The organism is Sphingobium chungbukense (assembly GCF_001005725.1).
GTDB lineage: Bacteria > Pseudomonadota > Alphaproteobacteria > Sphingomonadales > Sphingomonadaceae > Sphingobium > Sphingobium chungbukense.
The window spans coordinates 288,064-343,623 of record NZ_LBIC01000006.1; the positions used below are offsets into that span (position 1 = coordinate 288,064).

At 60.8% G+C, this 55,560-nt stretch carries 51 protein-coding genes and 1 pseudogene (1 of these 52 only partly in view); 28 read left to right on the top strand and 24 right to left on the bottom strand.

Going from position 1 to position 55,560, the window contains the following annotated elements:
* Window positions 1-1,564, top strand: the 3' portion of a protein-coding gene (locus tag YP76_RS14630; RefSeq protein WP_046764332.1) for an AMP-binding protein. The gene continues 59 nt to the left of window position 1, outside the view; 1,564 of the gene's 1,623 nt are visible here — the last part of the coding sequence; its start codon lies off the left edge, out of view; its stop codon occupies window positions 1,562-1,564.
* 5 nt (window positions 1,565-1,569) lie between these two features.
* Window positions 1,570-2,199, top strand: a complete 630-nt coding sequence (locus YP76_RS14635) for a 2-hydroxychromene-2-carboxylate isomerase (protein WP_046764333.1) — start codon at window positions 1,570-1,572, stop codon at window positions 2,197-2,199.
* Window positions 2,200-2,433: 234 nt separating this feature from the next.
* On the opposite strand, the gene YP76_RS14640 is transcribed toward YP76_RS14635, so the two are convergent.
* Window positions 2,434-4,842, bottom strand: a complete 2,409-nt coding sequence (locus YP76_RS14640) for a TonB-dependent receptor (RefSeq protein WP_157035794.1) — start codon at window positions 4,840-4,842, stop codon at window positions 2,434-2,436.
* 429 nt (window positions 4,843-5,271) lie between these two features.
* Here YP76_RS14640 and YP76_RS14650 point away from each other — a divergent pair, with 429 nt between their 5' ends.
* Genes YP76_RS14650 through YP76_RS14660 form a run of 3 tightly spaced genes read left to right on the top strand, consistent with a single transcriptional unit; the run spans window position 5,272 to window position 8,557 of the window.
* Window positions 5,272-6,606, top strand: coding sequence for an LLM class flavin-dependent oxidoreductase (locus YP76_RS14650; RefSeq protein ID WP_046764335.1), 1,335 nt, complete (start codon window positions 5,272-5,274; stop codon window positions 6,604-6,606).
* Window positions 6,603-8,183 carry an FAD-dependent oxidoreductase gene (locus YP76_RS14655; RefSeq protein ID WP_046764336.1) on the top strand — a complete coding sequence of 527 codons (1,581 nt, stop codon included), beginning with the start codon at window positions 6,603-6,605 and terminating at the stop codon, window positions 8,181-8,183. The genes YP76_RS14650 and YP76_RS14655 overlap by 4 nt, the downstream gene beginning before the upstream one ends.
* Window positions 8,180-8,557, top strand: a complete 378-nt coding sequence (locus YP76_RS14660) for a 4Fe-4S dicluster domain-containing protein (RefSeq protein WP_046764337.1) — start codon at window positions 8,180-8,182, stop codon at window positions 8,555-8,557. Before YP76_RS14655 ends, YP76_RS14660 begins: the two co-directional genes overlap by 4 nt.
* Before the next feature lie 353 nt (window positions 8,558-8,910).
* Here YP76_RS14660 and YP76_RS14665 read toward each other — a convergent pair whose 3' ends face one another.
* Both YP76_RS14665 and YP76_RS14670 read right to left on the bottom strand, forming a co-directional pair.
* The gene (locus YP76_RS14665) at window positions 8,911-9,717 is read right to left on the bottom strand and encodes an alpha/beta fold hydrolase (RefSeq protein WP_046764338.1); all 807 of its coding nucleotides are present in this window, start codon (window positions 9,715-9,717) and stop codon (window positions 8,911-8,913) included.
* A gap of 55 nt (window positions 9,718-9,772) precedes the next feature.
* Window positions 9,773-11,389 carry a CocE/NonD family hydrolase gene (locus YP76_RS14670; protein ID WP_046764339.1) on the bottom strand — a complete coding sequence of 539 codons (1,617 nt, stop codon included), beginning with the start codon at window positions 11,387-11,389 and terminating at the stop codon, window positions 9,773-9,775.
* Window positions 11,390-11,619: 230 nt separating this feature from the next.
* Between YP76_RS14670 and YP76_RS14675 the strand changes: the two genes are divergently transcribed.
* From YP76_RS14675 to YP76_RS14685, 3 genes are read left to right on the top strand one after another with little or no spacing between them, the layout of a single operon-like run.
* Window positions 11,620-13,824, top strand: coding sequence for a TonB-dependent receptor (locus tag YP76_RS14675; RefSeq protein ID WP_046764426.1), 2,205 nt, complete (start codon window positions 11,620-11,622; stop codon window positions 13,822-13,824).
* Between the two features lie 45 nt (window positions 13,825-13,869).
* Window positions 13,870-15,093, top strand: a complete 1,224-nt coding sequence (locus YP76_RS14680) for a serine hydrolase domain-containing protein (RefSeq protein ID WP_046764340.1) — start codon at window positions 13,870-13,872, stop codon at window positions 15,091-15,093.
* Window positions 15,094-15,134: 41 nt separating this feature from the next.
* Window positions 15,135-15,923 carry a helix-turn-helix transcriptional regulator gene (locus YP76_RS14685; protein ID WP_198147504.1) on the top strand — a complete coding sequence of 263 codons (789 nt, stop codon included), beginning with the start codon at window positions 15,135-15,137 and terminating at the stop codon, window positions 15,921-15,923.
* A gap of 94 nt (window positions 15,924-16,017) precedes the next feature.
* On the opposite strand, the gene YP76_RS14690 is transcribed toward YP76_RS14685, so the two are convergent.
* From YP76_RS14690 to mhpA, 4 genes are all read right to left on the bottom strand, one after another.
* Complete coding sequence (locus tag YP76_RS14690; protein WP_046764342.1) at window positions 16,018-17,670, bottom strand: fatty acid--CoA ligase; 1,653 nt, start codon at window positions 17,668-17,670, stop codon at window positions 16,018-16,020.
* 69 nt (window positions 17,671-17,739) lie between these two features.
* Complete coding sequence (locus YP76_RS14695; RefSeq protein ID WP_046764343.1) at window positions 17,740-18,711, bottom strand: VOC family protein; 972 nt, start codon at window positions 18,709-18,711, stop codon at window positions 17,740-17,742.
* Window positions 18,708-19,703: a fumarylacetoacetate hydrolase family protein gene (locus YP76_RS14700; RefSeq protein WP_046764344.1), complete on the bottom strand. Its 996-nt coding sequence runs from the start codon at window positions 19,701-19,703 to the stop codon at window positions 18,708-18,710. Before YP76_RS14700 ends, YP76_RS14695 begins: the two co-directional genes overlap by 4 nt.
* 12 nt (window positions 19,704-19,715) lie before the next feature.
* Entirely contained in the window at window positions 19,716-21,218 is a 1,503-nt protein-coding gene (gene mhpA, locus YP76_RS14705; RefSeq protein ID WP_100239404.1) for a bifunctional 3-(3-hydroxy-phenyl)propionate/3-hydroxycinnamic acid hydroxylase MhpA, read from the bottom strand.
* Window positions 21,219-21,683: 465 nt separating this feature from the next.
* Here mhpA and YP76_RS14710 point away from each other — a divergent pair, with 465 nt between their 5' ends.
* Both YP76_RS14710 and YP76_RS28280 read left to right on the top strand, forming a co-directional pair.
* Entirely contained in the window at window positions 21,684-23,462 is a 1,779-nt protein-coding gene (locus YP76_RS14710) for a tetratricopeptide repeat protein (protein ID WP_046764346.1), read from the top strand.
* 178 nt (window positions 23,463-23,640) lie between these two features.
* Window positions 23,641-23,808 carry a DUF6771 family protein gene (locus YP76_RS28280; RefSeq protein ID WP_197707499.1) on the top strand — a complete coding sequence of 56 codons (168 nt, stop codon included), beginning with the start codon at window positions 23,641-23,643 and terminating at the stop codon, window positions 23,806-23,808.
* 169 nt (window positions 23,809-23,977) lie between these two features.
* On the opposite strand, the gene YP76_RS14715 is transcribed toward YP76_RS28280, so the two are convergent.
* Window positions 23,978-24,847 carry an MBL fold metallo-hydrolase gene (locus YP76_RS14715; protein WP_046764347.1) on the bottom strand — a complete coding sequence of 290 codons (870 nt, stop codon included), beginning with the start codon at window positions 24,845-24,847 and terminating at the stop codon, window positions 23,978-23,980.
* 69 nt (window positions 24,848-24,916) lie between these two features.
* Here YP76_RS14715 and YP76_RS14720 point away from each other — a divergent pair, with 69 nt between their 5' ends.
* Genes YP76_RS14720 through YP76_RS14730 form a run of 3 tightly spaced genes read left to right on the top strand, consistent with a single transcriptional unit; the run spans window position 24,917 to window position 26,547 of the window.
* A complete protein-coding gene (locus YP76_RS14720) occupies window positions 24,917-25,234 on the top strand; it encodes an ArsR/SmtB family transcription factor (protein ID WP_046764348.1) in 318 nt (105 codons plus the stop codon).
* 4 nt (window positions 25,235-25,238) lie between these two features.
* Window positions 25,239-25,757 carry a rhodanese family protein gene (locus YP76_RS14725; RefSeq protein WP_046764349.1) on the top strand — a complete coding sequence of 173 codons (519 nt, stop codon included), beginning with the start codon at window positions 25,239-25,241 and terminating at the stop codon, window positions 25,755-25,757.
* Between the two features lie 7 nt (window positions 25,758-25,764).
* A complete protein-coding gene (locus tag YP76_RS14730) occupies window positions 25,765-26,547 on the top strand; it encodes a sulfite exporter TauE/SafE family protein (protein WP_046764350.1) in 783 nt (260 codons plus the stop codon).
* Window positions 26,548-26,664: 117 nt separating this feature from the next.
* Here YP76_RS14730 and arsH read toward each other — a convergent pair whose 3' ends face one another.
* The 4 genes from arsH to YP76_RS14750 are packed head-to-tail and all read right to left on the bottom strand — an operon-like array spanning window position 26,665 to window position 29,210.
* Window positions 26,665-27,414: an arsenical resistance protein ArsH gene (gene arsH, locus YP76_RS14735; protein WP_046764351.1), complete on the bottom strand. Its 750-nt coding sequence runs from the start codon at window positions 27,412-27,414 to the stop codon at window positions 26,665-26,667.
* The gene (gene arsB / locus YP76_RS14740; RefSeq protein WP_197707500.1) at window positions 27,411-28,442 is read right to left on the bottom strand and encodes an ACR3 family arsenite efflux transporter; all 1,032 of its coding nucleotides are present in this window, start codon (window positions 28,440-28,442) and stop codon (window positions 27,411-27,413) included. The genes arsH and arsB overlap by 4 nt, the downstream gene beginning before the upstream one ends.
* A 1-nt stretch (window position 28,443) precedes the next feature.
* Complete coding sequence (gene arsC, locus YP76_RS14745) at window positions 28,444-28,869, bottom strand: arsenate reductase (glutaredoxin) (protein WP_046764353.1); 426 nt, start codon at window positions 28,867-28,869, stop codon at window positions 28,444-28,446.
* An 11-nt stretch (window positions 28,870-28,880) separates the two neighbouring features.
* On the bottom strand, window positions 28,881-29,210 hold the full coding sequence (locus YP76_RS14750; RefSeq protein WP_046764354.1) for an ArsR/SmtB family transcription factor: 330 nt from the start codon (window positions 29,208-29,210) through the stop codon (window positions 28,881-28,883).
* A 56-nt stretch (window positions 29,211-29,266) separates the two neighbouring features.
* Between YP76_RS14750 and YP76_RS28285 the strand changes: the two genes are divergently transcribed.
* From YP76_RS28285 to YP76_RS14765, 4 genes are read left to right on the top strand one after another with little or no spacing between them, the layout of a single operon-like run.
* Complete coding sequence (locus tag YP76_RS28285) at window positions 29,267-29,599, top strand: acyl-CoA dehydrogenase family protein (protein ID WP_232307562.1); 333 nt, start codon at window positions 29,267-29,269, stop codon at window positions 29,597-29,599.
* A gap of 17 nt (window positions 29,600-29,616) precedes the next feature.
* Window positions 29,617-29,814, top strand: coding sequence for an acyl-CoA dehydrogenase family protein (locus YP76_RS28290; RefSeq protein WP_052757453.1), 198 nt, complete (start codon window positions 29,617-29,619; stop codon window positions 29,812-29,814).
* 16 nt (window positions 29,815-29,830) lie between these two features.
* Window positions 29,831-30,733 (top strand): MBL fold metallo-hydrolase, encoded by a 903-nt coding sequence (locus YP76_RS14760; protein ID WP_046764355.1) that lies wholly within the window; start codon window positions 29,831-29,833, stop codon window positions 30,731-30,733.
* Window positions 30,718-31,671 (top strand): MBL fold metallo-hydrolase, encoded by a 954-nt coding sequence (locus tag YP76_RS14765; protein ID WP_046764356.1) that lies wholly within the window; start codon window positions 30,718-30,720, stop codon window positions 31,669-31,671. The genes YP76_RS14760 and YP76_RS14765 overlap by 16 nt, the downstream gene beginning before the upstream one ends.
* A 339-nt stretch (window positions 31,672-32,010) precedes the next feature.
* Here YP76_RS14765 and YP76_RS14770 read toward each other — a convergent pair whose 3' ends face one another.
* Both YP76_RS14770 and YP76_RS14775 read right to left on the bottom strand, forming a co-directional pair.
* Entirely contained in the window at window positions 32,011-33,432 is a 1,422-nt protein-coding gene (locus tag YP76_RS14770; protein WP_232307573.1) for a pyridoxamine 5'-phosphate oxidase family protein, read from the bottom strand.
* Entirely contained in the window at window positions 33,360-33,845 is a 486-nt protein-coding gene (locus YP76_RS14775) for a pyridoxamine 5'-phosphate oxidase (RefSeq protein WP_046764358.1), read from the bottom strand. The genes YP76_RS14770 and YP76_RS14775 overlap by 73 nt, the downstream gene beginning before the upstream one ends.
* Between YP76_RS14775 and YP76_RS14780 the strand changes: the two genes are divergently transcribed.
* Together YP76_RS14780 and YP76_RS28710 are read left to right on the top strand one after the other, a co-directional pair.
* A complete protein-coding gene (locus YP76_RS14780) occupies window positions 33,810-34,841 on the top strand; it encodes an arylamine N-acetyltransferase family protein (protein WP_232307563.1) in 1,032 nt (343 codons plus the stop codon). The genes YP76_RS14775 and YP76_RS14780 overlap by 36 nt on opposite strands.
* Window positions 34,842-35,309: 468 nt before the next feature.
* A complete protein-coding gene (locus YP76_RS28710; RefSeq protein WP_084733188.1) occupies window positions 35,310-35,540 on the top strand; it encodes a hypothetical protein in 231 nt (76 codons plus the stop codon).
* 356 nt (window positions 35,541-35,896) lie between these two features.
* On the opposite strand, the gene YP76_RS14790 is transcribed toward YP76_RS28710, so the two are convergent.
* The 3 genes from YP76_RS14790 to YP76_RS14800 all read right to left on the bottom strand — a co-directional run bounded on the left by YP76_RS14790 (window position 35,897) and on the right by YP76_RS14800 (window position 40,458).
* Window positions 35,897-38,065 carry a TonB-dependent receptor gene (locus YP76_RS14790; protein WP_046764361.1) on the bottom strand — a complete coding sequence of 723 codons (2,169 nt, stop codon included), beginning with the start codon at window positions 38,063-38,065 and terminating at the stop codon, window positions 35,897-35,899.
* A gap of 304 nt (window positions 38,066-38,369) precedes the next feature.
* Window positions 38,370-39,839, bottom strand: a complete 1,470-nt coding sequence (locus YP76_RS14795) for an MFS transporter (RefSeq protein WP_084733189.1) — start codon at window positions 39,837-39,839, stop codon at window positions 38,370-38,372.
* Window positions 39,739-40,458: an FCD domain-containing protein gene (locus YP76_RS14800; RefSeq protein ID WP_046764363.1), complete on the bottom strand. Its 720-nt coding sequence runs from the start codon at window positions 40,456-40,458 to the stop codon at window positions 39,739-39,741. Before YP76_RS14800 ends, YP76_RS14795 begins: the two co-directional genes overlap by 101 nt.
* Window positions 40,459-40,616: 158 nt before the next feature.
* On the opposite strand from YP76_RS14800, the gene YP76_RS14805 reads away from it, so the two are divergent.
* Window positions 40,617-41,486 carry a fumarylacetoacetate hydrolase family protein gene (locus tag YP76_RS14805; protein ID WP_046764364.1) on the top strand — a complete coding sequence of 290 codons (870 nt, stop codon included), beginning with the start codon at window positions 40,617-40,619 and terminating at the stop codon, window positions 41,484-41,486.
* A 14-nt stretch (window positions 41,487-41,500) separates the two neighbouring features.
* Window positions 41,501-43,093 (top strand): FAD-dependent monooxygenase, encoded by a 1,593-nt coding sequence (locus tag YP76_RS14810; protein ID WP_046764365.1) that lies wholly within the window; start codon window positions 41,501-41,503, stop codon window positions 43,091-43,093.
* A gap of 90 nt (window positions 43,094-43,183) precedes the next feature.
* Here the strand turns inward: YP76_RS14810 and YP76_RS14815 are convergent, their stop codons facing one another.
* The 3 genes from YP76_RS14815 to YP76_RS14825 all read right to left on the bottom strand — a co-directional run bounded on the left by YP76_RS14815 (window position 43,184) and on the right by YP76_RS14825 (window position 47,091).
* Window positions 43,184-44,332: an alcohol dehydrogenase catalytic domain-containing protein gene (locus YP76_RS14815; RefSeq protein ID WP_046764366.1), complete on the bottom strand. Its 1,149-nt coding sequence runs from the start codon at window positions 44,330-44,332 to the stop codon at window positions 43,184-43,186.
* 49 nt (window positions 44,333-44,381) lie between these two features.
* Window positions 44,382-46,019: an acyl-CoA synthetase gene (locus tag YP76_RS14820; RefSeq protein WP_232307564.1), complete on the bottom strand. Its 1,638-nt coding sequence runs from the start codon at window positions 46,017-46,019 to the stop codon at window positions 44,382-44,384.
* A 160-nt stretch (window positions 46,020-46,179) separates the two neighbouring features.
* Window positions 46,180-47,091, bottom strand: coding sequence for a VOC family protein (locus YP76_RS14825; RefSeq protein WP_052757455.1), 912 nt, complete (start codon window positions 47,089-47,091; stop codon window positions 46,180-46,182).
* 106 nt (window positions 47,092-47,197) lie between these two features.
* On the opposite strand from YP76_RS14825, the gene YP76_RS14830 reads away from it, so the two are divergent.
* The gene (locus YP76_RS14830) at window positions 47,198-48,193 is read left to right on the top strand and encodes a fumarylacetoacetate hydrolase family protein (RefSeq protein ID WP_046764369.1); all 996 of its coding nucleotides are present in this window, start codon (window positions 47,198-47,200) and stop codon (window positions 48,191-48,193) included.
* A 486-nt stretch (window positions 48,194-48,679) separates the two neighbouring features.
* Complete coding sequence (trxC, locus tag YP76_RS14835) at window positions 48,680-49,120, top strand: thioredoxin TrxC (RefSeq protein ID WP_046764370.1); 441 nt, start codon at window positions 48,680-48,682, stop codon at window positions 49,118-49,120.
* 302 nt (window positions 49,121-49,422) lie between these two features.
* Here trxC and YP76_RS14840 read toward each other — a convergent pair whose 3' ends face one another.
* Together YP76_RS14840 and YP76_RS14845 are read right to left on the bottom strand one after the other, a co-directional pair.
* The gene (locus YP76_RS14840) at window positions 49,423-49,743 is read right to left on the bottom strand and encodes a hypothetical protein (RefSeq protein ID WP_046764371.1); all 321 of its coding nucleotides are present in this window, start codon (window positions 49,741-49,743) and stop codon (window positions 49,423-49,425) included.
* Window positions 49,744-49,969: 226 nt separating this feature from the next.
* Window positions 49,970-50,800, bottom strand: a complete 831-nt coding sequence (locus YP76_RS14845; RefSeq protein ID WP_046764372.1) for a 23S rRNA (adenine(2030)-N(6))-methyltransferase RlmJ — start codon at window positions 50,798-50,800, stop codon at window positions 49,970-49,972.
* A gap of 341 nt (window positions 50,801-51,141) precedes the next feature.
* On the opposite strand from YP76_RS14845, the gene YP76_RS14850 reads away from it, so the two are divergent.
* The 4 genes from YP76_RS14850 (at window position 51,142) to YP76_RS14860 (ending at window position 54,501) form a co-directional block, all read left to right on the top strand.
* Window positions 51,142-52,047 (top strand): tyrosine-type recombinase/integrase, encoded by a 906-nt coding sequence (locus YP76_RS14850; RefSeq protein WP_046764373.1) that lies wholly within the window; start codon window positions 51,142-51,144, stop codon window positions 52,045-52,047.
* Window positions 52,048-52,051: 4 nt separating this feature from the next.
* Complete coding sequence (locus YP76_RS14855; RefSeq protein ID WP_046764374.1) at window positions 52,052-53,245, top strand: IS91 family transposase; 1,194 nt, start codon at window positions 52,052-52,054, stop codon at window positions 53,243-53,245.
* Window positions 53,246-53,635: 390 nt separating this feature from the next.
* The gene (locus YP76_RS29270) at window positions 53,636-53,971 is read left to right on the top strand and encodes an acyl-CoA thioesterase (RefSeq protein WP_408640442.1); all 336 of its coding nucleotides are present in this window, start codon (window positions 53,636-53,638) and stop codon (window positions 53,969-53,971) included.
* Entirely contained in the window at window positions 53,914-54,501 is a 588-nt protein-coding gene (locus YP76_RS14860) for a TetR/AcrR family transcriptional regulator (RefSeq protein ID WP_232307565.1), read from the top strand. Before YP76_RS29270 ends, YP76_RS14860 begins: the two co-directional genes overlap by 58 nt.
* A gap of 46 nt (window positions 54,502-54,547) precedes the next feature.
* Here YP76_RS14860 and YP76_RS28715 read toward each other — a convergent pair whose 3' ends face one another.
* The gene (locus YP76_RS28715; protein WP_408640443.1) at window positions 54,548-54,730 is read right to left on the bottom strand and encodes a hypothetical protein; all 183 of its coding nucleotides are present in this window, start codon (window positions 54,728-54,730) and stop codon (window positions 54,548-54,550) included.
* 33 nt (window positions 54,731-54,763) lie between these two features.
* A pseudogene (locus YP76_RS14865) lies at window positions 54,764-55,085 on the bottom strand (transposase); the annotation flags it as partial.
* Here YP76_RS14865 and YP76_RS26705 point away from each other — a divergent pair.
* Window positions 55,041-55,304 (top strand): integrase core domain-containing protein, encoded by a 264-nt coding sequence (locus tag YP76_RS26705; protein ID WP_084733195.1) that lies wholly within the window; start codon window positions 55,041-55,043, stop codon window positions 55,302-55,304. The pseudogene YP76_RS14865 and the gene YP76_RS26705 overlap by 45 nt on opposite strands.
* Window positions 55,305-55,560 lie beyond the last annotated feature (256 nt).

The following is a 55,560-nucleotide window of genomic DNA, read 5'->3' on the forward strand; positions in this document are numbered from 1 at the left end:
GACTGCCGTCCTGATCGAGGGGACGGTCGGTGACGCCCTGAACCGAGCGGCGACATCCTATGGCAACAGAATCGCCCTGATCGATGGTCAACCCGACAGAGCGTCACGGCGCCGATGGACGTTCCGGGAACTCGCCGCCGAGGCGGAAAAGGTGGCGCGCGCCCTGCTCACCCATTTCAGGCCGGGCGAGCATGTCGCGATATGGGGCAGCAACAGCCCCGAATGGGTGCTGGTGGAATTTGGCGCGGCATTGGCGGGCCTCGTTCTCGTCACTGTGAACCCCGCCTATCTTGAACATGAACTCGCCCATGTCCTGAAGCAGTCGCGCGCGCGCGGCATCATCGTTCAGGACGAATATCGGGGACGACGACTTGGCGATGTTCTCAGCGGGGTGATGCATGATCTTCCGGAATGCGGCACTGTCGTCCACCTGTCCTCGTGGAGGGACTTCCTGTCGAACGCTTCAGGCGGCGCACTGCCGCATGTCTCCCCAGACGACATCGCGCAAATCCAATACACGTCAGGCACGACCGGCTTTCCCAAGGGCGTGTGTCTCACCCATAGGGGGTTGAGCAATAACGGCCGCCTGTTCGCAGAAATTCTCGGCGCAGATGCCGGGGACATATGGATCAACCCCATGCCGCTATTCCATACCGCGGGGTGCGGGCTCGCCACGCTGGGCGCGCTCCAGACCGGCGGAACCCAGGTGCTACCGCCCGAATATCATCCTGCCCATATGCTGGACCTATTCGAGCAGGAGAAAGGGTCGATCATGCTTTGCGTTCCCACTATGCTGATCCGCATGCTGGAAGAACAGGAAATACATCCCCGCGCCCTGTCGTCCTGGCGATTGGTCGCCCTGGGCGGCGCTCCGGTTTCCCCCGAGTTGGTCAGGCGCGCCGAAAGCGTCGCGAACGTGGATGTCACCATCGGATACGGCCAGACGGAGGCGTCGCCCTATCTCACCCACACCCTGCCCCGCGACCAGCATGCCGGATGGCAGGAAAGCGTTGGCAAGCCCCTTCCCCATACCGAGGTCAAGATCGTCGATCCCGCCACGGGTGAGATCCTGCCGATCGGTGGGTCCGGCGAGATTTGCGGGCGCGGATATGGTATCATGACCGGCTATTTCGATGCCCCGGACGCCACCAGGGCGACGATCGATGACGAAGGCTGGCTGCATAGCGGCGACATTGGCAGTATGGACGAACAGGGCTATTGTCGCGTACTCGGGCGGCTCAAGGACATGATCATCCGCGGCGGGGAAAACATCTATCCGCGCGAGGTCGAGAATGTCCTCATCACCCATCCCGCCATCGCTGACGTCGCCGTGGTCGGGATGCCCGACGATGCCTGGGGAGAGACGGTCGCCGCCTGTATCCGCCTCTATGACCCCAAGGCTTCCCGCCCCACCGATCTCGAAGCCTTCTGCCGCAAGCATCTGGCGGGATACAAGGTGCCCCGGCGCTGGCACTTCCTCGAAAGCTTTCCGCAAACCGCATCAGGCAAGGTCCAGAAATTCGCGCTGCGCGATCTTTTGCTCAACGAAGCGGCAGGAGACTAGCGCAGATGGCAAAAGCGGAAAACACCGGCAATCAGGATTCCATCGATTTTTATTTCGATTTCATTTCACCGTTCGGCTGGATCGGCGCGGAGCGGATCGGAACGCTGGCGCGCCGATTCGGTCGCGGCGTTCGTTGGCACCCCTTTCTTCTCAAGGCGACCGTCGTCGATACGATGGGCCTTCCCCCCTTACTCGAAACGCCGCTCAAGGGCGATTATTTGCGCCGCGACCTGCCGCGCAGCCTGCGCTATCATGGTCTTGGCATAGCGGAGGCCCCCGTCTTCACCTTCTCATCCGTCGTCGCCGCGCGTGCCACACTCTGGGTCCGCGACACCGCTCCTCAGAGGACCGAAGATCTTGTCCTCGCCCTCTATCGGGCGCACTGGTCGCAAGGCCATGACATTTCGGAAATCGATACAGTGCTCGCCATCATCGGGGAACTGGAGTTGCCGCAGCATGATGCAAGAGCGGCTCTTCAGTCGGAGACCATCAAGGCCGCATTAAGAAACGAGATCGCCGACGCCATCGCGGCGGGCGTGTTCGGCTCTCCTACAACGATCATCGATGGCGAAATGTTCTGGGGATCCGACCGCTTGGACATGATGACGCAATGGCTCGAGACCGGAGGTTGGTGAAGCCATCCTCGCGCCCGCCATGCGAGAGGTGCCCGCTCGGCTGACATTTGGATCATCTTTTGCGCAGCATCCGTGTTGCCGAGGGTCTCGCGCGACTATATGTCATGAGTGATGGTCACACATATCTCGACACGGGCCGACCCGCGAGCCTCCTGAACCCGCGGGCGCGCTGTCCCGCTTCCCCGGCAAGTTCGAGGAAGGGCCGATCGAGGAAGGACCGACCGCTCTCATCCTTCAATATTTATAGGCCGCCTTGAAGAAGATGGTCCGGGGCGCATTTTGCGCGCCCTGAACGAGCTGCGTTCCCGCAAAGGGGCCAGCCCTGAGTGGAGTGCCGACCGGAGCCAGAGCGGAGAAATAGAAGGCGTTACCGACATTGCGAGCGGTCAGCGTGAAGTCCCACCGCCGGTCCGCGGTGGTGAAGCCGATGAAAGCATTGACGAAATGCTTGTCACCGATGCGATATTGCGGGCTGTTGAGCAGGTCGGAGAAATAGGATGTCTGCCAGTTGATGCTACCGCCCAGCTTGATCGTGCCGACCCCGCCAATCGGGATGCCATAATCCGCCGAGGCGAAATATTGCCATTCCGGCTGTCCCGAAAACGCTTTGCCGGTGTAGTTGTAGGCAGGTATAGTTCCGAGGGCCGGCGCCGAATAGTCGTCAAACCGTGTCTTGAGGTAGGTAACGTTCAACGCCAGCGACAGATTATCGACAGGCTGTGCGGACGTCTCCAGTTCGAAGCCCTGGGTATGCGCCGATGGCGCATTGCCCCGCGTGCTGACATAGGTGCCTGAGATCGGGCTGAAGGCCGATACCGCCGTCTGGAGATTCTTATAGTCGTTGTAGAAGCCCGTCAGGTTGACGCGCAGGTGACTGTCCAGCCAGTCGCTCTTGAAGCCGCCCTCAAATGTGTTCACCGTTTCGGGTGCATAGGGCAGCGCGGTCGCCAGATTGAGGGCGCGATTGTTGAATCCGCCTGCGTCAAAGCCTCTCGAATAGCTTGCAAACAGGAAAATGGCGGGCGTGACCTGATAAGAGATGCCAGCCTTGGGCGTGAACGCATGCCAGGTCTTCCTGTTGAGCACCCCTGCGTTGGTGAAGTTGACCTGGGAGGCGGCGACGTTGACGCCAAGAGACGGGATCGCGCCCCCTGTCAGAACCTGTGGATAGCGCGAGGGATCGATCGGGTTGCTGTCGAGATCATAGTTGAGGCCCTGAAAATCGAAAGCGCGGCGTATGGTGATGTATCGCCCGCCCGCGGTCAGGGTCAACCGGTCGGTCAGACGATAATTGGCCTGTAGATAGGCTGAATAGTTGCGGGTGATGGTTTTGCCGATCTGGTCGAAAGGTGCAGCAGGCAGCGAAGTGTCCGACTGCGGCAGACCGGTGACATAGCCGATGCGGTTGCTGCGAAAATTTTCGAACAGATAGTAAAGGCCGCCGGTGAAGTCGAAGCGGTTCCAGTTGCCCTGCAATTGCAGTTCCTGGGTGAAGCTCTTCTGCTTGTAGACGATGTAGTTGTCGGAGATGTCGATACGACGGGGCTGTGCGCTATTATAGGGGAGCTGATTCTGCCCGTCATTATTGTAATTGACCGGATCCTGATCGAAACCGCGCAAAGCCGTGATCGAATGAACGGAAAGATGGCGGTCCAGATCATAATCGATCCGGCCGGTGACACCCCCGGAATGGGATCGGTTGATCCCGAAACGCCCGGCGTAGCTGACATTGTCCTTGAAGGCGGAGAATTGCGTCGGACTGAACAAAGTCCCACCGGTGATGGCACCCAGGCCGGTCAAGGCGGGATTCGTCGCATTGTAGGTGGTCGCGACATATTGCGCAGCCTGCGAACGATCGATCGTGCCGTCGGCCGAGAGCGTGAGCTTCAATCTGCTGGAAGGCGTGAAGACCAGTTTGACGCGCCCTCCATCTGTATTCTGGTCGTTGACGCGGCGCTGGAGCGACGGGTTCCACGTATAGCCTTCATGCTCGTCATGCGCGAACGCGATGCTGGCCGCCAGCAGGCCCGGCACCAGCGAACCGGCGACATAGGCATGCGCGTTGAAGGTCTTGTAATTGCCGTAGCCCGCATCGAACCTCAGATCGAGGCTGTCGCCCGGTGTGCGCGTGATATAGCGGATCGCGCCGCCGGCCGAGTTCGCGCCGAACAATGTGCCTTGCGGTCCCCGCAGCACCTCGACCCGCTCGATATCCGTCAGGTCCGACATGCCATTGATGGCGCGCGGCAGATAGACGTCGTCGATATAGACGCCGACCGTCGGATCGAAGATCGGATCGCTGTTGCCGATGCCGCGAATGAAGAAGGTATTGGTCAGCGGCGTAATGCCGGTTGGCGGCGTGTAAAGCCCCGGTATCTGCCCGGCGAGATCGCGGGTCGTCAGGACATTGTGATTGCCGCGAAAGACCTCGTCGATCACGCTGACAGCCACAGGAGTGGATTGGAGCCTGGTTTCCTTGCGGGTGGCGGTGACGACGATGTCACCAAGACCGCTGCCCGCATCAGGACCCTCCGCAAGGACGGCCGTTTCATTGGCCGACGCAGGCGCTATCGACAGGGCTGCGAGCGAAACGATGGGCAGGGCCGTGGCCGCGAGCAGCCATGCCCGGTTGATGACCGGCATATTATATCCTTCTTTGCTAAGGCTTTGGGCGTGGCGCGCTAGGGGCAGCAACTCACAGGATCAGGCACGCGGCAAGACCTGCCGGCCGAGGATCGCACCTCTATAGTGTCTCATCTGAACGGTTGAACCCCCACGGCTTATGCTCTCGCGGAAACACTATTAATTTAGTAGAGAATGTATAATGAACTTTGCTGTGCCGGAGAGAAGATCTGCTCAATCGTTGAGCTTTGCTGATTGGATTAGAAGGCCCGCTCATCGACAAGGCGAAGGCGGATGGCCGCACCGGTCAGCCGCCCCATACAGCGCCTGGATTCCCAACTCGTGAACATGTTCGCTTTGAACAAACTCAGCGGTGGTTGAGCAGCTCTTGTTATTCCCGGTCTTTCCAACTCCCTATCCTCGCCCTCCAATGGTTTCAGGAGGATCGACATGGCCAAACGGCAATTGCATCTGGGCGCGATACTCGAAGGGGTCGGGGCCGATCATCATAGCTGGCTCGACCCCGACTTGCCGGGCGACGCCAGTATCGACATCAACTGGTATATCGAGCATGCGCGCCTCGCCGAAGCGGCGAAGTTCGATCTCGTTTTCATCGTCGATTCTCCCTACATCACGCCCGACACCGCGCCGCATTTCCTCAACAGGCTGGAGCCGCTGACACTGCTGTCGGCGGTGGCGGCATCGACATCGCGCATCGGCCTCGTCGGCACGCTCACCACATCCTATTGGGAACCCTACAACGTCGCGCGGCAGTTCGGGTCACTAGACCATATCAGCCGGGGCCGCGCAGGCTGGAACGTCGTCACCACCGGTCTTGAAGGCGCGGCTCTGAATTACGGACGCGACGCGCATTTCGAACATGGCGTGCGCTATGCCCGCGCACGCGAGTTCGTGGAGGTGGTTCAAGGCCTGTGGGACAGTTATGAGGACGACGCTTTCCCACGCGACCGGGCAAGCGGCGTCTTCCTTGATAAGTCGAAGCAGCACCGGTTGGATCACAAAGGGGCGCATTTCTCGGTCGCCGGGCCACTGGCGCTCGGCCGGTCGCGACAGGGGCAGCCGGTGATCTTTCAGGCGGGCGACAGCAGCGAGGGCCGCGCATTGGGCGCGGCAATTGCGGAGGGCACCTTCGCGGCATCGCAGGATTTCGAAAGCGGCCGCGCTTATTATGCCGACCTCAAGGCACAAGCGGCAGCACTTGGACGCAATCCCGATCATATCGTCGTGATGCCGGGCCTCGTTCCGACAATCGCGGAGACCGACGAGGAAGCGCGCGCCATCGCCGATGCGGCGCAAGGGGCGCTGAGTGTCGAGAAGCTGCTGACGCAGGTCGGGCGTCTTTTCAACTATCATGACTTCTCGAAATATGATCTGGACGCGCCCTTCCCCGACCTGTCGGGTGTGACGCTCAACAGCTACAAGGGTGGGGCCGAACGCGTCATCCGTGTGGCGGCGGAAGAGAAGCTGACACTGCGCCAGGCGGCCTATCGCTTCGGCCAGTGGACCTCGCCCTTCGTCGGATCGCCCGAAACGATCGCGAACGAGATCGAGCGCTGGTTCGTCGGGCGCGCAGCCGACGGGTTCAATCTGCGCGTCACGCGCCCGCGCGACTTCGCCTTGTTCCGGGAGAAAGTCGTACCGATCCTCCAGGAACGCGGGCTCTTCCGACGCGACTATGCGCATGACACGCTGCGCGGGCATCTGGGGCTGCCGGTGCCGGAGCATCGCCATGTCCAACCGCCCGTCGCCATCGCGGCAGAATGAACGACATCCAAGCCCATCGGTGCGACGTCCTGATCATCGGCGGCGGCATGGCGGCGGCATGGGCAGCCATCGCCGCTGCGAAAACGGGTGCGATCACCATCATGGTCGACAAAGGCTATGTCGGCACCAGCGGAGTTACGGCGACGGGTGGCCCCAACCACTGGTGGGTGCCGCCTGATCCTGGAAAACGGCGCGAGGTGATCGAGCGGAAGTTGGCCGCCGGACTGGGCCTTGGCGATCCGGAATGGATGGAGCGGGTCATCGACACCACCTGGCGCACCCTGCCGGAGCTTGCCCCCTATTATCCATTCGGATCGGACGGCAAGGGCGGGCGCTATTATAGCGGCGTCCGAGGGGCAGAATATATGCGTGCCCTGCGCGCCTATGCTCTGGCAGCAGGCGCGCGGATCCTGGATCATCATCCTGCGACGCAGTTGCTGGTGAACGGCGACGGCGCGGTCAGGGGCGCGAGGGGACATGCCAGGCTGATCAGACGGGATTGGGAGATACAGGCAGGCGCGGTCATCATGGCGACGGGCGGCTGCGCGTTCCGGTCAGGCTTGCTTGGCAGTCATGGCAATACGGGTGATGGCTATCTGATGGCGGTGGAAGCCGGGGCGGAACTATCCGGCATGGAGTTTTCCATCCAGTATAGCGTGTCGCCCGCCTGGGCATCGACCCGCACTCTACCTTATGGAGCGGCACGCTATTATGATGTGGATGGCGAGGAAATCGTCCAGCCTCCCCGCGGTCACGCCCATTTCCAGGCACTGGGCGCGGCTTTGTTGACGGGGCCGGTCTATGCCGACCTGATCGACGCGCCGTCCGCACTGCCTCCGGTCCTGCACGACATCCAGCCTTTTACGCCGCCGCCCTTCGTCCGAAAGGGTGTCGACCTGTTCAAGGAGCGTTGGCCGATAAAATTGTTCGGCGAAGGAACGATAAGGGGCAATGGCGGGCTACGCATTCGGGACGGGAATTGCCGGACGAACGTGCCGGGCCTCTTCGCCGCGGGCGATGCGGCAACGCGCGAGTTGGCGACGGGCGCCATCAGTGGCGGCGGGGCGGTCAATAGCGCCTGGGCACTGACATCGGGACAAATTGCCGGGGCGGCGGCGGCGAAGGAAGCTCTTGCCGGAAGAAGGCGCACCATGGAGCAGTTGCGATCCGCCGCTTCAGCAGCCATCCATCCGGTCGCGGCCGAACGTCCCGTCGACCGCAAGGCGATAGAGGCCGACATCGACCATCATATGAACGGCTACCAACACGCGCTTTGGCGCAGCGAGCGGCAATTGACGGACTCGCTGAAGGTGCTTGAGGCGCATTGGCGTGCTATCCGCGATCATGGCCGGGCCGAGGGCCTATCGCTCGTGTCGCTGCGGGAGACGGCGGCGATGACCGCCACGGCGCGCTGGTGCACGGCAGCGGCGCTGTCGCGACGGGAAAGCCGTGGCATCCACGTCCGCATCGATGCACCTGAACTCGATGCCGGAAGCGGTGCGCGGCTGCTGACCGGTGGACTGGACATGATCTGGACACGGCCGGAGCAGCAAAGATATGCCGAGGCAGCAGCATGATCACGCACATCTTCGAAGACCTGTGCGACAACTGCAACGATTGCGTCGCCATATGCCCTTCGCATGTGTTGGATGCAGGAGAAGGCGCTCCTGTCATCGCCCGGCTAGACCAATGCCAGACCTGCTATATGTGCGAACTTTATTGCGTTTCCGATGCCATCTATGTGGGGCCGGACGCCCACGCTGCCGAAATCATCGACCCGGAGGCTATCCGCCTGTCCGGGCATCTGGGCCGCATTCGTCACGACCATGGCTGGGACAGACCGGACGCGCCGGGCCATCTTGATCATTACAGGCTGCTGGGACCACTGCTCCAGGAAGGGATCGAGACCGCAGAAAGTCGATACCAGACGCTGAAGACGGATGGCCTATAGCTCCCTTGCTTCAGAACTGCTGGCTGGGCAACTGCGGTCCGCACCGGCAAAGAGCATATACAGAAATCTTGGCGCACGATAAATCCGTCCGTCTTGTGGAGAGACGCCTGTGAGTGAAGTCGATCGACGCAGCCTCGTTGCTGGCTTGATTGCGGGAAGTTTTGCGGGCGTGGGCGCATCACGCGCGGCGGCGCGAGACATCATCATGCCCTTCGCCAATGGCCTGCGTCCGCTTGTCGCCTATCCGCAGAAGCGGCCTTTGATCCGCCTCACCGCCCGTATCTTGGCGCGGCCTATGGCGCTTCGTCACCAGAACATGAAGTCTCGTCCTTCGGAGGAGTCACGAGCGAAGGTCAGTAAGAGGGAGGATCGGCGAGGAATGCGTCGATTTCCCTGGCCACGATCAGCGCACTCTCGATCGGGAGCATATGCCCCTCGGTAGAATAGACCACCTCCTTGCACCGCGGCAGCTTGCACGCCATGTCGTGCTGGATGGCGGGCGGGACCACAGGATCGGCCTCGCCACGGATGAGCAGGGCCGGCGCGGCGACATCCTTTAGCTGATCGTCGATCGAGAACAACGGATTGGCTGCCTGGAGCGCCAGGTGAACGCCGCTGTCGAGCGAGGTGACAGCGTCGAGCGTGGCTTCCGTCCAAGGGCTCGGTTGACGCACGAACATCCCGTCGAATCCCGGACGCAGGACATCGCGATTGCGACCATTCTCGATCATGAATTTGAGCGCATCCACTGGATCGCGCCGGTGATCGGCCGGTCCCGGGCACAGCAGGCAAAAGGCCGAAAATGTTCCCGGACGGCGAATTTCCGTGAAGAGACCGACCGGCGCACCAAAGGAATGGCCGACGAAGACCGGCTGATCGAGGCGCAACGTTTCGACAAAGGCGACAATATCGTCGGCCAGTGTCTCGAACGACCAGTCGGCCCATGAATCCCTGGAGGCACCGTGGCCGCGCAGATCGAGCGCATACACCGCATAGCGCTTCGACAGACGCGTCAACAGTTCCTCATAGAGCGGGCCGGTCGAACGCATCGCATAGCCGTGGACAAAGACAAGCGCCTTCTTGCCATTCTCCACGCCATAGGTGGAATAGCCGAGTTCCGCGCCGTTCAGCTCAATCCGTTTCATCATTTCGTCGCTCATGACAGCCTCTCAGCAATTCCGCATTTTGAAGTATCGGTAGATCCGTCGCGTCGGATCAGACAAATGGGACGAGTAGATGCGAAGGGTGATGTGGGCCGGTAAGAATTTCATGCTGGCCCTGATTGACGCTGTCGTCATGCCCGAAGCGCGAAAATTCAACGATGTCACGGCCGCTTATGGCAAGCCGCAGGGTTTCGCCGGGCTCGAAAAGGGTGCTGGAGGGCAAGATCTCCAGCTCAACGGGAACGACTTCGCCGGGGCGCAGCTTCTCCGTCCGTTCCAAGCTCTGGAATGGCCGCCACGGTCTGGATCGCAGCGGATCGAGATGCCGTCTCGACGCGCGCAGCCAGCCAAGCGCCACCACGCCCGATCGGAACCCGTCCTTGCCACAGAAAAACACTTCCTGCCCGTGGCGATCAAATTTCCGGACGGCTGCGAACAGATCAAGATCGTCGGTATCTTTGGCGCATACCCATAGTTTGAGCACCATGGGGCCGGTCACTTCAGTCCGGCGGTCGAAGGCGAGGTCGAACTCTATCGACTGCTTTGCTTCGGAGTCATAGGCAACGGACCCGGTCTGCCCCGGCATGGACGCGACGAGCGCCTTACGCGCCGGATCCAGATATATCGGCGTGAACCTCGTGCTCTCAAGCGGCCAGGCGGTCTCGCTGCGAACCTCGACCCGCTCCTTGGTCGCGCGCACTTCCAACCGGACACGCGGACGGTCTTGAAAACCATTATCTTCGCCCTTGAGGAAATGGTCGAAGAAGGATTTCTGCCACTCGACTGCTTCAGGGCTGTAATAGACTTCCCATTTGTTGCCGCCATGCGTGTAGAGCCATTTCTGTTCCGAGGCGATACGCATGAATCCCTCGATCGAGCCCCGCGTATGCAGGCCGTGATCGGACCAGGACGCGCAGATGAGCGCGGGCACATCGATATTCTCAAGCTCGAACGGATGGCGCGCGGCATGGTCCATCATCGAGGGTCCGGTCTCTGCAATGCCCATGCCGGCTCCGCGGGCAAGCGAACCGGCATAATAGCCGCCCAGAAAGCGGGTTTCCGGCACGCCACCCGGCTCTATGACATCGCGCAGGAAATCGCTCGCCCCTTCCCACGGAACAATGGCTTTCAGGTGGGAAGGTCTTGTCTTGGAGGCGACCATCCACTGGTTGCAGGCGAGATAGGAAACACCGTGAAGCCCGACCGAGCCGTTGCTCCATGGCTGAACGCCTGCCCACTCGATCAATTCCGCATAGTCATGCGCGTCTTCCTCGGAGTAGACGCCGGGTTCACCCTCCGACCCATAATAGCCGCGGGGATCGGCAACCATCACGACATAACCATTGGGCACCCAGAAGCCCGGATCCGGCCCTTCCCAGGTCGTCGCCTCGCAGATGTGCATCGTGCCGACCGCCATACCCGCAGCCTTGATCTTGGGCAGTGTCGAATAGTCGGCAGGGCCAAAATCCTTGCCATAGGCCGTCACGCACATGACCACCGGATACCGGCCTTCCGCAATAGGCCGGTATATTGTCGCTTCAAGGTGAACACCGTCACGCATCCGGACGCGAACATCACGATCGACCACGATTCCCTCTGGAAGCGGATAGGTCACCGCTCCGAGATCTTGCTCCACCATGTTCGCCGCTTCATACGTCAACTCCGCCACCTGACACCTCCTCCGCATGTCCGCTCGCGCTGGGGCGGTCATCCATTGCGATCAGGCCTAGTCATGCACGGCCCTGCCGTCTGTCCCTTCTAATTGAGGACAGACGCTCGTCGCCGGATATGGGAAACCGGCCACCGAGCCAATGTGCGCAGGATCGCAATCAAAGCCGCATGCGCCAGCGGTATCGCGCCGCCAGCGCGGCTAATACAAGTCGAAAAGAGGGGATGACGATGTTTCGCAAAATCACAACGCTTCTTATCACGGCTGCGCCGATCGCGATCGGCGCCTGCCCAGCTTATGCGCAGGGGAACGCGGACGCCGGCAGTCTGGAAGACATAGTCGTCACGGCCCAGAAGCGATCTGAAAATCTTCAGGATGTCCCGGTTGCGATCACGGCTGTGACCTCGGCGCGGCTGGAAGCCACGGGTATTTCAAACGCGGCCGATCTTGGTGCCGTGACGCCGAACCTCTCCCTGACCCAGGTTGCCGGCACGATCCAACCCCATATTCGCGGCGTCGGCACCGACTTTTCCGGACCCGGCGTGGAAAATCCGGTCGCGCTCTATGTCGACGGCGTCTATATCGCGAGCGGCACGTCGTCCCTGCTCACGCTCAACAATATCGAGCGGGTGGAGGTGCTCAAGGGCCCACAGGGGACTTTGTTCGGGCGCAACGCCACGGGCGGCCTGATCCATGTCATCACCAAGGATCCCAAATATGATCCTCCGATGGCGCTGGACCTAAGCTATGCCAATTATGAGAAGCTTACCGCCAATGCTTATCTCACCGCCGGATTAGGGGATCGCGTGGCGGCCGACCTGGCGGTGCGTTACGAGCATCAGGGCGACGGGTGGGGAACCAATCTTTTCAACGGCCGCGACGTCAACCGCACCGATCACGACTTCGCGGTTCGTTCGAAGCTGCTGTTCGAGCCGGGGGACGCGACGAAGATACGCCTGGCTGTCGATTATGCCGACCGGAAGGCAACCGACGTGCAACATGCCTATCCGGGCTATCCGCAGAGCTTCAACAATCCCTTTTTCGGCGGGCCGTTCCCGCTTGGCGGCGCCTTCGACACCAACAGCAATGTCCAGGGCGACAGCCGATTGCGTTCGGGCGGCATCTCACTCCAGATCAACCAGGATCTGGGGGCCGTGGCGTTGCAGAGCATCACGGCCTATCGCAAGAGCCGATATATGTTCGAGCTGGATCTCGATCTGACGCCGGTGCAACTGATCAGTTGCTGCGGCACCGATGGCGGACCTGTTCGCGCCAGGCAGATCAGCCAGGAATTCCAACTCTCATCCACCGGCGCGGGACCGCTCAAATGGGTGGCCGGAGCGTATTTCTTTGATGCCAAGGACGGATATGACGATGTCAGCATCGAGCTTGCCGCGCCGGTCTCCTTCATTCCGGGCGTGTCCGCCGCCATCCTGCTGAACAACAGGGTGACGACCCGGTCGCTGGCCGCCTACGGCCAGGCAAGCTATGAGATATTGGACGACACGACCCTTACGCTGGGCGGACGCCTGACTCATGAGAAAAGGGAAATCAGCGGGACGGAGAGTATCGTCGCCGGGGGCGTCATCGCGGCGGTCCACCCTCTGCCTGTGGCCGGCTTTCCCGGAAAAATCGATTTTACGCGGTTCAACTATCGCATTGCGCTGGATCACAAATTCTCGCCGGATATCCTCGGCTATGTCAGCTACAATACCGGGTTCAAGAGCGGCGGCTATAATCTGAACTCGTCGGCGAACCCTCCCTATAAGCCAGAGCAGATCAAGGCTGCGGAGGTGGGCCTGAAGACCGAGCTGCTGGACCGGCGGCTAAGGCTGAACATCGCCGCATTCCACTATAATTATTCCAATATACAGGTGACCAACTATGCCGGAGGCAACAGCCTGATCGGCAATGGCGCGGCTGCCAAAATCTATGGCATCGATTTCGATGCGGACCTCGCCTTGGGGAATGGATTCTCGCTCAATGGCGGCCTGGGTTATCTGCATGGCCGGTTCAGCTCTTACGACAATGCGCCCTATTTCAACGGCTTTTCTGGTTGCGTCACTGCTCCGGGAAGTTTCTGCACCCTGTCTGCCAAAGGCAATCGGGTGGGGCAATCGCCGACCTGGTCCGTTAATGCCGGTGCGAACTACAAGACCGAACTGGCTCAAGGTACACTCGCGTTCAGCGTCCTTTACTCCTATTCGAGCCGCTGGTACGCGTCCGCCGACAATTTCGCCTTTCAGCCCGCCTATGGCCTTCTGAACGCTTCCGTCCAATGGACCGAACCAAGCGACCATCTTTCCTTACGCTTCTGGGGTAAGAATCTGACGAACGAAGTCTACGCCACTGGCATCGGCGAGGCCAATCAGGGCGTGTTCCGGCATCTTGGGGCACCCCGGACATATGGCGTAACGCTCGGCGTGAAGTTCTGACCTGCAATCAAGCGAGCCCGTAGATCAGGGTGCAAAGGATGACTCATGCGGAGTGAAACAGGGCGTGCAGATTTTGGCGAGGTCGCCGCTTTGCTCGATGAATTGGTGGATTCGCAGCAACTGCCCGGCGCCAATGTCGTGATCCACCGGTCGGGCCAGGAGATATTCTACCATCAGTCCGGTTTCAGCGATATCGCGAACGGCACGCCCATAGCGCGAGATTCCATGTTTCGGCTCTTCTCGATGACCAAGCCGGTCATCGCTGCCGCGACAATGGTTCTGATCGATGACGGTGCACTCAGCCTGGATGACGCCGTCGTCGATCATATTCCGGAGTTTGCCGGCCTCGGCGTTTATGCGGACAAAGCCAGTGATGCCACTCGCCCCTCCCCGGCTCACATCCTGACCGTCAAACATCTGCTCACGCACACAGCCGGCTTTTCCTACTGGTTCCAGTCGGGCAATCCGGTCGGTGCGCTCTATGCCGCAGACCCCGGCATCAACCAGGACCGCTGGCGATACGATCCCCTTTTCGGAGGTCTCGATGGCCTTGCGCGTGTCCTGGGCGAGCTTCCTCTTGTCGCGCAGCCCGGCACGCGATGGCATTACAGCATGTCCTTCGAGGTTGCCGGCATCCTGATCGAGCGCGTGAGCGGGCAAAGGCTCGATGATTTTCTGAGAAGGCGGGTCTTCGATCCGCTGAAGATGGACGACACGGTCTTCTGGGTCGAGCCAGGCAAGTCTCACCGGCTTGCCTCCCTTTATCGTCCGAAGGAAGGCGGCGGCATGGAACTGGCCGAAAGCGGCGCTGACAGCCCTCGGCTGAAGCCGGTTCCCGGTCTCGCCGGCGGCGGCGGCCTCATTTCCACTGTCGATGACTATGGTCGCTTCGCCGAAATGCTGTTGCGAAAGGGCGAGTTTGGGGGTGCGCGCATCCTGTCGGCCCAGTCAGCACGCGCGATACTCTCCAATCACCTCCTGCCCGACCAACTCGAAGAGCTGCCCGAGCTCGCGAAGTGGGGCCTGGGCGGAGCCGGTGACGGAATGGGTTTCGGGCTCGGCGGCGCCGTGGTGCTTCGTCCGCCTGCCAACGGCGTACCGGCGTTTCCGGGAGAATATAGCTGGGGCGGCGGTTGCAGCACGACCTTCTGGATCGATCCGAAGCATGATCTCAGCGTCGTATTCATGACGCAGCGCTTCCCGCCTGCCGCGGATATGCCTCGGGATTTGTTGCACAGCGCTGTGTACAACGCGCTCGGGCTTGCGTGATGAGGATGGGCAAGGCAGCGGCGATTCTGTATGAAGCGTCGATGGCTATAGCAACGCAGACGAGCAATCCGCGCGGTTTGGTTTCCTTCGATGGAAGTTTGCTCGATTCCGTATCGAAGTGCATTTCTTCGATAGGTCGTGACGCGTTCACCGAATTCTTCCTCGAATTCGTGTTGCAGGTCGGTGCCGCGCAGGTCACGGCCTTCAGCTATGAAGCGGACATGGCCAACTGCCTGCTCAGCCGGAATTTCCTCTCCGAGGAGAGGGGCGGCACCTTGGCCGCTGCCTATGTCGACGGGTGGTTTCGGGAAGACCCGCTGTTCAAGCGCGCCAGAGCCATGGAAGATGGCGAATGCGCCGTCGTCAGGCTGGAGTCGCTCCTGCCCGAACTGGACGAGAAATATGTATCGATGTTCTTCGGCGCACCCGGCTTTCGAACCAAGACGGCGATCCTCCTGGCGCAGGATTCGCGCCGGATGATCCTGAACCTCTATCTTGCCCGCGATCCCAGTTCGGTTTCGTCGATCGCGCTCGATAGCATTCCGACGGAATTATACCAACTGATCGGCAGAATGCTGGCAACCCATTTCGCGCGGTTGAAGCCGCCAGAATTTCCCTTGCCGCTCGCGGTTCTGTCCGAACGGGAAAAGCAGGTTTGCCTCGGCATGCTCGCCGGCCGGAAAGCCGAGGCAATCGCGGAAAATATCGGGGTAAGCGCCAACAGCGTGGTGACATATCGGCAAAGGGCTTATCAGAAGCTCGGCATATCCTCGCGAGGGCAGCTCTTCTCGATCTGCCGTATCCAGGAAGGTGGCGCCTTTTCGGCCTAGCAGGATCGTAGCCGCGACCCGCTTCCTGCCATGATATCCAGGCTTGTGCGCGGGCGAATGAGCCTGCTCTCAAGGGTCAGCTTCTTAACTCCGGTCAGGACGATGCCCCCTCGGCATGACGGGCGCGCAGGCGTTTCTTGTCGATCTTCCCGACGCTGGTCCGCGGGAGCTGATCCACCACCTCGAACCGGTCGAGCCTGGCATAGCGCGTGATAAGCCCTTGGGAAATGGCGTAATCGACGGGAGCGTTGATGCTGTCGAGCGTCGGGATGGTGCCAGGCGTGGGCACCACTACGGCCAGTGGACGCTCGCCCCATTTTGCATCGGGCACTGCAATCACGGCGGCCTCGGCGATGCCTTCGCCTGTTGCGACAATTTCCTCCAACTGAAGGGAATCGACCCATTCACCGCCGGTCTTGACCACATCCTTCAACCGGTCCCGGATCTGCACCTGTCCCACAGGGTCCATGGTGGCGATATCCTGCGTGTGCATCCAGCCGCCCCGCCACAAAGCAGCCGTTGCCGTCTGGTCTCCGGTGTAAAGCGGGGTCAGCCAGGGAGATCGCAAAACGACCTCCCCGCGTGTCCGCCCGTCATGGGGCACCGGGTTCATGTCTTCATCGACGATCTGCACCTCGACAAGCGGCGCCGATACGCCCGCCAGGGTCAATGCGTCGGGCACGCCCGCCTCACCCACATCGGCGGGCGGTCCGCGCCGGCCGGCGGCTGCCACGACCGGACAGGTTTCCGACATGCCATAGGCCGCGCCGAGCAACATGCCATGGGCGTGCCCCCTGGCAAGCAGGTTCCTGGTCAATGCCGATCCGCCGATCGTTACCTTCCAACCCGCCAGATCAGCGCCTTGGTCTTCCGCGGCATTGAGCACCATCTCGAGCACGGTGGGAACACAGTGGGAATAGCTGACCCTGTGAATCTCACGGAGCGCGCAGATCGTCTGCGGCTCATAGCGTCCAGGATAGACCTGTTTCAAGCCAAGCATCGTCGCAATATAGGGGAAACCCCACGCATGGACGTGGAACATCGGCGTCAGCGGCATGTAGACATCGCCCACGCCGATCCACGGGGCAGCGTCCGAAGCGCCGAACGGCGCGCTTATCGCCAGCGTATGCAGGACAAGCTGCCTGTGGGTGAAACAGACGCCCTTGGGATTGCCGGTCGTGCCGCTGGTATAAAATGTCGTGGCGACGGCATTCTCATCGAAATCCTCGAAGGGATAATCGGGTGATGATGCCGCCGACATTGCCTCATATTCGCCGACCGCCCAGGCCGGCACGGCGTCAAATCCGTTGTCCATGATCGCGACGATCGCCTTGACCTGAGGTAGCAAGGGCAGGAGCGCCTCGACGATGGGGAAAAAGTCGCGATGGACGATGAGGATTTCAGCCTCGGCATGCTGCAACGTATAGGCGATCTGCGGCTGCGGCAGCCTGATGTTCACGGTCTGGAGCACCGCGCCCATCATCGGCACGGCGAAATAAGCCTCCAGATAACGGTGGCTGTCCCAATCCATGACCGCCACCGTCATGCCCGGTTTCGCGCCGACGGCTTCGAGGAGCGACGCAAGGCGCCCGACGCGGCCGACAAATTCGCGGTAGCTGAGGTCGACCTGATCGCGATAGAGGATGCGCTGGTCTCCCGCTTTGGTCAGCACACCGTCGAGGAGGTGCCGGATCGTGAGGGGGACGCGATAATATTCAGCGGCAGGCTCGACAAAACGCAATGGCATCTCCCTAATCCCGGTCGCGCTGGGGCGATGCGGTGCAAACGCGGCGCTCTTTGACTTGCACTATTGCGATCACGGCAGGGTGTGTCCGGCGGCAGACGCAACCCTCAAGGAGGCACGCATGCCGTGCCTTGCCGCCTCCAGCCGCAGCCGCCGCGCCTCGGCTTTCATCTCGTCCGACAGCCAGTCGCGATCATGACCCCACAGGCTCGGGCCGCATCGCATCTCACTCGGCTGCCATCGATCCGGATCGATATCCCGGCCGCCCCAACCATATTCGATCAGGAACCGGGATGGCGTTCGCATGTAGAAGGACGTCATATGATCGTTCGAGTGCCGCCCCAGCGTGGCGGCGACACGGCCCGGTTCGATCTGCGCCAGATCATAGCCCTGGCCGACGTCGTCGAAGCCGTCCAGTTCGACCATCAGATGGTGCATCCCGGCATGGCCGTTCTCGATCATCGCGAGACTGTGATGGCGGGTGTTGACGTGAAAGAAGAAGGCCTTGAAAGGCGCGAGCGTATAGTCGCTCAGCCGGAAGCCGAGCAGATCGCGATAATAAGGCAGCAATGGCTCGATCCGGCTGACGTTGAGGACCGCGTGCCCCATACCCAGCGAGCCAGTCCGGAAGCCTTCTATCGGTCGCCCCGGCACAAAGTCTGTGTTGGCGAGCGCCCGGCCATGGAAGAATTCGAGCACGTTCCCTTCCGGATCGGTCGTCGTGAAGCCGTCCGCCACTCCTCGATCTTCACAGAGCGCCGGCGGCATGGCGGAAACAGCCCTGCCGTGCGCCTCCAGCCGCGCCGCAAGTGATTGTAGCGCCTGCGCGTCGCGCACCTCCCAGCCATAATAGTCGACACCCTCGCCAGCCGCTTCGCGTACAGCCAACCGGTGGGTCGCATCGTCCATGCGCAGGCCGATCCGGCCGCCGGACAGCGGCAGCACCTGCATGCCGAGCAGATGGGTGCCGAACTGCCGCCAATCGTCCAGCGAAGCCGTGCGCGCGCCGATATAGCCCAGTCCGATGATCTCGCCGCCGGTCATCCCGCTGGCTCGTAGCGGACGACCGTTTGTTCTATCGTGCCGAAAATGCTGGCGCCCGCGACATCGGTCATGTCGATCTTCACCCGGTCGCCGAAACGCAGGAATTGGGTCTCCGGTTTGCCGCTATCGATGGTTTCCAGCATCCGGACTTCGGCCAGGCAGGACGATCCGACCGCCCGGTCCCGATTGGATACCGTGCCCGAACCGACGATCGTGCCCGCGCCCAGTTCCCGGCTCTTCGCCGCGTGGGCGATGAGTGCGGCAAAGTCGAAGTTCATGTCGTGGCCGCCATTGGGTTCGCCCAACCAGCGGTCGTTCACCCAGCTTCTGAGCGGCAACGCGAGTTTGCGCCCGTCCCACGCGTCGCCCAGTTCATCGGGCGTGACCGCCACCGCGGCGAAAGCCGTCGCGGGTTTCGACTGGAAGAAGCCGAACCCCTTGGCCAGTTCACTGGGGATGAGATTGCGCAGGCTGACATCGTTGAGGATCGTGACCAGAAGGATATGCCGGGCCGCCTCGTCCGCGCTGACGCCCATGGGAACATCATCGGTGATGACCGCGATTTCGGCTTCCAGATCGATCCCCCAGGCTTCGTCGGCGATCAGTATCGGATCACGCGGACCCGCCATGCGATCGCCGCCACCCTGATAGATGAGCGGATCATGATAGAGCGACTGGGGCATTTCGGCGTTACGCGCCCGCCGCACCAGTTCGGCGTGCGAGAGATAGGCCGATCCGTCGCACCATTGATAGGCGCGCGGAAGCGGCGCGGCCGCCGCGGCTGGATCGAAATCGAAGGCATCTTCGAGCGTTCCCGCCTCGAGCGCCTCGGCCCGCGAACGCAGCAGGGCTTCCGTTCGGCTCCAGTCGTCCAGCGCCTGTTGCAACGTGGCTGCAATATCGGGGACACGCACGGCGTGGCGCAAGTCGCGGCTGACGATCACCAGATTGCCGTCGCGTGACGAGGGGGAGCGCAATGTTGCCAGTTTCATTCTACTTCTCCGTCATTCCTTGATGCGCGCCGGCCGCGACGAAAGCAGCGCTGCGATTGCAGGCGTCGCCAGCACGGCGTTCAATTCGGGACCGCTGTTTGCGGTCGCGAGAATATATCGGTCCGGCCGCAATAATGCCGCGCGTATGCCAAGACGCGACAGCTCTTCCTCGATCCCCGGCGCTTCGCGCGGGGAGATGACTTGCAGACCCGGAACCGAACCAATCTCTCGAGCAAGTTCGGCATCCGCGACCAGCGCCATGGCATAGCCGACCGCATCGTCCATCCGGACTCCGTCGCGCAGACTGGGTTGTCCGAATATGCGCCCTCTATGCGGGCCAGCGCCGGGGCCAGGGCCGAGTTCGGAAACCAGGCTCTTCATTCTCCCCCCGCCCTCTCCAGAGGCCTGCGCCATCCGCAGCGCCGCGCCGGGATCGCTGGCGTTTATCAGGCCGCCCAACCCGACCGCCGTGGTGATATATTTTGTCACATTGGGTTTACGCTCCGACTGATAGCTGTCGAGCAGCTCGTCGTCGGCCTTGCCTCCGATCGCGAGCACGAGTTTCCAGGCAAGATTGGCGACATCGCGAATCCCGGCGCACATTCCCTGTCCCATGAAAGGGGGCGTCTGGTGAGCGGCATCACCCGCGATCCAGAGCCGCCCCCGCCGCCACCGCTCCGCCACCAGCGAATGGAAGCTATAGGCCGCCACGCGCTCGATTTCCGCCTCGTCCGGCTTGATCCAGCGCGACAGCAAGGTCCAGATGCGGTCGGGCCGGCCGATCGAATAGTCCTGCTCATCCGGGAGCAACCTGATTTCCCAGCGCCGCCGGTTTCCCGGCTGCCGTGCATAGGTCATCGACCGCTGCGGGTGGCAGTACTGAATTGAATGATCGCCAAGGTCAGGCCTGTCGCTGTTCAGCAGGACATCGACGACCAGCCATCTTTCGTGAAAGCCGTGGTCCTCCATCCCGGAGCCGATGAAGCGGCGGAGCAGGGAGCGCGCGCCATCGCACCCGACGACCTGGGCACCCCACGCCTCGATGATCTGCCCGGTCGCCATGTCCTCGTATCGGACAAGGGCTTCGTCTCCCCGGTCCTCGACCAGGAACGCCTCGCATCGCCGACGCAGTTTCACGTTGGAATATTTCAAGATTTCGTCGTTCAGTACCGCTTCCAAGGTCGGCTGATGGAAGCGGTAGCTCGCATGCCACCCATGCTGGCCGATATCCTGCGGCCGCGACCAGTCGAGCAGCAGGTTCCCGTCCGGATCGACAAAGCGCATGCCGACATTGACCCGCGCTTCCGCCGCCACGGCATCCGCAACCCCGATCGTCTGGAAGACGCGCATCACCTCATCGTCGAAGTGCACCGCGCGCGGGACATTGTAGATACCGCCATCGCGTTCCAGAACCAGCACGCTAAGGCCGGACAGTCCCAGCAGATGGGCAAGCGCAGCGCCGCTCGGTCCAAAGCCGATGATGATGACATCGAATTTCTGCCTTGTATCAAGCATGGTATCAAGCATGGGTAGCTCATCTCGATCTTTGCCGGATTGCATGTCGGCGTCCGCAACGGGCCAGCCGGTCCGCAATCACGCGGTCGGCCGCCTCTCGATGGAACTGGCAGATTGCGCGATGATCGTCTGTCCTCAATAAGAGGGGACAGGCCGCTCTAAGCTACGACAAGGGCGCCGAACCGAGGCAAACGACGCCTTCACCGCCATAAGATTCCTCCCTCCCGCCCGGATATCCGGTTGCCATGCTTGAATTCTGCCAGCCGACATGAGGGAAAGTCACTGCTCCAGCCGTTCACCGCAGACATTGGCATTCCCTGCATGTCAGGGTCAGATGGACTGGGCGTTGCCCAGCCGCGACACGCCATCGCTGAATGTGGACGAGTTCAAGAAGAAGTCGCGCTGAAGAATCGGCAGGGATATGTAACGCGACCATCGACTGGCTCTGAATTGCAGGAGATGGCGATGAAGAGGATTGTGCATTCGCTTTCCCTCGCCTTGGCGGCGGGCATGCTGTTGAGTGTCGCACCGGCCCCGCAGCAACCATACTCATCCGGGCTGCTCGCCCTCCTCGACCCCACCACTATGGCGCGCGGCCTTTGCGGCGGCAGGGAGAGAGCCAGCGGATCGATGCGCGCCATGCTTTCCACGGCGGCGGCGCTTGTTCCATCGGACCCCGATGCCCGCACGCCGCTCTATGACGATATGGGGAAAGTCCACTTTCCCATCACGACGGCCAGTCCGGTCGCGCAGCGCTATTTCGACCAGGGGCTGGCAATGGCCTATGGCTTCAACCATGCGGGCGCGATCGCGTCGTTCCGCGAAGCGCAGCGGCTCGATCCCGGCTGCGCCATGTGCTTCTGGGGCGAAGCGCTGGCCCATGGTCCTAACATCAATGCACCGATGGACCCCGCCACCAATGCGCGGGCCGTCGGCCTGGCGCGCTATGCCGAATGGCTCGCGCGCAAGGCGACGCCTGCCGAACAGGTGCTGACGGCGGCCATGATGAAACGCTATTCGGCCGATCCGAACGTGGATCGCGCCGCGCTCGATGCCGCCTATGCCGACGCCATGCTGGCAGCCGCAACGGCTGAGCCGGCCAATGACGACATCGCGCTGCTTGCGGCGGAAGCGGCGATGGACACGCGGCCATGGGATTATTGGCTGCCTGATGGGCGCACGCCCCAGCCGCGGCTGGGGGAAGCGGTCGGGCTGGTCGAGGCGGTGTTTGCGCGGAACCCCGATCATCCGCAGGCGGCGCATCTCTACATTCATCTGATGGAGAATGGGCCCGACCCCAAGCGTGCGGAAGCCGCAGCAGACTGGCTCGCAACACCGCTCGCGCCGCAGGCGGCTCATCTGGTCCATATGCCGGCGCATATCTATTATCGCGTCGGCCGCTGGAAGGATTCCATACGCGTCAATATCGCCGCCGCGCGCGCCGACGAGGAATGGATCAGGGCAAGCGGGGACAGGGGGCTGGTCCGCTACGGCTATTATCCGCACAATGTCCACTTCATCGTCACCTCGGCGCAGATGGCCGGCGACATGGCGACCGCCATTCGCGAGGCCGGGCGGCTGGAACAGATGCTCGACCCGTCCACCAGCGCGAAGATCGCGTGGGTCCAGGCGATCCACGCCGCGCCCTATTTCGCGGCGGCGCAATTCGCGACGCCCAGGCAGATCCTCGCCATGCGGGCGCCCGATGCGCGGTTGCCCTATGCCAGTGCCATGCGCCATTATGCCCGCGCGCTGGCCTATGCCCAGCAGCGGAACCGGGCCGGGTTCGACCAGGAGATGACGAAGCTGCGCGCGCTGCGTCTGGGCGATGGTGTGCAGCCGATGATCGACCAGGGCGTTCCCGTGCGCGATCTCATCCAGCTTGCGGAAACGGTGGCGCGGGCCCGCTGGGCTTATGCCAATGGCCGCTTCGGCGATGCGGAGAAGCTCTTTCGCGAGGCCATCCTGATCGAGGACAAGCTTCCCTATATGGAACCGCCCTACTGGTATTATCCGGTCCATCAATCGCTGGGAAGCGTGCTGTATCGCCAGCGCCGTTACGACGAAGCCCTGACCGCATTCACCGCCGCCCTGACGCGCTCGCCCAATAACGGCTGGGCGCTCTATGGCGTGGCTTCAGCGCAGCGGGCGTTGGGCCGCGCGGCGCATGCCGCCGCCGCCGAGGCTGCCTTGCAGAAGGCCTGGGCGGGTGATCCGAACTGGCTGAGGATGGATCGTTTATAGTGCAGGTTTGCAGCGATTTGTGACGTTTTGCGGTAGTCGCCGACCGGCACTGGGTCTCGATTTCCCGAAAAGACCGGCATCGATATCGTGGTTGTCCGGTAGCGATCGAAGTCCGGTAGCGGTTGACCGCCTGCGCCTTTTGCTTGCCAATCCTGCGGCAATCAGCATAGCGCAACGAATGAGCGCAACCCTTTTACAGACCATCCTCAACGTGCTGGAACACGCACCTGCATGGATTCGCCATGACCTTGCAGGCAAAGACAATGCTGCTCGTGCCCGGGCGGAGGAAACCCTCGCGGCCATGATCGAAGCGGCGATCAAGGAAAGCGACAGCGCCCGATTGTGAACGGGTCCCGCTCCCTCGGCCAGCCCTTGCCCGGAATCGAGGCGCGTCTCTCCGGCGAAGATGAGCAACCCATCACCCAAAGGGCCAACCGGCAAGATTCGCGTCAAAGGGTCCCATGTCTTCCTTGAAAAGGATGGAGAAACGGCACTGCCCCTTCCCGTTCCCGACTTCAATTCCGCTTCCACTTCACGGGGATGCGCAGATAGGTGACGCCGTTCGCGTCCGCCTCGTCGAAGCGCCCTGCGCGGATGTTGACCTGGATCGAGGGCAGCAGCAGCTTGGGCACTGACAGCCCCGCGTCACGCTGCTCGCGCATCGCCACGAAATCGTCTTCGCTCACGCCGTCATGAACGTGGACGCTCGACCGGCGCTGTTCACCTACCGTCGTTTCCCACCGATACTCATTGCGGCCCGGCGCCTTGTAGTCGTGGCATAGGAACAGCCGCGTCGCGTCGGGTAGAGCCAGCAAGCGGCGGATCGAGCGGTAGAGCGTGCGTGCATCCCCGCCGGGGAAGTCGGCGCGCGCCGTGCCGTAATCAGGCATGAACAGCGTGTCCCCGACGAACGCCACCTCGCCGATGCGATAGGCAATGTCGGCGGGCGTGTGACCAGGGACATGCAGTACCTCGACCTCCAGCGTACCGATTGCAAAGCGGTCGCCATCCTCGAACAGGCGATCGAAGTCCGATCCGTCCGTCTTCAGATCGTCCATCGCGAAGACGGGACGGAAGATTTTCTGCACGTCGCGGATATGCGCGCCGATCCCGATCCAGGCGCCGCTATGCGCCTTGATGAAGGGAGCGGCCGACAGGTGATCGGCATGGGCGTGCGTTTCGAGCACCATCGCGATCCGCCAGTCGTTATCGCGCGCGCAATCAAGAATCCGCTCGGCCGAACGTGTATCGGCGATGCCGCTCGCCATGTCGAAGTCCAGCACCGGATCGATCACTGCCGCAATCCGTGTCGCGGGGTCGCCCACAAGGTAGCTGATCGTATTGGTCGGCGCGTCAAAAAACGCCTCGATGAAAGGCTGCGTCATAAACATCCTCCATTAGCTATTGCCAATATATTAGATATTACTATATTAGCAATAGCTAATGGAGTGGTGATGATGAACAAGCCGCCGATGGACCTGGCGACATTCGAGGCAAAAGCCGAACAGGTGGCCGACACGCTGAAGGCGATCGGCAACGTGCGCCGGCTGATGCTGTTGTGCAAGCTGGTCGAACATGGCGAAGTGACGGTCGGCGACCTAGCGCGCGATGTCGGCTTGTCGCAGTCGGCCTGTTCGCAGCACCTGGCCAAGATGCGCGACGAAGGCCTCGTCACCTATCGGCGGGAAAGCCAGACGCTTTGGTATGCCATTGCGGACGTTCGTGTCGAGACCCTCCTCGCCACCCTCTACACGCTCTATTGCAAGGATTGATGCGATGACGATTCCAACGCTTTCCCCGGCCAGCACCCGTGCCGCGATCGACACCGGTGCGCGGCTGATCGACATTCGCAGTCCGGATGAACATGCGCGGGAGCGCATCCCGGGCGCGATCAACGTGCCGCTCGACCGGATCTGCGATCTGCCGTGCGATGGGCGCCCGGTGGTGTTCCACTGCAAGTCCGGGATGCGCACCGCCGCCAACGCGGCGCAGCTTGGCGCGGCTGCGGGCGGCGCCCCGGCCTATATTCTCGCCGGCGGCATCGACGCGTGGCACCGGGAGGGACAGCCCACCCTGACCGATCGGTCGCAGCCGCTGGAGATCATGCGGCAGGTCCAGATCACGGCCGGCGCACTGGTGCTGACCGGTGTGCTGCTGGGGCTGTTCGTCGCGCCGGGCTTTTTCGGCCTGTCGGCGTTCGTCGGCGCAGGCCTGATGTTCGCAGGCGTGACGGGGTGGTGCGGTATGGCCAACCTGTTGCGGGTGATGCCTTGGAACCGGCGCACCGCGGTCTGAGGCGATCATGGATACCGCCACCATCCTTGCCACGCTCGCATCCGGCGGCGTGATCGGTCTGATCCTTGGCCTGGTCGGCGGGGGTGGATCGATCCTCGCGGTGCCGCTGCTGGTCTATGTCGTCGGCATCGGATCGCCGCATGCCGCAATCGGTACGGCGGCGGTCGCGGTCACGGCCAACGCGCTCGCCAGCCTGATCGGTCATGCGCGTGCCGGGCGGGTCAAGTGGCGATGCGCGGGCGTGTTCGCTGTATCGGGGATGACAGGCGCCGCACTGGGGGCCGAGCTTGGCAAGGCGGTCGACGGCCGGCGGCTCCTGGTGCTGTTCGGGCTGCTGATGATCGGTGTCGGCCTGTCGATGCTGCGCAAGCGTCACACGGCGGAAGCGCCCGATGTGCGCTTGACGCGGGATAGTGCCGCCATCCTGTTGCCACGACTGGTTCCGATCGGGCTGGGCGTTGGTCTGGCCGCCGGCTTTTTCGGGATCGGAGGCGGGTTCCTGATTGTGCCGGGATTGATCCTCGCAACGGCAATGCCGCTGCCTTTCGCCATCGGCACGTCGCTTGTTGTCGTCAGTGCACTGGGGCTGACTACGGCGACCTCCTATGCCATGTCCGGGCTGGTCGACTGGGGGGTGACGGCGCTGCTGGTGGCGGGCGGGGTCGGCGGGACGATCGCAGGCATTGCGCTAGGCAAGAAGCTTGGCACCAGCAAGGGATTGCTGGAGCGCGGATTTGCCGCCGTGGTGATCGGAGTGGGCGGATACGTCATCGCGTCGTCAGGAAGCTGAATGTTGGAAATGAGGTAAGGCAACTGCCGACGTTGCGCGCTGCCGGCAACGGACTGGGAGCACCGCTACCCGGTGGAGCGACCGGATTGGGTCGATTTCCCAAATCGCCCGATGCACTCAGGCCCCATCATTCAGCGCGGCCCTTGCCCGATCCGCTGCCGGGTCGATCCTGATGCCGGCTGCCTTACGCTCGGAATATCGATCGACAAGCTGCCCTGAATGAGTTCGCATCAGCACGGTGATCCGGACCAGTTCTTCCATCACGTCGACGATGCGGTCATAATAGCTGGAGGGCTTCATGCGGCCCGCTTCGTCAAACTCCCTGTAGGCCATGGCGACGGACGACTGGTTCGGGATGGTGAACATGCGCATCCAGCGCCCGAGCAGGCGGAGCGTGTTGACCGCGTTGAACGACTGCGAGCCGCCAGACACCTGCATGACCGCCAGCGTTCGTCCCTGCGTCGGGCGCATGCCCTTCATTTCCAGCGGCAGATGATCGATCTGCGCTTTCATGATGCCGGTGATCTGGCCGTGCCGTTCGGGGCTGCACCACACCTGCCCTTCCGACCACATCGATAGCTCGCGCAGTTCATGCACGGCCGAATGATCGTCGCCCGCGACCTGATCAGGCAGCGGCAGATCCGAGGGATCGAATATGCGGGTTTCCGCCCCGAAGAAGCGCAGCAGGCGCGCCGCTTCCTCTACCGCGAAGCGCGAAAAGGATCGTTCGCGCAGCGAGCCGTAGAGCAGCAGGATGCGCGGTGGGGGCTGATCGTCGCCAAGGCCCAGCGCCGGGCGCGCGAGGGCATATTCAGGATCGAGCACGGGGAGATGATCGGGGTCGGGCAGCGGGCGGACACGGCTCACGAAAAGAGGCTCCTTTCATACCATGGGCGGCTGCGCTTCACGATCGCGACCACGGAGAGCATCACCGGCACCTCGACCAGCACGCCGACGACCGTCGCAAGCGCCGCTCCGGAGTTGAGGCCGAAGAGCGAGATGGCCGCCGCGACGGCGAGTTCGAAGAAGTTGGAAGCGCCGATCAGTGCGGCGGGCGCGGCAACGCACCAGGCGACACCCAGTCGGCGCGACAGCCAATAGGCAATGCCGGCATTGAGATAGACCTGGATCAGGATGGGCACGGCGATGAGGGCGATGACGATCGGCTGCGTTACGATCTGCCCGCCCTGAAAGCCGAAGAGCAGGACCAGCGTGGCCAGCAGCGCCACGAGCGAGACCGGCCCGAGACCGGCGAGAAGCCGATCCACCGCGGCCTGGCCACCCGAGGCGAGAAGCGTCCGGCGAATGGCCTGCGCCACGATGACCGGCACCACGATGTACAGCCCGACCGAAAGCAGCAGCGTGTCCCATGGCACGGTGACGGAAGCCACGCCCAGCAGCAGGGCAACCAGGGGCGCGAACAGGAAGACCATCAACAGGTCGTTCAGGGCAACCTGACTGAGCGTGTAGTTCGGCTCGCCGTCGCACAGGTTCGACCAGACGAAAACCATGGCCGTGCAGGGTGCGGCGGCCAGCAGGATCAGGCCGGCGATATAGGACTGGATCTGATCGGCCGGCAGCAACGGCGCGAAGAGCCAGCCGAGAAAGAGCGTACCCAGCGCAGCCATCGAGAATGGCTTGACGCCCCAGTTGACGAACAGCGTCACGCCCACGCCTCGCCAGTGCCGGCGAACCGAACCGAGCGCGCCGAAATCGATCTTCAGCAGCATGGGCACGATCATCAGCCAGATGAGCGCGGCCACGACGAGGTTCACCTGCGCCATTTCGGCTGATGCGATCGCGGCGAAGGCGCCGGGGACGGCCTGCCCGAGAAGGATTCCGACAAGAATGCAGAGCCCGACCCAGAGCGAGAGATAGCGTTCGAAAGTCCCCATGTCAGCGCACGCGCCGTCCGGCCGCATCTATCACCAATTCGCCATCTTCCTTGGCGAAGGGCCCACGCTGCGCATCGGGCAGAATGTCGAGCACGGTCTCGGACGGGCGGCACAACCGAACGCCGAGCGGCGTGGCCACCAATGGGCGGTTGATGAGGATCGGATGCGCCATCATGGCGTCCAGAAGCGCATCATCGCTCAGGCTGGCATCGCCAAGGCCCAGTTCGGCAAAGGGCGTCCCCTTCTCGCGGAGCAAGGCGCGCGGCGTCAGGCCCGCACGCTCGATCATCTCGGCGAGCAGCGCCCGCGTCGGCGGGCATTTCAGATATTCGATGATATGCGGCTCGATGCCCGAATTGCGGATGAGCGCAAGCGTGTTGCGCGACGTCCCGCAGCCGGGATTATGATAGATCACGATAACGTTCATGCCCCGATCCTTCAACAGCAAGTGAGTTCGGCGAGCAACGGCTCGCACAGTTCGGCGCGTCCCTGACAGCAGTCCTTTGCCAGGAAGAGCATCAGTTCGCGCAACGTGTCGATATTGGCGCGCTGGATCTGCTGGCGCCCCCGCTTTTCCGAGACGACCAACCCGGCCTTCGCCATGACCGCCAGTTGGGTGGAGAAGGTACTCTGGCTGAGATCGCTCGCCTCAACGAGTTGCCCGGTCGACAGCCCTTCGGGCTCGCATTGGATGAGGAGGCGGTACGTCGCCAGTCGCGTGGGGTGCGAAAGAGCCGCCAGGACGGTGAGTGCGGTGTCGAACTTCATCCATCGGAGATAACCGATATGATGGTCGCGCGTCAATGATTCATCGGAAATATACGATGTTTTCTGGCGGATTGACGACTGACGGCCCGGACCTGTTTTCGACTAACGGAGGAACGCCGCTGCATGAGCTTACAACGGTTGTTGCCGTGACCGATCCCGACCAGGGGCCGCGCGGGCTATCCACTTTCGTCGTGCCGGTGGGTACGCCTGGCTTCTCGATCGGTTCCCCCGGGAGGAAGATCGGCTGGCGCATCGCCGATTCGGTCGAATTGTTTTTCGACAATTGCCGCGTGCCGGCATCGGCCATGGTCGGCCAGCGCGGCGAAGGCCTCAGGCAGATTCTGACGACGCTTAGTATCGGGCGGATGCGGATCGGCCCTTCCGGGTAGACAGTTCCGCCGCCAAATTGTTCGCCAGCGAATTGGCCGGACGCGCCGCCGACATGGCCGTCCAGGTCCACGGCGGCTATGGGATTTTCGAGGAATATCCCGTGTCCGGCTTGTTGGGTGAAGCCAAGGTTCTTGCCATGGTGGAGGGAACTTCCGAGGTTCAGCGCAGTATTATCGCACGCGAACGGCTCAACGACCATTCGGCATATTTCTAAAATGAGGAGATAGGCGATGGAAAAGCCTACTAGCTTCGACACATATCGTCTCGGTGACATCACCGTCACCCGGATACCGGAATTATCCCTTGAGGATTTTCCGGCCGCGGTCGTCATCCCCGAATGGGATCCGGATATCCTCGTCCGCCATCCGGACTGGATCACCCCCGGTTCGATGGATCCGGCCCGGAAGAACCTGTACATGCAAGTGCATAGCTGGCTGGTCCGAACGCCACGCTGGACGATCCTGATCGACACCGGGGTAGGCAACGACAAACCGCGCCCCTTCACTCCCGGCTTCGACCGTCTCAGCACGCCGTTCCTCGAACGCCTGGCGAAAGCCGGCGCCCAGCCCGAGGATATCGATTATGTGTTGATGACTCATCTGCACGTGGATCACGTGGGATGGAACACGCGTCTGGAAGGCGGCCGCTGGGTGCCGACCTTCCCCAACGCGCGCTATCTGTTCTCAGGCCGGGAACTGCAATATTTCACCGATGAGCGTCATCATAATGATCGCAACAAGACCAGCTTCATCGTCCAGCGTGACAGCGTGCTTCCGCTGGTAGACGCCGGGGTTGCCGAACTGATCGAGGTCGACGGCTCGGAGGTGCTGGAAGGTTTCGCCTTCCAGCCTACGCCGGGCCACAGCATCGATCATGCATCGATCACGGTCACTTCACGCGGCGAGACGGCGATCTTTCCGGGCGATACGCTGCATCACCCTATTCAGATATTCAAGCCCGAGTGGAATTCGATGTTCGATGCGTTCGAGGATGAAGCCAGGACGGCGCGCAAATGGGTGCTCGATTATGCGGCAAATGAGAATGCGCGCCTGTTCAGCACCCATTTCCCGGAAAGCGCGGTCGGCGAGGTCCGACGCAGGGGCGACGGAGGTTTTGAATGGCAGTTCGTTTGACCGCCTTGCTGGCAGCGGCGGGGCTTTCGCTGCTAGGCACGGCAGCCTCGGCCGAGAACGGACGGCAGATCGGCTATTACCGGGTCACGCTGGGCGATATGCGCATCACTGTCATTTCCGACGGCACGGCGTTTCGCGACACAGTAAAATTGTTGACCCGGCTGGATGCGAAGCTGGTGGCGAAGATGCTGCACGATGCCTATCGTGAACAGCCGACCGAATTGTCGATCAACGCCTTCCTGATCGAGACAGGCGGCAAGCGGATTCTGATCGACACGGGAGCGGGCGATCTGTTCAAGCCGCGTGATGGCGGGCGGCTGATCGAGAATTTGAAAGCCGCAGGCTTCTCGCCTGATGATATCGACGCCGTTCTGATCACCCACATCCACGCCGATCATACCGGCGGGCTGGTGTTCAATGGCAAAAAGGTCTTCACCAGATCAAAAATCTACATACCCGAAGCTGACTATGCTTTTTGGATGGACGAAGACGCGGCAAAAAGGGCGGTCGAACCCCTGAAACATGTCTATGATCAGGCGCGCACATGCATCGGACCCTATATTCCGACTGGGCAGATCAGGACATTCGCATGGGGCGAGCAGTTATTCCCCGGCATCACCGCGCTCAAGGGCGCGGGCCACACGCCGGGCCACAGCTATTTCGCGTTGGAAAGCGCGGGGCAGAAGATGCTGATGGTCGGCGATACCGTGCATGTTGCAGAGGTCCAGTTCGCCCGGCCCGATGCGTCGGTCCAGTTTGACGTTGATCAGAAGGCGGCGACAGAACAGCGCAAGGCGCTGTTCGATGACGCGGCACGGCGGGGCTATTGGCTCGCCTTTGATCATGTTTCCTTCCCCGGTATCGGTCATGTCCGGGCGGACGGGGACGGCTATGCATGGATACCGATCCCTTATGGAGTCAATGACCCGAAACGCTGATTCCACGGACGGGTTCTATCAAAGCAAAATCCACCGGATGTCAGGAGTGGAGTGTGCCCCAGGGTGGGCAAATGGGACCATAATGATTGGCCGTCACTCTGCCGCCGAAGGAGGGACATCTGCTGGTCGTTCAGTCGTACAGGTCGCTCATCTTCAGTCTCCTCGCGGAGGCTGATTCCGATCCGACTCCTCACATCCATAAGTTCTGACCCTGATCCTTCCCTCGGTCGACGCCACTAGAGCGATTTCCAGTCAGATGGCATCATCTGACGGTTAAGAAATTGCGGCAAATAAAAGACTTAGAGCGGCCGATCTGATTCAATCAGATCGGAATCCGCTCTAGTCGTGCCTCATTTCCACCGAAGCAAGATCGGGCACAAGCAACCGCAATTGACCCCGGCCGGTCTTGGCCAATCTGAGGGAGGTTTCCTTTTCGTCGAGACGCCGGCGAAGAAGGAGTAGTCGCGTTTCCAGATTATCCTTGAAATCCGGCATCCGGGCAGCCAGCGCGAGACGCAGCTCGCGATTGGAAAAGTCGATGCGTCTTTGATCCCTGTACCATTCGAGCATTTGCCTGAGAATCGCGCCGGCAATGCCCTTCACAACATAGGCGTCATCGACGAACACGCTGTCGTCGAAACGGTGGTGAACCACCCGGATCACGTCGGAATCTGTTGCGCAAGGCGTCGCGACAGCGTGATCCGGGGCCGGCTCCTGCCGCGCGGACGCCGCCAAACTCTCGGCCCCTCGCATCGCGCGTGCTGCGCTCGCGGCGAGCATTTCGAGCGCCGCCTCCTCGTCGGCTCCGAACGCGGCGGGGCGCTCGCTTTCCGTCAGTAACACCGCGACGACTTCATTATTGGTCAGGAGAGGTATCGCGATCTGGCTCCGCGCGCCGTCGAAGCTCGGTCTGGTGATATTGCGGGATCGGTCTTCATCGCCGCCATCGGTCGCCTTGATGGCATCGCCGAAGCGGCGGAACCGGCTCATGTCGCTTACCTTGGCGATCTTGCCGGACGATACAGCGAGACCGATAAGCCCCTCGTTCGATGCGACTTCGGATCCGATGCCAGAGTTGTCGTAGCCCAGGCTGCCGATCGTGATCAGGCTGCCGCCGGTCGTATCGGGAGCTAGGATCTGGGCGTGCCGGCAATCCAGAAGGTGCCGAACATTCTGCAGCAGTTGCTCGATTACTGCGCCCATATCCTCCTGCCGCTCGATGCTGCGCACTGCCGCCGCAAGCGCGGTCAGGCCGATGATGGGCTTTCCGGTCTCGGAACGGGTGGGGACGAGCGGCGAAGGGATCATGCCGATCGCCTCCACGCGGAATATGTCCGCGCTTTTCAGCTTCATGACGTTCGCCATGCCGATCTGCGCGCTGCTTGCGGCCAGATGGCGCGCAATCCCTTCGAACAAGGGCCCGGAATCAAGCGAGCGCACGAAGCGGACGTCGAGCAGATACTCTTCCCCGGTGAAGCAATCGACGAGGATCAGCGTCACCAGCGGATTGGCGCGAATGTTCGCCGCGGTCTTGGCAAAAAACTGGTTGGACAAGGCGACGTGATCGTCGTCCACCCGCACCACGTGCGAAAGATACGAGACGTTGGGTGTTCCATCGGCGGCGGCGGTCGCGATGATCGAGGGAATGACCCCGTCGAAGCAGGCCGAGAGGTCGGCGAGGCGGAGGGTCATAGCGTCGGCGCACCATTCGCAGCGTCGGCACGCATTCCAGCGTGCGGCCCGGGCGTCTGGACATAGCATTCCGCGACGGCGAGCATGGCCACACGCGCGTCGCGCGTCGTCATCCATTGCGGTATGATTCCCCGCGGCACGCCCAGCGCGGAGAGCGAAGCCGTCGCGTCCGCAATGAATGTTTCGGCTCGGGCCAGGTCTGCCGGGCCGGCTTCGCGCAGGTGCGTCCGGCCCTTGAACTGGTACGTGACGTAGTCGCACGGACTGACGAAGGTGGCGGCGAGCTTTCCGGTCTGCGCGACGGCGTTGGCAAGGGCAGAATAGTGCCAGGCCGACAGGATGATGCCGAGGGTCTCGCGATCGTCGCTCACCATGACTCCGATCCCACGCCCGGCAGCCGGACGACCGCTCGCATCGCTGCCGGCCAGGATGCACATCAACGGCCGGTGCAGAAATGCCACGATGGTATCGTCAAGCATCATCCGGCCTACTCCCTTCCGTTTCAGTCGCGCTTTAATATTCTTTTAGGAAACCGCCAACCTTTGCTCATCCTTTTAGGAAGCCAAGGACGCGGCATTTTTCTACATCCCTGTTATCGAGATGACCGGAGGATGAATATCGTGGCCCTTTCCCTTCCCGATCCGCACGCCGCCGCCCGCGGCTTCGCTTTGACCGAAACACAGCTTAAGACCTATCTTGCCAGGATTGGCATCGACGGTCCGGTGACGATAGACCGTGAAGGCCTGACCCGGCTTCACCGCGCGCATCTCCTCACGGTCACCTGGGAAGCGATCGACTGCTTCATGGGCTGGCCGGTATCGCTCGACCCTGCTGCGGCGCATGCCAAGATCGTCCACGGCGGTCGCGGAGGCTGGTGTTTCGAGATGAACGGCCTGTTCGGGGCCGCCCTACAGGCCCTCGGCTTTCAGGTGATGCGGTTGGCAGGTTGCGTCGATCTGCCCAAACTCGGAAGCGCGGCGATCGGCAATCACCTCACGCTGCGCGTGGATCTGGAACGCCCCTATCTCGCGGAGGTGGGTGTCGCCGATGCACTGATCGATCCGGTGCCGATGGCACTTGGTGAAATCGAGCAGCGCGGTTTCGCCTTCCGCATCGACCTTGCCGAAGCCGGCTGGCTGCGTCTGCACAACCACGAACAGGGGATTGCGGGGACAATCGACCTGAAGCCCGATTATTGTGACGAAGCGGCCCTGCAACGGTCGATGGAGTGGCTTGTACATGACGTCGGCTCGCCTTTCAGAAATGCGCTTGCCGTTTTCCGGCATGTCGAGGATGGCTACTTCGCCCTGCAGAACGATGTGCTTCGGCGCGTCACTCCCGGCGGCGCCGAGAAAACCGTCGTCAGCGACGCCGATCATCTCGCCGAGCTGTTCGGCACGGTCTTCGCCCTCAACGTGCCGCAAGTGCCGCAGATCTGGGACAAAGTCGTCGACGCGCGTCAGCGCTCGGTCGCGTGATCCACTTTTGCAGCAATGCAGAAAGGTCGTGAAACGCCTTCCTGCTATGCGACCCGAACGTCCAATTTTGGGGCGCGCCGCTGTCGTTGGCGCCACGGGGGCCTTGCCGCGGTCATGACACGGCCGCTATCTGGAGACCGGAAACACGTCGCTGAACAACGAAGAAGGGGCGACAGGGGCTCAATGACTGCGGTTTGCGCGACGGTTACGGCGGTCGCCGTCGCCCGCGAGCGCGCGACATTTGTCTGGCATTGGTCGGGAGGTGCCGATCAGGGCCTGGAGACCCCGCTATCGGCAAGGCTGGAGGCGGCGGAGCGCCGCCCACACCATCACGACGATCCTTATTCGAGGGCGGGCATTATGTCCAATGTTCATCGCCGTTTTCTTGAGATATCACAAAATAGAATCCGACCTTGAAGACGATAATATCAATAGATATTTTTCTTATTAACGGGACATATTAAAATAATGAATTTTATTCCCATTGCTTTGATAACATTCAAGATTGTTGTACTCGGTACTGGTATGTTGTTCGCCATCAAGTGGCATTACGATCAGGATAAAAAGACACAGAAGGGTGAAGTGTTAATCACTGTTAGCAAGATAACTGCTATCTTATTGCTATCGCTCCTGGGCCTGCTGTTCGTCACATTCACCCTTGCCAGGATGCTCGGCCTGGACTTGACATTGCCACGATAGAAGACGTCCTTTGCAAGGAATGAGGAAATTTTCAATTTAATTTCCGGTATATATTTATAATTACTCGATGATAGGGGCCTGAAAGCCTGATCGCGTCACTGGAGCCGACCTTCCGACGGGGGGAAGAGACGTAATCGGACCGGGCAGCTGGTGCCGTTATGATGTCCGACGAAGCCGCCGTTCGCGACGAATATTCGCCGACGTCGCGAACGAGCGGATTTCGTATGGCATCTGAATGAGATGGCGGTGCACATACCATAAGAACACCGTCCATCTGCGTGACCTACCTCTATAGAATTGCTGCCTTCAGCCGACCGGCAGCGTCCGATTGCTCCGGCACGTCTTTCGGTTCAACATCAGAACTGCACCTTCATCTCGACACCAAATTCACGGGGGCGGCCGACATTATAGGTGAGGTTGCCCGCGTTCGGTATGAAGTTCAGCGCGCCGTTGAAATAGACTTCCTTGGTCAGATTTGTAACGAAACCGGCGATCGACCAGCCGCTGTCCTTGTGATGATAGGTGATGCGCCCATTGACGAGGCTATAGCTGGGAAGCAGCAGGCGATTGCTGTCGACGTCCGATCCCCATTGTGCGGCCGTATAGCTGTAGTCCGCATTGAAATCGACGCTCGAACCATTGGCCAGTTTCAACTTGTACGCCGTTCCCAGAGACACTTTCCATTTCGGCACGCGAGGCAACGGGGTAGCGGTTGTGATGAAAGTCGTGTTGACCTTGTCATAGGCTGCCTTGAGGTAGGAAACGGCCGCGGTAAGGCTCAGCCCAGACAAGGGATTGAGCTGGGTCTCGAGCTCCGCGCCATAGATATGCGCCTTGCCGGCGTTTTCGAGGATGGGTGCGGGCGGGCCGACCGCGGGAATACGCTGGAGCTGGATATTGTCATAGTCGGTGTAGAAAATGGTGGGATTGAACCGCAGCTGGTTGTTGAGTGTCTGCAACCGCATGCCGGCCTCGCCCGTCCACACTGTTTCAGGACCGAAGGGAATCAGCGCACCTGTCGGCAGAATGTTATAGCCGCCAGCCCTGAAACCCTTGCTGATCCCGATATAGCTCATCACATCGGGCGTCCACTGCATCTGCGCACGCAACATCGGCAGGAACTGACTCCAGTGCTTGTTGCTCTCGACACCGTTGTTGACGGCGGCGCTGGCCTCTTCCCGACCGATGCGAAGGCCGCCCGTGACGGTCAACCGCCCGGAAAGGTCATAAGAAATATTGGCATAGACCGAGTCAGACTGCGATCCACGTTGGTTCAGATTGACGGCGGTGCTGCCTATCGCGCCTGCAAGATTGTAGGAGACGAAGCCCGCATGGCCGCTGAATTTCTCGATATAGTGATAGACCCCGATGGTATAATTGAGCGCCCCGGACTTCCCGATCGCCTGCAATTCATGCGACCAGTTTGCGATACGATTGTCCCCAATTGCCAGAAGTACAGGCAGGGGCGTTCCGTCGGCATCGTTGGCATATATGTTGCGGATGATCGTCCGACCCGACAACAGCTTGAGCTGCAAGCCGTCGCTAATATCGGCGGCGACCACGAGATGGGTATTGTGCGCACGGCTCTCGTCCGAACTCAGCGGCGATGCGCCATAAGCGAGCTTCGGGCTGACGGATGCGTAGGCCTGCGTATAGTCGGGGTCGGCGTAGAAATTGTAAAGCCTGCCGAACGCCGTCGGCACCAGTGGCCCCGGCGTGACGCCGATGGTCGGTATATAGACGGTATAGCCGTCTAGCCTGCTCTTGGTATATTCATGGCTGAGATCGACCGTCACATCGTCTACCGGCCTAAAGCGGACCTGCCCGCGCAACAGCCTGTCCGACATCGCGCCATTCCGATCATTGTCGATGATCCGGCGCTGCCAGCCGTCGCGCTCAAGCCGCGCTCCCGTAACCCGCACGGCAAGCTTTTCTCCTAGCGGCACGTTGATGACGCCTGTGAGATCAGCACGACCGTAGCTGCCGATCGTCCCGGCAACAGTGCCCCCGAATTGGTCGTCGGGTTTGCGCGTCTGGTAACGGATAGCGCCGCCGACGGCATTCCGCCCAAAGAGCGTACCCTGCGGGCCGCGAAGGACTTCGATGCCGGAAACGTCGAGTGCGGCGAGAAGATTGCCGGCGATGGTCGGATAATAGAAATCATCGATATAGATCGCGACGGCGGGCTGGGTGCCGTTGCCATCCCGCTGCTGGCCGAGCCCGCGAATGGCGAAGGATGCAGCGTTACCTCCCTGGGACGCCGTCTGCGCACTCATGGACAGGCTGGGCACCACGTTGACCAGGCCGGACAGATCCCCGACGCCGCGGCCGGCCAGTTGTTCGGCAGACAAGGCGGTAACCGCAACAGGTGTGGTCTGGAGATTCTGTTCCCGGCGCTGCGCGGTTACGATGATTTCGTCAATACTGTCCCCGGTGCTCGCACCGCGCGACTGGTCTGCCTGCGCCAGCGCCTGCCCCGAAACGCAGGTGAGACCTATTGCTATGGTTGATATTGCACGTCGCATGCCGCCCTCCTCCCATTATGCCGTTTCTTTTTCGAATTCTGTTATGGATCGACGCGCCTATCCGAGGGAACAGCCACCTGACGATGGGGTTTCGGGGCTGCCCCGTTGGCGATGCGTCTTTTTAAATCAATAATAAATATATTTTTATGTGTCAAGGATTGTAATTTCCGGGAATATGGCCGCTTAATTCCATTAAATATCTGTATTTAATGGAATACTTTTCTTATGCGGAAAATGAAAACAGAATATCCCTGATATAAAATATATTATATTTAGATAGAGACTCGACCCGGCTATCGATCCTTCAGGATGTCGGCTGGAAGAGGCGTCTCCCCAAAATAAGGACGAGCGTTCCCGACAAGGCGATCACGGAAAAAACGGCGGAGACTTCGGCGCGGCCAAGGCCGGCGGCAAACATCCAGCCAGCCATAGCTGGAGCGATCGCACTTCCGATCCGCCCCACTCCGATCACAAACCCACTGCTGGTCGCCCGCGCCTCCGGAACGAAAACCGTACCCAGGATAGCGTAAATGCCCGCTCCTGACGCGAACACGAAATAACCGCACAGCGCCGCTGCACCAAAAAGCGCGTATGGAGATGCAGGCGACAGACCAAGCGCCCCAACGGACAGGGCAACACCGAGCATCGCAACTATGGCAATCGGCCGCAACCCAAGTCGGCGAGCCCCGATACCAAGCGATACACCTCCAGCTATTCCGGCCATGTTCGATGCCGACGATACAAGACTGGCCTCCACGGGCGAAAAGCCCGTGTCTGCAATCATTTGCGGCAGCCAGGTTGAGAAATAATAGGCAACCATGACCAGGCAAAGATTGACGACGGACATTTGAACGACCTGTTGGCGCTGGTTCGGAGCAAACAGCAGCGCATATCCTCGCCGGGCAGGTGCCGGAGCGGGGATGTCTGCCACGGGTGGGCAATTGAAGCGCTGTAACAGGGCATTTACACGAACAAGCCGCTGATCCGGCGGTTGGCTTCCGGCAAGATAGCTCAGCGACTCGGAGAGGAACAGAATGACGGCGGGTAGAATTATCAGCGCCACGCCAGCGCCGGCGAGGAAAACGGCGGGCCAGCCGTGATTCCGCAAAAGGATCGCCGACGCCAGACCGCCCAGCATCCCACCGATCGGAAAGCCCATAGCGACGATCGCCAGCACCAGCGTTCGCCTGCGGCGGTTGGCCAGTTCGGAGGCCAGCGGAATGATCACCGCCACCATGCCGCCGATCCCCAACCCGGTCAGGACACGGCAGAAGGCAAGCTCCTCGACCGTCCGACAGGCGCTTGAAAGTCCCGTTCCGATAATCATCGTCACAAGGTTGGCGATCACCAATCGACGACGGCCGTACAAATCGGCCAGCGGAGCGAGAATGAACGACCCGAACGCCATGCCGACAAGTCCGCTTGCCAGAAGAAGGCCAACAGCAGCTTTGCCGATAGCCCATTCCGTGCTGAGCGCCGGCATGGCAAAGCTGATCGCCAGGACGTCATATCCGTCCAGCACGGAAAGCAGTATGACGATAAGGATGTTGACCATCTGGTGACGGCTTAACGGACGGTCTTCCAGCCATCCGGATGGATTGCGACCATCCATTGCGTTTCCCTCTCCACCAACTTGCTTCGAGAGATAAACACTTTTTTGAATAAATAAATATTTATTTTTGCAGTTGCTCGCTGCGCTGATTGAACGACTGAACAACCAGTTGCGTCGTAAATCGCAGATGATGTTCCATAGCGGCCACAAGACCATCGGCATCACGCGCAAGCGCCAGATCGACCAATGCGTGATGCTCTTTCTCGACGTCTCTATTTGGCTCGGCAGGCGCCGACAGGCTCCTGTACCGCTCTGACTGCTCGTACAGCTGCGCATGCAAAGCCGTCAGTCGGCGACTTCCACAGGCGGCCACCAGTGCCGCATGAAAGGCCGTATGCCGAAGGCGCCACTCTTCCTCGGCGACAGGATCGTAGTTCTGCGGGTAAGCGGTTCCGCGAAGACGATGTGCGGCCGCCAATATACCCGCCTCCCAGTTGACGTCACCGCGTTCTACCGATCGCCTGAGGGCGATAGCCTCGATCGAGCAGCGCAGATCAGTCAAATCCTCCAGATCTTCGATCGACAGTGGAGCCACGTGAAACCCGCGCTGCTCACGCGCAACCACGAGCTGTTCGGGAACCAGACGTGACAGAGCCTCGCGCATCGCACCTGGACTGACGTCAAACTCTGTGGCCAATTCCTGAATCCTGAGTTTCTCGCCGGGGGCATGGACCCCTCTCAGAATTCTGATCCGCAAAATCTCATAGGCATAAGCGGACTGACTCTTTCCCCTCGCCTCTTCCACCCTATCCGAATCCAAATATATTTTACTCGCCATCATGTATGATTGCCATAATTCCGCCCCGCTTTCCACCATCAAGATACGGGTTCAACGGGACGCTTTGCGCGCCTCGTGCTGGGCACGACAATAAAATATATATTGTAGTATAATATATTATTTGATAGGAGGGATCAAACACATGGCGAGGAGAGGCATATATGCGATTGCTGCGATATGAGAGCGCTGGGCGCGTCGGGCTCGGAGTGCTCAAGGAAGGGGCGATTGTGCCGCTCACCGCTCTTCGCGATCATTTCCCGACGATGCTGGCCATCATCGAGGGCGGACAGGCCGCACTCGACCGGGTCGCCGCGTTTGTCGCCCAGTCAGACGAAACGATCCCGCTCGGCGAAGTGCGCCTCCTCGCCCCCATCGAACGTCCCGGTAAATATATGGCGATCGGGATGAATTATCGAAAGCATGTCGAGGAAGCCGAACATCTGGGCGCCAAGCCTGTATCGCATCAATTCTGGTTCAACAAGCAGACAACCTGCCTGGCCGGGCCATATGATCCCATCGATCCACATGTGTCGACCCAACTGGACTATGAGGTCGAACTCGGCGTGGTGATCGGAAATACGGCCAGGAATGTGCGCGTGGCCGATGCGCCAAACCATGTCTTCGGCTATTTCGTGGCGAACGACGTCTCGGCCCGGGACTGGCAGTTTCACTCCCCTACCTTTACGGTCGGCAAATCGTTCGACACCCATGGCCCGATCGGCCCCTGGATCGTTACGGCCGATGAGATCGACGATCCGCACGCGTTGACACTGCGCTGCCTCGTCAATGGAGAGGTCCGCCAGGAATCGTCGACGGGCGAAATGATTTTCAATATATGGGAGCAGATCGCTTATCTCTCGACGGCATTCACGCTCGAGCCTGGAGACCTTATCGCTACGGGTACTCCTGACGGTGTAGGCGTCGCCATGCAGCCGCCGAAATTCCTACAGCCAGGGGATATGGTCCGCTGCGAAATCGACGGAGTTGGAGCGATCGAAAATCGGGTCGCCCAGCCTGGCCAACAGCTATAAGCGGGAGGCTTCTGATGACGATCGAGACACAGGTACTGGTAGTCGGTGCGGGACCCGTCGGCCTGGCGCTGGCAATCGAACTGGGCACGCATGGCATACATGTAATCGTCGTGGAAAAAAGCGACCGCACTGGTGATTCACCCCGCGCGAAAACGACCAATGTTCGCACCCGCACGCTGCTGCGGCGCTGGGGCATTGCCGACAGGCTAGCCGAGGCTTCACCGTTCGGCGTAGACTATCCCAATGATGTCAAGTTCGTGACGAGCCTCGCAGGCAACCTGCTCGCCAACTTCCCCAACGCCTTCAATGGCTATCCGGTGCGGGCGGACGAATATCCCGAACATGCGCAGTGGATTCCACAATACACGCTTGAGCGGATTCTTCTGGAACATGCTTCATCCTTGCCGACTGTCGAAATACGCCTGGGCGCGGCTTTCATCGGCGCCGGTCAAGACGAAGGCCATGTCACCTCGTCGATCGAGACGCGTGACGGGTCATATAACATTCGCAGTGCGTTTCTGGTCGGGGCGGATGGATCGCGCAGCAGCGTGCGGAATCTGATCGGCGCGAAGATGGAAGGGCGGTCGCGCATCGTCCGGGCCTATAACATCGTCTTCCGCGCACCGGGCCTGGCAACCGCACATCGGCAAGGCCCCGCGGTCATCTACTGGCAGGTCGGGCCATCCGGCCTGAGCACGATAGGCCCGATGGATCAGGGCGATCTATGGTTCTTCATGCCTGCTTTCCTCGATGAAAACGAAACACTGACGCATGAAGAGGCGATCGAGCAGATCAAGATGACGACTGGCATTGACCTGCCCTATGAAATACTGAGCGCCGACATCTGGTATGCGAACGAGCTCGTGGCGGATCGCCATCGTCTCGGCCGCATTTTTCTGGCCGGGGACGCATGCCATCTTCACCCCCCCTTTGGCGGTCATGGGATGAATATGGGCGTGGGCGATGCGGTCGATCTCGGTTGGAAAATTGCCGCGCAATTGAAAGATTGGGGCGGCCCGCGCCTGCTCGACAGCTATCAGAGTGAACGGCGCCCGATCCATCAGGCGGTCGTCAACGAAGCCATTTCCACCATGCGCGAGCATGTGCGCTTGTCGTGGCGCCCCGAGCTCGACGAGGCGTCGCCTGAGGGTGATGCGCTTCGCGACGAACTGCGGCAAAAAATCGAATCGATGCGGAGGCAGGAATTCTACTCGCTCGGCACGGTATTGGGCCTGCGCTATGAAGGATCGCCGATCATCCTGTCCGAACCCGGTGAGGCGCCACCACATGTCAGCTCGGTCTACACTCCAAGCGCCCGGCCTGGGGGTCTGGCACCACATGCATGGCTGCCCGACGGCAGATCGCTTTACGACCTGTTCGGCAACGGCTTCGCGATCGTTGCGTCGAGCGACGTCGGGGAAGAAGAGCTGGACCTTATCCGCGCCGAAGCCGAACAAATGAAGCTGCCCCTGGAGATTGCGCGTCCCGACGGCATCAATGTCACGGAGTTATATGGCGCGCGCCTCGCGTTGGTCCGGCCGGATCAATATGTCGCCTGGCGGGGCGATCAATGGGAGCCGGTGTTGGCGCAGGCCGCGGGATGGTAAGACTCTTTCCCCTTATGCCGTGACGATTCCGGCGATCCGTCTCGATCGCCGGAATCTTCTTCGCTGAACCGTTGTGCGTACGGTGCGCGGTCAGAGTCGCGTCGGCCCTTTTGGCATGACGAGATATTTCCCGCCCGTTCCACGGCTCAGATATGCACGGATGTTTTCGGGCTTCAGCATGTCCTCCAGCGAGATCGCCGCGCCATATTCGGTTTCGAAGGTCGTCTTCAGGCCATCTATCACCTTTTGATTCAACTCTTTGCGCAATTCCGGAGAAATGCGCCCCAGAAAGTGAAACAGCAGCCAGCCATTGATGCCAAAGGCAAAGCCGAAATCGCGCTTCAAAACGGTCGGGGCGGTGTCAAGAAGGCCATAGATGTAGAGCTGCTTTTGTTTGGATGAGCCATAGCGGTTAAACGCAGCCATCTCGCTCACGGCGACCATCTCCATGCAGCGGAGAATTTCGTTGACGATCTCCCCGCCGGCGATAGCGTCGAAGGCCAGCGTTGCCCCTGTCGCGGACAAGGCAGCAATCAGTTGCTCGGAAAAATCCGGACTCTTCAAATCGCAAATATGAACGACGCCATCGGCCCTTAGCATTTCAACCTGGCTGTCGCCGCGCACGACTCCGATGAAGGCGATGCCTTCCCGATCGCAGAGGCGGCGAACCATGCGGCCGAGACTGGATGCTGCCGCAGTGAACAGCATCGCCTTGTGACCGTCCGCCTTGGCGGTCTCGATCATCCCGAGCGCGGTAAGCGGATTAACGAAGGCCGACGCCGCCTGGACCGCCGTCACGTCATCAGGCAGCGGCAAGCAATCCTCAACCCTTACCGCACGGTATTTCGCGAACATGCCGGAACCCGTCACGGAAACCCGGCGACCCGACAGAGCTTTCGCGCCGGTGGAATTACCGGCGTCCACAACGACACCGCAGCCCTCAAGCCCGGGATATATGTTCTGACCCAGTCGTCCGGCGAACCGGTTCAGCGCCGCCGGCGGCATTTGCGCCACGATGCGGCGATCCAGCCCCTCGCCCATCGCATCGAAGGTCGAAATCGAAGAAACGCCAAAGATAGCGCCCATATCGGAGGGGTTGATCGGCGCTGCTTCTATTTCCACCAGCACTTCATCGTCGGCAAGCGCCGGAACGGCGGATTGCTCGATATCAACCGTTAGCTTTCCATCCTTGTCGATGTGCGAACGGAGCTGGGCGTTGACGGGTCTTTGCGAAGACATGCGCCGGGAATCCTTTCATCCGGTGGTTTTCGAAGGAGTGAAAATGCGATCAGGTCGTGGCGGCCGCATCGGCCGGAACAGTCTGCCCGGCGGCCCTGGCGACCCGCTCACGCAATTCGAACTTCTGCACCTTGCCGGTGGAGGTTTTGGGTATCCCCTCGAACCGTATCACGGTCGGACATTTGAACCGCGCCAGCCGCTCACGGCAATGGGCGATCACCTGCTCGGACGTCAGACGGGCGCCGGGTTTAAGTTCTATTACAGCACAGGGAGTTTCTCCCCATTTTTCATGCGGCATCGCGACAACCGCGGCGGCGGCGACACCGTCAAGCGCATAGAGTACGTCCTCCACCTCGATTGACGATATATTTTCCCCGCCGGAGATGATGATGTCTTTCGAACGGTCCTTGATCTCGAGATAGCCATCGGGATGCTGAACGGCGAGGTCACCCGTGCGATACCAGCCGCCTTCGAAGGACTTTTCGGTAGTAGCCGCGTTTTTCAGATAACCCTTCATCATGATATTACCGCGGATCATGACTTCGCCCATAGTTTCCCCATCCCAGGGCAATGGCTTGAGCGTTTCGGGATCGGCCACCATCACGCCCTCCTGCATCTCATAAGCGATGCCTTGCCGCGCCTTGATCCGCGCCTTCTCGTCCACGGTCAGACCATCCCATTCCGGCTGCCATGCGCAGACGACGCATGGGCCATACACTTCCGTCAGGCCGTAGACATGGGTTATGTCGATCGACATCGCCTCGATGGCCTTGATGACGGCGGCCGGCGGCGAAGCGCCCGCTGTCATCATTCTGACCTGCCGGGACAATGTGGGCCTGTTCGCCTCGGCGACTGCGGCCATCATCGACATGACGATCGGAGCACCGCACAGATGGGTGACTCCATGTTCGGCAATCGCTTCGAGAATCGCCTTGCCCTCGACCCGGCGCAGACAGACATGCGTTCCGGCAAGCGCCGTGATCGTCCAGGGAAAGCACCAGCCATTGCAGTGGAACATCGGCAACGTCCACAGATAGACCGGATAATGCGGCATCGACCATGTAACCGCATTACCGATGGCATTCAGATAGGCACCGCGGTGGTGATAGACCACGCCCTTGGGATCGCCGGTCGTACCCGATGTGTAGTTGAGAGCGATCGCATCCCATTCATCTTCGAGCTCAGGAGGCACATAGTCGGGAGCACCCGTGTGGAGGAAAGCCTCATAGTCCAATGCACCTATCAGATCTCCGCCGGTCGCCAGTGGATCGTCGATATCGATTACCAGGGGCTTCTCGTCCAGTTGGGCCAGAGCTTCACTGACGACAGACGAAAACTCCCGATCGGTAAGAAGGACCTTCGCCTCGCCATGCTTCAGGATGAAGGCCAGCGCTGCGGAATCAAGACGAATATTTAGTGAATTCAGCACTGCCCCGCACATGGGCACGCCGAAATGCGCTTCCACAAAGGCAGGGATATTGGGCGCCATGACAGCAACCGTATCCCCCTTTCCCACTCCCGCAGCACTGAGCGCAGCAGCCAGCCTGGCGCAACGTTCCGCCGTTTCCTTCCATGTCTGGCGGTGGTCGCCGTGAATGATCGCAATACGCTTCGGGTGGACCGCCGCCGTCCTTCGCAACAGGGACAGGGGCGACAGTGGGACATAATTGGCTGGATTTCTCTCCATTTGAAAAGCTTTCATTGCACCTCGCTTCCGGGCTTTGGCTATTAATAGGCAAATAGAGTATAATCTATTCCACTTCCGCCATTAAGTTTTTTTCGATTCTGCCCGTCGCATTCTCATTCGAGCCAGATCAATGTCCCGATCATTCCCTGCTACAGCCGATCTATGCGAACGGAGGCGGCGGCCCCCATTGGGTGGCCATCAGTTCCGACACCGGCACGATGTTGGAGCCGTCGGCCGCCGTCAGAAGATCGCCGTCGGTCCAATGTTCGAGCGTGTTGCCCCAGGGATCCCGCCAATAGTCAAAAACCTGACTGCCCAGAAGATGACGTCCAACGCCCCAATAGGGTTCCCAACCCCCCGCAGACAAGCGAACATGGCCCGCATAGAGATCATCAAAGTCGACCACCTCAAATGCAGCATGGTTGAAGCCGGGTGTGTCTGTCGTCTCCACCAAGGCGAGGCTGTGGTGATCGGTGGGTTCGTCACCGCGATCAAAACGCAAGAATGCGCCTATCCCCTTCCCCCCCGCAATCGCAATCTCGTCGGATGTGATGAAGCCGAAGCGCGACTTGTACCATGCCTCCGAACGCCTGAAGTCGGAGACGTTCAGGACGCAGTGGCCAAGTCGCACGACGTTGGCCCCCGCATTGCCCATACGTTTCACCTTGCGGATTCTCTCGCGCTGGCGGACATTATTCCAGCCATCCGTGGGGGGAAGCTGAAGCGCTGGCGGCAGATCCTGCCCTGCCACCACCTCGATCAGAAAGCCATCGGGATCGCGTAGCGTCACGCATAGGCCACCGCCAGGCCGCTGCAGGCGTTGTGGCTCTACACCTTCGGCGAGACCGAAGGCCCGAAGTTCTGCTTCCGATTCAGCGCGAAAGCCCAGCGCGACGAATCCCGGCTCGCCCTTTTCAGTGACATGAAGATAAGGGGACGCACCTAATCCGCGCGCATAGAGACGATCGTCGACCATGCGAGGGATGAGCCCGAAGTCGTTGAGAAAGGTGGTCATCCGATCGGGATCCGGCACACGAAAGATGACATGCGATATGTCGACGATGCTGATCATCACCCTCTCCGTTTTGTAACTTCGACGCATCATCCATATCAAAACATAGATTTGACTGCATTAAAAATATTTTTTAATGTGCAGGCGGATTTCAAGGGAGAGGAAAATGAAACTCGCTACTGTCGCGGGGGCATCCCAGCCTCGTCTCTGCGTGGTCCTGCCGGGCGAACAGGAAGTGCTTGATTTGCAGAAAGCGCATCAGGCTGTCACCGGTCACACCGCCCCCGAACTGGAGACGATGCACGCCCTGATGGTTTCGGGACAGAGCGGGTTGGACCTCGCGCAGGCAGCGATCGACCACGCCGTGGGGAGGATCGAACCCGAGCCGCTGTCTTCCGTCCGGCTGTTGGCCCCAGTCCCCGAGCCTGTGCAGATGCGGGACGCTTTGTTGTTCGAGCTTCATTGTGTTCAGGCGTTTCAGAAAGCGCGGGAGTTGCGGGCATCCCGATCGCCCGATCCTGAGGCGGCCATGCTGAAAATGGAGGAGCTCGGCCTATTGCGTGTGCCTGACGAGTTTTATCAGATGCCCCTCTATTATAAGCAGAACCGCTTTTCCGTTTCCGGTCCGGAAGAGGACATCCTGTGGCCGCGCTATTCGGAAGTGATGGATTATGAGCTGGAATTGGGGATTTTCATCGGCAAGGGAGGAATGGATATCCATCGCGACAAGGCCCGCGATCATATTTTCGGCTATACCATCTTCAACGATTTCAGCGCACGCGACGCCCAATTTGCGGAACATGGCGGCGGGCTGGGGCCAGCCAAGGGCAAGGACTTCAAGGGAGCCAACGCAATCGGCCCATGGATAGTGACGGCCGACGAGCTTCCCGATCCCTATAATCTTGAAATGGTGGTCAGGGTAAATGGCAAGGAGCGTGGGCGCGGTAACAGCGGCAGCATCTATTGGCCGCTTGAGGATGTGATCGCAAGAATCAGCGATGGAGAGGAATTGCGCACAGGGGAGTTCATCGGCTCTGGCACCGTCGGCAATGGCTCCGGGCTTGAATCGATGCACTTTCTTGAGCATGGCGATGTCGTCGAACTCGAGGTCGAACGAATAGGCGTTCTGCGCAACCGCGTTTTGCGCCAGGCAGAGAAGTGAATATTTACGGTCGATACGAGAAATTCAATATCAACCGATGCAATTTATTGTACCATTTCGTCCAATACTATATTGATCTACCCCGTACGGAGGGTAACCAGAATGTATCGCCAGGTATAATCCCGCGTATTTCGCGGCCGTTGGGAAACCGTCTTTCGATCGCCTCGCGCATGGACTGATCGGCCCTAAGGCCCACGAACGCACGCAAAGCACGCCCCCCACAAGTATCGGCGCAATTAGCTTGCCTTATCGTTCGCTCGCCGGTCGCCGCACACCTCCATGATCCAAGTCAGAGGATGGCGCTGGCCCTCTTCCAGCCCAGTTTCACTCCGGATCCAAGCTACGATGTCGCGTTCCGACCCTTTGCAGTCGTTGGCCGACACATATATACTCCCCGGCTGCGGACAGGCAGTTTTTCGATGGCCATCGCGACCGGAGGCTTTATGGCTCTATGCATTCGCGGGCCTGAGGACGTAAGGCAGTTTCATGACCCAAGATAAAGTCCTCATCATCCTTTGCCCACATTGCAGTGCCGCCAACCGGGTCCCATCGGATAAGCTGAACGCAGGCGGCATATGCGGGCGGTGCAAGCAGCCACTCTTCGCGGGCGAGCCGGTGTCGCTGACTGCCGCCAATTTCGATGCACATGCCGGTCGCAGCGGCGTGCCCCTACTTGTTGATTTTTGGGCGTCATGGTGTGGCCCCTGCCGCCAAATGGCGCCTGCTTTTGCCGGGGCGGCACGCGACCTTGAACCCTATATGCGCTTGGGCAAGCTCGATACGGAAGCCGAGCAGGGCATCGCCGCGCGCTACGGCATACGCTCGATCCCCACGATGATTCTGTTTTCGAACGGGCGCGAAGTGGCCCGGCAATCGGGGGCAATGCCGCAACAAGCCATCGTCGCGTGGGCAAGGGCGCAATTGTAGCGGGACGTCGGCGCGAGACACGCTAAAGCAAATATCGCGCGGCTTGCGAACCTGTAGCACCCCACGCTAACGATCGTCATCCCCCGCTGAGGGCTTGAAGGATGATGACTTCGTCGCAGTCGGACAGCGGCCGGCCTAGCTCGAAAACCTGCTCCCCGTTGACGAAGCAGCGCATGTTGCGACGAAAGCCCGTCGCCCAGGTGCGGACCGACCATTTCCCGGGCGCATGAGCGGACGAATGGCACGATGCCGCCCGACACCACTTATGTCTGCGATGGCGCGGGTGTTGAATTTAAGCCCCCTTAGTCGCCATTGGCATCCACCATGAAAACCGTGGATTTGCCTCGCGACGCAGGATCCCATCCTGCCGATAATGCTGCCCGCACCCCTCGCGAAGCAATCGCATCGTTGATGTGCAAACGCCCTTTCGGCAATCCTTTCATCAGACGCTTGGGTGCCGGAAATTCCAGCACGGCTTCGCGCGGCATGTCTCTCTGACGTAGGGAGACAGTCATTCCTTTCCAGCCATCGGAAGAGGACAATTGAGGCTCGCTCAGGAGTTCCCAATCAAATTTGAAACCGTCGATCTCGACAGTGCCGCTGCGGCCGGGTGCTTGAAACATGTCATGCCCTTAGCATGTCGATCGCGGTATTTCATCCCTGGCATCGCAGGATTTTCTCGAGGCCCTTGGTCGCCATTCTGAACGGACAGGATCACATGATCGAGACCATCACCAATGTGCGCATATTCGCAATCATCTGGAGCACGGCCATCCAGCGTGACCCAATTTGTTTGTAACCTGAAGCGCCGCAAATCCCCCTCCGGGAGAAGGGGGATGAGGATCTATTTTAATCACCCAACCAATCGGATATGATCTCGCCCTTATGCCCTTCGGGCGCTAACGCCGCGCGCAAAGCTTCCAATAGTGGCGGCAGTGCTTGCGTGAAAGCATAGGGTGGATTGACGAAATAGAGGCCCGCGCCGTTATAGATGCCGGGTTGTTCGCTATCGTACAGCCAATGCTCCACCACCAGCAATTTCGGGATGCCGAGCTTGCGTAACTGCCTCTTCCACTGCCAATGCATGGCGCGGTCTTTCAGCGGATACCAGATCACCGTCACGCCATGCGTCCATTTGCGGTGAGCGGCGGCAAGGGTATCGGTGATGCGCGCGCGTTCGTCCGGCTGCTCGTAGGGCGGGTCGACCACCACCACGCCGCGCGCGGTGCGGGGCGGCAACATAGCCAGCCAAAGCTCGTAGGCGTCGCGTTGATGCACGGCCGCGCTGGTGCCCCGCATAACGCCGCGGAGGGTGTAAGCGTCTTCCGGGTGCTTTTCGTTGAGGATCAGGAAATCCTGCGGGCGCAAAAGCTGCGCCAGAATCTGCGGCGAGCCGGGGTAAAGGAGCGGTTCGCCACCCACATTGACCGCCCGCACGGCGGCACGGTAGTCGTCCAGCAAGGGGTTCGGGTCGGCAAATGCCCGCAGCACGCCCCCCGTGGCCTCGCCGGTCCGTTGCGCCTGATCACCTCCAAGGTCGTACAGCCCGCAGCCCGCATGGGTGTCGATCAGGGTCAGCGCGCCCTGCTTAAGCTGCAAGGCCCGCACCAAGGCTATCAGTAGGCTGTGCTTGACGACATCGGCGCTATTGCCAGCATGGAAGGAATGGCGATAATTCATTGTGATTCAGATCCTGACGGCCTGCCTTTAGACGAGTTGCCGGACATTCTGCAAAGCGAAGTTAGGGCCGCGCCGGTATTGCTGGGCGCGGAAGCCGAGCGCGAGGCGATTGAGCAGCCAATTCGGTGCTCATAGAGAGTCAGGCAGAAACCTTCAAAGCGCTTCGGCGCAAGGCTCCAAGCCTGCGTTAGGATTCGTCACCGGAGTCGACGACCGACCCTTGCACGAACCCGCTCCGCGGGAGGGTCGCTTGGGGCGCGGTAGTGCGGTAAATATGGGCCTTTAGCGGGGCGAGGTTGCTCTCTGAGGTTGGCAGTTCCTTCAGCGAAGAGGAACTTGCCATGACTGTCTCGATCAACACCGCCCCGATCAGCCCGCTGCGTCAGCGGATGCAGCACGACATGATGATGCGGGGTCTCGGTCCCCACACCCAGAAGGATTATGTCCGCCATGTGAAGCGTCTGGCCGCCTTTCTCGGTCGCCCTCCCGACACCGCGACGGAAGAAGACCTGCGCCGTTTCCAACTCATGCAGCACGATAGTGGCGTCAGGCCGAGCACCATCAACAGCACGGTGTCGGCGCTCCGCTTCCTGTTCACGGTGACGCTCAAACGGCGGGATCTGTCGCGGTCGCTGGTGATCACGCGCATCGTGCCCCGGCTGCCGGAAGTGCTGAGCGTCGAGGAGGCCGCGCGGTTGCTCCAGGCGGCGCCAGGCATGAAGTACAAGGCGGCGCTAGGCGTGGCCTATGGCGCGGGCCTGCGCGTATCGGAGGTCGCCCATCTCAAGGTCGACGATATCGACAGCAAGCGCATGCTGATCCGCGTCGAACAGGGCAAGGGCGGCAAGGATCGCAATGCCATGCTCTCCCCGCAGTTGCTCGAGCTGCTGCGGATGTGGTGGCGCGAAGGCAAGAAGCGCGGGGTCCTGATCCCGCATGGCTGGCTGTTCCCGGGCCAGACTGTCACCGACCCGATCTCGACCCGGCAATTGCATCGCGCGGTCCAGGAAGCGGCCGAGGTGGCCGGCATCCGCAAACGTGTCAGCCCCCATACCCTGCGGCACTCGTTTGCCACGCATCTGCTCGAACAGGATGTCGATATCCGCGTGATCCAGGTCCTGCTGGGCCACAGCAAGCTGGAGACCACCGCGCTCTACACCAAGGTCTCCACCCGGACGATCCACGCCGTGTCGGGGCCGCTCGACCAGTTGATGGCGCTGATGGAGGGCAAGACACCCGCCGGCTGAGCCCGTGCGTGCCGACCTTGAGGTCGCCGACATCTTCCGGTCTGCCGGGCCGGCGTACCGGGTGGCACATGCCGGCCACCTGAGCTTGCACCAGCTCAAGGTGATGTCCGCGATCGAGACCTGTCGCACCGCTGCTCTGGGCGGTCATGTCGAGGCCTGCGAGGACTGTGGGCACTGGCGGATCGCGTTTAACAGCTGCAGGAACCGGCATTGCCCCAAATGCCAGGGCGCCGCCGCGCGCACCTGGCTGGCCGAACGGGAGGCGGACCTACTCCCCGTCGGTTACTTCCACGTCGTGTTCACGCTGCCGGCCGAGGTCGCCGACATCGCCTGGCAGAACAAAGCGCTGGTCTACGATCTGCTGTTCAAAGCGGCGGCGGAAACGATGCTGACCATCGCCGCCGACCCCAGGCATCTGGGCGCCCGGATCGGCATCACCGCTGTGCTTCATAGCTGGGGATCGGCGATGACTCACCATCCGCATGTCCACATGATCGTGCCGGGCGGCGGCATCGCGCCCGATGGAAGCCGCTGGATCTCGTCGCGTCCGGCCTTCCTCCTGCCGGTGCGCGTGCTGGGCAAGTTGTTCCGCCGCCTCTTCCTCACCCGGCTGACCGCCCTCCACGACGCAGGGCGGCTTGCCTTCTACGGGTCCATGACCGGCCTGGCCGACCGTCGAACCTTCCTGCGGCACCTGGCGCCGGTGCGGAAAAAACGCTGGGTCGTCTATGCCAAGCCGCCCTTTGCCGGACCGGAGGCAGTGCTCGCCTATCTCTCGCGCTACACCCACCGCGTCGCCATCTCGAACCGGCGCCTGGTCGCCTTCGACGCAAACGGCGTCACCTTCCGTTGCAAGGATTATCGGCGCGAGGGCGCGGAACGCCACCGCATCATGACCCTCACCGCCGACGAGTTTATCCGTCGCTTCCTGCTCCACGTCCTGCCGCGCGGCTTCCATCGGATCCGCCATTACGGGCTGCTCGCCAGCGCAGCGCGCAGGGACAATCTCGCGCTCGCCCGAAGGCTGCTGGCCGTCCCGTCGGAGCCGGAGGTACCAATGCCCGAAACCCCGCTCGACACCTGCCCACCATGCCCGTGCTGTGGCGGGCGCATGATCGTCATCGAGACCTTCGCGCGCTGGGGTCAGCCACGGGCGCCGCCCAAGCCGACCCTGCCGATCCGGGAACTTGCGTCATGACCCGGCATGATCCGCCTGTCGCCACGGCCCGGCATGTCGCGCGGTGGTCAACGAAACGACATGCGTCCGGCGATGGCTGGGCCGGTGTCGGCTCTCGGCATCATCACGGTCACAACGGCGAACACGCCTCTGGCGCATCCCAACACCAGCCGTTCCGCTGCCCTCGCACGCCCATCAGCTGTGGATCGGCGCCGAAGCGTAACCCTGCCTTTGCGCAGCGCAACCCTCTGAAATGCCTTGTGGAGAAGAGATATTGCCGGGGTTCCAATCGGCGCCGATCGGGACCCCCGCGTCATAGAATTTTTCATTCACTTCCAGCGACTTGGCTGAAATCTAAGCGGGTCCCGTCTTCGGTCCGATCCACACCAAGGATGCGCCGCGAGCATCGCCGTGGAAAGCATGTCTTTTCTGCGGTCAGTGAAGGTCGGCGATGAAGCTTCGGTCTATGCCGGGATCGTGAAAACCAGGCGCAGTTCCATGCAGATTTCGGTCGAGGCCTGGCGCCGTCCGCGCTGGTCGGAAAAGGAGGAAAAGGTCACCAAGGCTATTTTCACCTTCGTCGCGATTGGACCGAATGGCCGTCCGCGTGCCCTGGGGGCGGCCAGTCAGACGGTTGACGCAAGCCGCCAAACTGTTAGTCGGCTATCTAGAGCGGACGTGACTGGGAAATGGCGATGGCGCGAACACAAGCGGCGGATTTTGAGGAACGGCGCGAAGCGATTGTAGAGAAAGCCGCCGAGCTATTCGCAAATTCAGGATTTCTCGGTGCGTCGGTGTCCGATATTGCGCGCGCTTGCAATACGTCGAAGTCTCTTCTTTATCATTATTATCCTTCCAAGGAAGATGTGCTGTATGCGGTCATGGAATCACATATCGACACCTTAGTAGATGATGTAGAAAGCCTGGCTGATATTCAGAGTAGTGCACAAGAACGACTGCGTATTTTGCTTCAGATGTTCATGAAACATTATATGGGCGCTGCGGCGCGGCAGAAGGTGCTGCTCAACGAGCTGGCAAACCTGCCGGCAGACCGCCGCGCGCTCATTGTTTCCAAGCAGCGTCGTATTGTCGATGCTGTGCAGTCGCTGTTGGTTCTTATTCATCCGGACTTGAAAAAGGACAAGGACAAGGCAAGGGCCAAGACCATGCTGGTGTTCGGCATGATCAACTGGACCAAAAACTGGTATAGGGCAGATGGCCAGGTTTCGGAAGAATCGCTGGTCGACATGATGATGGAAATGGCGACGGCGGGATAGTATTGTTCCATCCGCCTGAAGCGCAGTTGCTTTCGCCTGATAGGCTTTACCTCAACAGCACCAGTTCGGATGCAGGAGCACGGTATCCGCAAATTAGCCAGCCTTTGCGGCAATGGCGACGGCCTGCACGATTTCCGCCACATCCGGCCAGCACATTCTTCATCGGCCGGAAGTCGGAGGTGTAGATTTTCACAGTCCTGAGCTTGTTCTTCGCCTGCCCTTCCGCCATGCTTACGATTTAAGTGTCTGACTCAGAAGATATTCAGGTACAGTAATACCTTGCGGTTCGCCGGGTAAGCATGCGTATCGAGGCGATGGTCGCCCATACTGTTGATGAGGCGACGGTCGTTTCCCAGTCCTTGGCCAGTCGCCAATATCGGCCGAGCCATGCGAAAGTCCGCTCGACGACCCATCGGCGGTGGAGGACCTGAAAGCCTTTGGCCTTGTCGGAGCGCTTGATGATCTCGATCGTCCAGCCTCCGGATCCGGCCAACGCATCCCCGAGCTTGTCACCGGCATAGCCTTCCATCGGCGAAAACATGGCGCAGCCAGGGAAGCGACGGCGCACTGACTCTGTCCCGCACTGGTTTTTGTCTTTGGACGACACCAAGAACAAGATCGAGGCGTGGCGGACGGACTTCAACGAGACCCGACCTCACATATCCCTGGGGTTCATGACGCCTGACGAATTTGCTTCATCGGCCGGGATTAACCCCGGCGATGAAGCGCCGAATCTCTCGTTCTGGCCAATGGCAGAACTGGGACAGGGTCAGAAGGAGCGAGACTCTACCTCTGAGTGGTAACAATCAGGGGAGCACGTCAGAAATGTGCGTCATGCTATCGATGCGGCTCCCAAGCAGATGGCCCGGGCGCACAAATATCGACCTCGCAGAGCGACCCCATCTCTTTTTTGCACACGGATCGGGCGATTTTTCCGGGCACGCGAAGGACAGGGATGCAAAATCTACCCGCATGCTTTACGCGGTTGCCCCATCATATGGGGATCGTGAGAGAAGAAGTTATACTCACGTTGGTTGCGGGAGCAGGATTTGAACCTGC

Excerpts from the sequence above, each read along its gene's own strand:
- YP76_RS14815 (WP_046764366.1), bottom strand. The coding sequence starts at position 44,332 with ATGTCTTCGCAAAGACCCGTCAACGCCCAGCTCCGTTCGCACATCGAC.
- YP76_RS28280 (WP_197707499.1), top strand. The coding sequence starts at position 23,641 with ATGAGCGCAACCCTTTTACAGACCATCCTCAACGTGCTGGAACACGCA.
- YP76_RS14800 (WP_046764363.1), bottom strand. The coding sequence starts at position 40,458 with ATGATGGCGAGTAAAATATATTTGGATTCGGATAGGGTGGAAGAGGCG.
- YP76_RS28715 (WP_408640443.1), bottom strand. The coding sequence starts at position 54,730 with ATGGCGGAAGGGCAGGCGAAGAACAAGCTCAGGACTGTGAAAATCTAC.
- YP76_RS14655 (WP_046764336.1), top strand. The coding sequence starts at position 6,603 with ATGAACGACATCCAAGCCCATCGGTGCGACGTCCTGATCATCGGCGGC.
- YP76_RS14635 (WP_046764333.1), top strand. The coding sequence starts at position 1,570 with ATGGCAAAAGCGGAAAACACCGGCAATCAGGATTCCATCGATTTTTAT.
- YP76_RS26705 (WP_084733195.1), top strand. The coding sequence starts at position 55,041 with ATGGCGCAGCCAGGGAAGCGACGGCGCACTGACTCTGTCCCGCACTGG.
- YP76_RS14845 (WP_046764372.1), bottom strand. The coding sequence starts at position 50,800 with ATGAATTATCGCCATTCCTTCCATGCTGGCAATAGCGCCGATGTCGTC.
- YP76_RS14805 (WP_046764364.1), top strand. The coding sequence starts at position 40,617 with ATGCGATTGCTGCGATATGAGAGCGCTGGGCGCGTCGGGCTCGGAGTG.
- YP76_RS14810 (WP_046764365.1), top strand. The coding sequence starts at position 41,501 with ATGACGATCGAGACACAGGTACTGGTAGTCGGTGCGGGACCCGTCGGC.
- YP76_RS14680 (WP_046764340.1), top strand. The coding sequence starts at position 13,870 with ATGCGGAGTGAAACAGGGCGTGCAGATTTTGGCGAGGTCGCCGCTTTG.
- arsB (WP_197707500.1), bottom strand. The coding sequence starts at position 28,442 with ATGGGGACTTTCGAACGCTATCTCTCGCTCTGGGTCGGGCTCTGCATT.
- YP76_RS14775 (WP_046764358.1), bottom strand. The coding sequence starts at position 33,845 with ATGATGCTTGACGATACCATCGTGGCATTTCTGCACCGGCCGTTGATG.
- YP76_RS14660 (WP_046764337.1), top strand. The coding sequence starts at position 8,180 with ATGATCACGCACATCTTCGAAGACCTGTGCGACAACTGCAACGATTGC.
- YP76_RS14795 (WP_084733189.1), bottom strand. The coding sequence starts at position 39,839 with ATGCCGATGGTCTTGTGGCCGCTATGGAACATCATCTGCGATTTACGA.
- YP76_RS14730 (WP_046764350.1), top strand. The coding sequence starts at position 25,765 with ATGGATACCGCCACCATCCTTGCCACGCTCGCATCCGGCGGCGTGATC.
- YP76_RS14825 (WP_052757455.1), bottom strand. The coding sequence starts at position 47,091 with ATGATCAGCATCGTCGACATATCGCATGTCATCTTTCGTGTGCCGGAT.
- YP76_RS14850 (WP_046764373.1), top strand. The coding sequence starts at position 51,142 with ATGACTGTCTCGATCAACACCGCCCCGATCAGCCCGCTGCGTCAGCGG.
- YP76_RS14695 (WP_046764343.1), bottom strand. The coding sequence starts at position 18,711 with ATGACCGGCGGCGAGATCATCGGACTGGGCTATATCGGCGCGCGCACG.
- YP76_RS14790 (WP_046764361.1), bottom strand. The coding sequence starts at position 38,065 with ATGCGACGTGCAATATCAACCATAGCAATAGGTCTCACCTGCGTTTCG.
- YP76_RS14650 (WP_046764335.1), top strand. The coding sequence starts at position 5,272 with ATGGCCAAACGGCAATTGCATCTGGGCGCGATACTCGAAGGGGTCGGG.
- arsC (WP_046764353.1), bottom strand. The coding sequence starts at position 28,869 with ATGAACGTTATCGTGATCTATCATAATCCCGGCTGCGGGACGTCGCGC.
- YP76_RS14750 (WP_046764354.1), bottom strand. The coding sequence starts at position 29,210 with ATGAAGTTCGACACCGCACTCACCGTCCTGGCGGCTCTTTCGCACCCC.
- YP76_RS14725 (WP_046764349.1), top strand. The coding sequence starts at position 25,239 with ATGACGATTCCAACGCTTTCCCCGGCCAGCACCCGTGCCGCGATCGAC.
- mhpA (WP_100239404.1), bottom strand. The coding sequence starts at position 21,218 with ATGCTTGATACAAGGCAGAAATTCGATGTCATCATCATCGGCTTTGGA.
- YP76_RS14840 (WP_046764371.1), bottom strand. The coding sequence starts at position 49,743 with ATGTTTCAAGCACCCGGCCGCAGCGGCACTGTCGAGATCGACGGTTTC.
- YP76_RS14675 (WP_046764426.1), top strand. The coding sequence starts at position 11,620 with ATGTTTCGCAAAATCACAACGCTTCTTATCACGGCTGCGCCGATCGCG.
- YP76_RS14820 (WP_232307564.1), bottom strand. The coding sequence starts at position 46,019 with ATGGAGAGAAATCCAGCCAATTATGTCCCACTGTCGCCCCTGTCCCTG.
- YP76_RS28285 (WP_232307562.1), top strand. The coding sequence starts at position 29,267 with ATGTTTTCTGGCGGATTGACGACTGACGGCCCGGACCTGTTTTCGACT.
- YP76_RS14760 (WP_046764355.1), top strand. The coding sequence starts at position 29,831 with ATGGAAAAGCCTACTAGCTTCGACACATATCGTCTCGGTGACATCACC.
- YP76_RS14700 (WP_046764344.1), bottom strand. The coding sequence starts at position 19,703 with ATGAAACTGGCAACATTGCGCTCCCCCTCGTCACGCGACGGCAATCTG.
- YP76_RS14640 (WP_157035794.1), bottom strand. The coding sequence starts at position 4,842 with ATGCCGGTCATCAACCGGGCATGGCTGCTCGCGGCCACGGCCCTGCCC.
- YP76_RS14665 (WP_046764338.1), bottom strand. The coding sequence starts at position 9,717 with ATGAGCGACGAAATGATGAAACGGATTGAGCTGAACGGCGCGGAACTC.
- YP76_RS28710 (WP_084733188.1), top strand. The coding sequence starts at position 35,310 with ATGAATTTTATTCCCATTGCTTTGATAACATTCAAGATTGTTGTACTC.
- YP76_RS14830 (WP_046764369.1), top strand. The coding sequence starts at position 47,198 with ATGAAACTCGCTACTGTCGCGGGGGCATCCCAGCCTCGTCTCTGCGTG.
- YP76_RS14860 (WP_232307565.1), top strand. The coding sequence starts at position 53,914 with ATGGCGATGGCGCGAACACAAGCGGCGGATTTTGAGGAACGGCGCGAA.
- YP76_RS14715 (WP_046764347.1), bottom strand. The coding sequence starts at position 24,847 with ATGACGCAGCCTTTCATCGAGGCGTTTTTTGACGCGCCGACCAATACG.
- YP76_RS14685 (WP_198147504.1), top strand. The coding sequence starts at position 15,135 with ATGGCTATAGCAACGCAGACGAGCAATCCGCGCGGTTTGGTTTCCTTC.
- trxC (WP_046764370.1), top strand. The coding sequence starts at position 48,680 with ATGACCCAAGATAAAGTCCTCATCATCCTTTGCCCACATTGCAGTGCC.
- YP76_RS14720 (WP_046764348.1), top strand. The coding sequence starts at position 24,917 with ATGATGAACAAGCCGCCGATGGACCTGGCGACATTCGAGGCAAAAGCC.
- YP76_RS14690 (WP_046764342.1), bottom strand. The coding sequence starts at position 17,670 with ATGCCATTGCGTTTTGTCGAGCCTGCCGCTGAATATTATCGCGTCCCC.
- YP76_RS14765 (WP_046764356.1), top strand. The coding sequence starts at position 30,718 with ATGGCAGTTCGTTTGACCGCCTTGCTGGCAGCGGCGGGGCTTTCGCTG.
- YP76_RS14710 (WP_046764346.1), top strand. The coding sequence starts at position 21,684 with ATGAAGAGGATTGTGCATTCGCTTTCCCTCGCCTTGGCGGCGGGCATG.
- YP76_RS14770 (WP_232307573.1), bottom strand. The coding sequence starts at position 33,432 with ATGCTATGTCCAGACGCCCGGGCCGCACGCTGGAATGCGTGCCGACGC.